The sequence below is a fragment of the Larkinella terrae genome, from assembly GCF_009668025.1.
Lineage (GTDB): Bacteria > Bacteroidota > Bacteroidia > Cytophagales > Spirosomataceae > Larkinella > Larkinella terrae.
On sequence record NZ_WJXZ01000001.1, the window covers coordinates 231,157 to 288,827 of the forward strand.

The 57,671-nt window shown below is 46.8% G+C and carries 51 protein-coding genes and 1 tRNA gene; 32 read left to right on the top strand and 20 right to left on the bottom strand.

What is annotated here, in order from left to right; all coding sequences use genetic code 11:
* Positions 1-8: 8 nt before the first annotated feature.
* The 3 genes from GJJ30_RS00935 to GJJ30_RS00945 all read right to left on the bottom strand — a co-directional run bounded on the left by GJJ30_RS00935 (position 9) and on the right by GJJ30_RS00945 (position 3,524).
* A complete protein-coding gene (locus GJJ30_RS00935; RefSeq protein ID WP_170299087.1) occupies positions 9-1,592 on the bottom strand; it encodes an ArnT family glycosyltransferase in 1,584 nt (527 codons plus the stop codon).
* A 415-nt stretch (positions 1,593-2,007) separates the two neighbouring features.
* Positions 2,008-2,919, bottom strand: a complete 912-nt coding sequence (locus tag GJJ30_RS00940; RefSeq protein ID WP_154172218.1) for a DUF58 domain-containing protein — start codon at positions 2,917-2,919, stop codon at positions 2,008-2,010.
* A 158-nt stretch (positions 2,920-3,077) separates the two neighbouring features.
* The gene (locus GJJ30_RS00945) at positions 3,078-3,524 is read right to left on the bottom strand and encodes a septal ring lytic transglycosylase RlpA family protein (protein WP_154172220.1); all 447 of its coding nucleotides are present in this window, start codon (positions 3,522-3,524) and stop codon (positions 3,078-3,080) included.
* Positions 3,525-3,789: 265 nt separating this feature from the next.
* Here GJJ30_RS00945 and GJJ30_RS00950 point away from each other — a divergent pair, with 265 nt between their 5' ends.
* The gene (locus GJJ30_RS00950; RefSeq protein ID WP_310588149.1) at positions 3,790-4,113 is read left to right on the top strand and encodes a DUF3276 family protein; all 324 of its coding nucleotides are present in this window, start codon (positions 3,790-3,792) and stop codon (positions 4,111-4,113) included.
* Positions 4,114-4,307: 194 nt separating this feature from the next.
* Positions 4,308-5,411 carry a redox-regulated ATPase YchF gene (gene ychF / locus GJJ30_RS00955; RefSeq protein WP_154172222.1) on the top strand — a complete coding sequence of 368 codons (1,104 nt, stop codon included), beginning with the start codon at positions 4,308-4,310 and terminating at the stop codon, positions 5,409-5,411.
* 373 nt (positions 5,412-5,784) lie between these two features.
* On the opposite strand, the gene GJJ30_RS00960 is transcribed toward ychF, so the two are convergent.
* Positions 5,785-7,101 (bottom strand): type IX secretion system plug protein, encoded by a 1,317-nt coding sequence (locus GJJ30_RS00960; protein WP_154172224.1) that lies wholly within the window; start codon positions 7,099-7,101, stop codon positions 5,785-5,787.
* Positions 7,102-7,211: 110 nt separating this feature from the next.
* Here GJJ30_RS00960 and GJJ30_RS00965 point away from each other — a divergent pair, with 110 nt between their 5' ends.
* Positions 7,212-8,135, top strand: a complete 924-nt coding sequence (locus tag GJJ30_RS00965) for a bestrophin family protein (RefSeq protein WP_154172226.1) — start codon at positions 7,212-7,214, stop codon at positions 8,133-8,135.
* Between the two features lie 57 nt (positions 8,136-8,192).
* Complete coding sequence (locus GJJ30_RS00970) at positions 8,193-8,990, top strand: DUF3667 domain-containing protein (RefSeq protein ID WP_154172228.1); 798 nt, start codon at positions 8,193-8,195, stop codon at positions 8,988-8,990.
* Positions 8,991-8,999: 9 nt separating this feature from the next.
* On the opposite strand, the gene GJJ30_RS00975 is transcribed toward GJJ30_RS00970, so the two are convergent.
* Complete coding sequence (locus GJJ30_RS00975) at positions 9,000-10,991, bottom strand: ABC-F family ATP-binding cassette domain-containing protein (protein WP_154172230.1); 1,992 nt, start codon at positions 10,989-10,991, stop codon at positions 9,000-9,002.
* Between the two features lie 94 nt (positions 10,992-11,085).
* On the opposite strand from GJJ30_RS00975, the gene GJJ30_RS00980 reads away from it, so the two are divergent.
* From GJJ30_RS00980 to GJJ30_RS01030, 11 genes are all read left to right on the top strand, one after another.
* Positions 11,086-11,158: transfer RNA gene (locus tag GJJ30_RS00980), tRNA-Thr, on the top strand.
* A gap of 181 nt (positions 11,159-11,339) precedes the next feature.
* A complete protein-coding gene (locus tag GJJ30_RS00985) occupies positions 11,340-12,638 on the top strand; it encodes a site-specific integrase (RefSeq protein ID WP_154172232.1) in 1,299 nt (432 codons plus the stop codon).
* A 45-nt stretch (positions 12,639-12,683) separates the two neighbouring features.
* Positions 12,684-13,508 carry a hypothetical protein gene (locus tag GJJ30_RS00990; RefSeq protein ID WP_154172234.1) on the top strand — a complete coding sequence of 275 codons (825 nt, stop codon included), beginning with the start codon at positions 12,684-12,686 and terminating at the stop codon, positions 13,506-13,508.
* 91 nt (positions 13,509-13,599) lie between these two features.
* Positions 13,600-13,920 (top strand): helix-turn-helix domain-containing protein, encoded by a 321-nt coding sequence (locus GJJ30_RS00995; protein ID WP_154172236.1) that lies wholly within the window; start codon positions 13,600-13,602, stop codon positions 13,918-13,920.
* A 5-nt stretch (positions 13,921-13,925) separates the two neighbouring features.
* Positions 13,926-14,348 (top strand): hypothetical protein, encoded by a 423-nt coding sequence (locus GJJ30_RS01000; protein WP_154172238.1) that lies wholly within the window; start codon positions 13,926-13,928, stop codon positions 14,346-14,348.
* A 125-nt stretch (positions 14,349-14,473) separates the two neighbouring features.
* Positions 14,474-15,184 carry a hypothetical protein gene (locus GJJ30_RS01005; RefSeq protein ID WP_154172240.1) on the top strand — a complete coding sequence of 237 codons (711 nt, stop codon included), beginning with the start codon at positions 14,474-14,476 and terminating at the stop codon, positions 15,182-15,184.
* Positions 15,181-16,536 (top strand): replicative DNA helicase, encoded by a 1,356-nt coding sequence (locus GJJ30_RS01010; RefSeq protein WP_154172242.1) that lies wholly within the window; start codon positions 15,181-15,183, stop codon positions 16,534-16,536. The genes GJJ30_RS01005 and GJJ30_RS01010 overlap by 4 nt, the downstream gene beginning before the upstream one ends.
* 17 nt (positions 16,537-16,553) lie before the next feature.
* Complete coding sequence (locus GJJ30_RS01015; protein WP_154172244.1) at positions 16,554-16,955, top strand: hypothetical protein; 402 nt, start codon at positions 16,554-16,556, stop codon at positions 16,953-16,955.
* 14 nt (positions 16,956-16,969) lie between these two features.
* Positions 16,970-17,650 carry a terminase small subunit gene (locus GJJ30_RS01020; protein WP_154172246.1) on the top strand — a complete coding sequence of 227 codons (681 nt, stop codon included), beginning with the start codon at positions 16,970-16,972 and terminating at the stop codon, positions 17,648-17,650.
* A complete protein-coding gene (locus GJJ30_RS01025; RefSeq protein ID WP_154172248.1) occupies positions 17,550-19,007 on the top strand; it encodes a terminase large subunit in 1,458 nt (485 codons plus the stop codon). Before GJJ30_RS01020 ends, GJJ30_RS01025 begins: the two co-directional genes overlap by 101 nt.
* Before the next feature lie 29 nt (positions 19,008-19,036).
* Positions 19,037-19,714, top strand: a complete 678-nt coding sequence (locus GJJ30_RS01030; RefSeq protein WP_154172250.1) for a hypothetical protein — start codon at positions 19,037-19,039, stop codon at positions 19,712-19,714.
* A gap of 113 nt (positions 19,715-19,827) precedes the next feature.
* Here GJJ30_RS01030 and GJJ30_RS01035 read toward each other — a convergent pair whose 3' ends face one another.
* Positions 19,828-23,910 carry a tape measure protein gene (locus GJJ30_RS01035; protein ID WP_154172252.1) on the bottom strand — a complete coding sequence of 1,361 codons (4,083 nt, stop codon included), beginning with the start codon at positions 23,908-23,910 and terminating at the stop codon, positions 19,828-19,830.
* Positions 23,911-23,975: 65 nt separating this feature from the next.
* Positions 23,976-24,371: a hypothetical protein gene (locus tag GJJ30_RS01040; protein WP_154172254.1), complete on the bottom strand. Its 396-nt coding sequence runs from the start codon at positions 24,369-24,371 to the stop codon at positions 23,976-23,978.
* A gap of 172 nt (positions 24,372-24,543) precedes the next feature.
* Between GJJ30_RS01040 and GJJ30_RS01045 the strand changes: the two genes are divergently transcribed.
* Positions 24,544-25,380 carry an ion transporter gene (locus GJJ30_RS01045; RefSeq protein ID WP_154172255.1) on the top strand — a complete coding sequence of 279 codons (837 nt, stop codon included), beginning with the start codon at positions 24,544-24,546 and terminating at the stop codon, positions 25,378-25,380.
* A 34-nt stretch (positions 25,381-25,414) separates the two neighbouring features.
* On the opposite strand, the gene GJJ30_RS01050 is transcribed toward GJJ30_RS01045, so the two are convergent.
* Positions 25,415-25,951 carry an exonuclease SbcCD subunit D C-terminal domain-containing protein gene (locus GJJ30_RS01050; RefSeq protein ID WP_229312884.1) on the bottom strand — a complete coding sequence of 179 codons (537 nt, stop codon included), beginning with the start codon at positions 25,949-25,951 and terminating at the stop codon, positions 25,415-25,417.
* 295 nt (positions 25,952-26,246) lie between these two features.
* On the opposite strand from GJJ30_RS01050, the gene GJJ30_RS01055 reads away from it, so the two are divergent.
* The 6 genes from GJJ30_RS01055 (at position 26,247) to GJJ30_RS01080 (ending at position 31,309) form a co-directional block, all read left to right on the top strand.
* Entirely contained in the window at positions 26,247-26,561 is a 315-nt protein-coding gene (locus GJJ30_RS01055) for a helix-turn-helix domain-containing protein (RefSeq protein WP_154172259.1), read from the top strand.
* Positions 26,562-26,717: 156 nt separating this feature from the next.
* Positions 26,718-26,936 carry a helix-turn-helix domain-containing protein gene (locus tag GJJ30_RS01060; protein ID WP_154172261.1) on the top strand — a complete coding sequence of 73 codons (219 nt, stop codon included), beginning with the start codon at positions 26,718-26,720 and terminating at the stop codon, positions 26,934-26,936.
* A 206-nt stretch (positions 26,937-27,142) separates the two neighbouring features.
* On the top strand, positions 27,143-27,682 hold the full coding sequence (locus GJJ30_RS01065; protein ID WP_154172263.1) for a hypothetical protein: 540 nt from the start codon (positions 27,143-27,145) through the stop codon (positions 27,680-27,682).
* A gap of 140 nt (positions 27,683-27,822) precedes the next feature.
* The gene (locus tag GJJ30_RS01070) at positions 27,823-29,322 is read left to right on the top strand and encodes an antA/AntB antirepressor family protein (protein ID WP_154172265.1); all 1,500 of its coding nucleotides are present in this window, start codon (positions 27,823-27,825) and stop codon (positions 29,320-29,322) included.
* A gap of 166 nt (positions 29,323-29,488) precedes the next feature.
* Positions 29,489-30,880, top strand: coding sequence for a phage integrase SAM-like domain-containing protein (locus GJJ30_RS01075; protein ID WP_154172268.1), 1,392 nt, complete (start codon positions 29,489-29,491; stop codon positions 30,878-30,880).
* A gap of 12 nt (positions 30,881-30,892) precedes the next feature.
* Positions 30,893-31,309, top strand: coding sequence for a LytTR family DNA-binding domain-containing protein (locus GJJ30_RS01080; protein WP_154172270.1), 417 nt, complete (start codon positions 30,893-30,895; stop codon positions 31,307-31,309).
* Here the strand turns inward: GJJ30_RS01080 and GJJ30_RS01085 are convergent.
* Positions 31,283-31,654: a helix-turn-helix domain-containing protein gene (locus GJJ30_RS01085; protein WP_154172272.1), complete on the bottom strand. Its 372-nt coding sequence runs from the start codon at positions 31,652-31,654 to the stop codon at positions 31,283-31,285. The two genes, GJJ30_RS01080 and GJJ30_RS01085, sit on opposite strands and share 27 nt — an antisense overlap.
* Positions 31,655-31,765: 111 nt before the next feature.
* Here GJJ30_RS01085 and GJJ30_RS01090 point away from each other — a divergent pair, with 111 nt between their 5' ends.
* Together GJJ30_RS01090 and GJJ30_RS01095 are read left to right on the top strand one after the other, a co-directional pair.
* Positions 31,766-33,196, top strand: coding sequence for an SNIPE associated domain-containing protein (locus GJJ30_RS01090; RefSeq protein WP_154172274.1), 1,431 nt, complete (start codon positions 31,766-31,768; stop codon positions 33,194-33,196).
* Positions 33,197-33,471: 275 nt separating this feature from the next.
* On the top strand, positions 33,472-34,596 hold the full coding sequence (locus GJJ30_RS01095) for a hypothetical protein (RefSeq protein WP_154172276.1): 1,125 nt from the start codon (positions 33,472-33,474) through the stop codon (positions 34,594-34,596).
* A gap of 67 nt (positions 34,597-34,663) precedes the next feature.
* Here GJJ30_RS01095 and GJJ30_RS01100 read toward each other — a convergent pair whose 3' ends face one another.
* Positions 34,664-35,407: a DinB family protein gene (locus tag GJJ30_RS01100; RefSeq protein WP_154172278.1), complete on the bottom strand. Its 744-nt coding sequence runs from the start codon at positions 35,405-35,407 to the stop codon at positions 34,664-34,666.
* Positions 35,408-35,921: 514 nt separating this feature from the next.
* Here GJJ30_RS01100 and GJJ30_RS01105 point away from each other — a divergent pair.
* Entirely contained in the window at positions 35,922-36,263 is a 342-nt protein-coding gene (locus tag GJJ30_RS01105; protein ID WP_154172280.1) for an LPXTG cell wall anchor domain-containing protein, read from the top strand.
* A gap of 70 nt (positions 36,264-36,333) precedes the next feature.
* On the opposite strand, the gene GJJ30_RS01110 is transcribed toward GJJ30_RS01105, so the two are convergent.
* Both GJJ30_RS01110 and GJJ30_RS01115 read right to left on the bottom strand, forming a co-directional pair.
* Positions 36,334-36,579 (bottom strand): hypothetical protein, encoded by a 246-nt coding sequence (locus tag GJJ30_RS01110; RefSeq protein ID WP_154172282.1) that lies wholly within the window; start codon positions 36,577-36,579, stop codon positions 36,334-36,336.
* Between the two features lie 233 nt (positions 36,580-36,812).
* Entirely contained in the window at positions 36,813-37,673 is an 861-nt protein-coding gene (locus GJJ30_RS01115; RefSeq protein WP_154172284.1) for an NmrA family NAD(P)-binding protein, read from the bottom strand.
* A 722-nt stretch (positions 37,674-38,395) separates the two neighbouring features.
* On the opposite strand from GJJ30_RS01115, the gene GJJ30_RS01120 reads away from it, so the two are divergent.
* From GJJ30_RS01120 to GJJ30_RS01140, 5 genes are all read left to right on the top strand, one after another.
* Positions 38,396-41,803, top strand: a complete 3,408-nt coding sequence (locus tag GJJ30_RS01120) for a hypothetical protein (protein WP_154172286.1) — start codon at positions 38,396-38,398, stop codon at positions 41,801-41,803.
* A 189-nt stretch (positions 41,804-41,992) separates the two neighbouring features.
* The gene (locus GJJ30_RS01125) at positions 41,993-42,337 is read left to right on the top strand and encodes a response regulator (RefSeq protein ID WP_154172288.1); all 345 of its coding nucleotides are present in this window, start codon (positions 41,993-41,995) and stop codon (positions 42,335-42,337) included.
* Between the two features lie 1,361 nt (positions 42,338-43,698).
* Positions 43,699-43,962 carry a hypothetical protein gene (locus GJJ30_RS01130; protein WP_154172290.1) on the top strand — a complete coding sequence of 88 codons (264 nt, stop codon included), beginning with the start codon at positions 43,699-43,701 and terminating at the stop codon, positions 43,960-43,962.
* Positions 43,963-44,089: 127 nt separating this feature from the next.
* Positions 44,090-44,533 (top strand): hypothetical protein, encoded by a 444-nt coding sequence (locus GJJ30_RS01135; protein WP_154172292.1) that lies wholly within the window; start codon positions 44,090-44,092, stop codon positions 44,531-44,533.
* A 169-nt stretch (positions 44,534-44,702) separates the two neighbouring features.
* On the top strand, positions 44,703-45,173 hold the full coding sequence (locus tag GJJ30_RS01140) for a response regulator (RefSeq protein WP_154172294.1): 471 nt from the start codon (positions 44,703-44,705) through the stop codon (positions 45,171-45,173).
* Between the two features lie 184 nt (positions 45,174-45,357).
* Here GJJ30_RS01140 and GJJ30_RS01145 read toward each other — a convergent pair whose 3' ends face one another.
* The 6 genes from GJJ30_RS01145 to GJJ30_RS32005 all read right to left on the bottom strand — a co-directional run bounded on the left by GJJ30_RS01145 (position 45,358) and on the right by GJJ30_RS32005 (position 49,254).
* The gene (locus GJJ30_RS01145) at positions 45,358-45,714 is read right to left on the bottom strand and encodes a hypothetical protein (RefSeq protein WP_154172296.1); all 357 of its coding nucleotides are present in this window, start codon (positions 45,712-45,714) and stop codon (positions 45,358-45,360) included.
* Positions 45,715-46,002: 288 nt separating this feature from the next.
* On the bottom strand, positions 46,003-46,488 hold the full coding sequence (locus GJJ30_RS01150; protein ID WP_154172298.1) for an MmcB family DNA repair protein: 486 nt from the start codon (positions 46,486-46,488) through the stop codon (positions 46,003-46,005).
* A gap of 11 nt (positions 46,489-46,499) precedes the next feature.
* The gene (locus tag GJJ30_RS01155) at positions 46,500-46,769 is read right to left on the bottom strand and encodes a hypothetical protein (RefSeq protein ID WP_154172300.1); all 270 of its coding nucleotides are present in this window, start codon (positions 46,767-46,769) and stop codon (positions 46,500-46,502) included.
* Between the two features lie 455 nt (positions 46,770-47,224).
* A complete protein-coding gene (locus GJJ30_RS01160; protein ID WP_154172302.1) occupies positions 47,225-47,554 on the bottom strand; it encodes a DNA/RNA non-specific endonuclease in 330 nt (109 codons plus the stop codon).
* A 272-nt stretch (positions 47,555-47,826) separates the two neighbouring features.
* Positions 47,827-48,804 carry a hypothetical protein gene (locus GJJ30_RS01165; RefSeq protein ID WP_170299088.1) on the bottom strand — a complete coding sequence of 326 codons (978 nt, stop codon included), beginning with the start codon at positions 48,802-48,804 and terminating at the stop codon, positions 47,827-47,829.
* A 267-nt stretch (positions 48,805-49,071) separates the two neighbouring features.
* Complete coding sequence (locus GJJ30_RS32005; RefSeq protein ID WP_170299089.1) at positions 49,072-49,254, bottom strand: hypothetical protein; 183 nt, start codon at positions 49,252-49,254, stop codon at positions 49,072-49,074.
* 213 nt (positions 49,255-49,467) lie between these two features.
* Between GJJ30_RS32005 and GJJ30_RS01170 the strand changes: the two genes are divergently transcribed.
* A complete protein-coding gene (locus tag GJJ30_RS01170) occupies positions 49,468-51,696 on the top strand; it encodes a tetratricopeptide repeat protein (RefSeq protein WP_154172306.1) in 2,229 nt (742 codons plus the stop codon).
* Between the two features lie 181 nt (positions 51,697-51,877).
* On the opposite strand, the gene GJJ30_RS01175 is transcribed toward GJJ30_RS01170, so the two are convergent.
* Positions 51,878-52,567: a TMEM175 family protein gene (locus GJJ30_RS01175; protein ID WP_154172308.1), complete on the bottom strand. Its 690-nt coding sequence runs from the start codon at positions 52,565-52,567 to the stop codon at positions 51,878-51,880.
* Positions 52,568-53,190: 623 nt separating this feature from the next.
* On the opposite strand from GJJ30_RS01175, the gene GJJ30_RS01180 reads away from it, so the two are divergent.
* Positions 53,191-53,817: an SOS response-associated peptidase gene (locus GJJ30_RS01180; RefSeq protein ID WP_154172310.1), complete on the top strand. Its 627-nt coding sequence runs from the start codon at positions 53,191-53,193 to the stop codon at positions 53,815-53,817.
* A 100-nt stretch (positions 53,818-53,917) separates the two neighbouring features.
* Here the strand turns inward: GJJ30_RS01180 and GJJ30_RS01185 are convergent, their stop codons facing one another.
* Complete coding sequence (locus GJJ30_RS01185; RefSeq protein ID WP_170299090.1) at positions 53,918-57,490, bottom strand: putative Ig domain-containing protein; 3,573 nt, start codon at positions 57,488-57,490, stop codon at positions 53,918-53,920.
* Positions 57,491-57,671 lie beyond the last annotated feature (181 nt).

A 57,671-nucleotide genomic window follows, 5' to 3' on the forward strand; every position in this document is an offset into this window, starting at 1 on the left:
GGCATCCATCACTCACGAACGTAAACTTTCACGCCGTCGAGAATGGAATGCACCCGATAGGCAGAAATAAAAGATGAATCAATGGAATTAAATTTCGTTTGGTAATCTTTATAATGGGTATCTTCTAAAATAAATCGAGGCCGGTTCCGACGGATGTCATCCATATACCGCCGGATAAAATAGGGTTGCAAGGTGGAAGGATTGATTTGCCGGGAGGCAAATACATCGCGCGTCCCCGGTAATAAACCGGTATGGCAATAGATATGCGCTAAATTGCCGTGTCCCCAAATACTAATCTGATCGGACGGTTGTGCCAATTTCCTGATTAGTAAGGCTATTGGATCAGGCCGTTCCAGAGGCCGGTAAGCATATTCAATTCCCTTGTTTTTATTCAGCAACTGAAGCAGAAAAAACAGTAAAAACGGGATATAAAAACCATATTTATAGAGGTTCGACGATACAATCTGCCGATTTTCTCCGAGTATAATTCCCAGACCCCAAAATAACGGAGCAAAAAAGAAAAATAAATAGTGCTGAAAACCCTGACCCGATTTAATTACCGAAAACCAGGCTATTCCCAACAGTATAAACACGTATATAACACGTCGCTTCGATACAAAAGCGATTTTTGATAAAAGTAAACGGGCGCCTAAAAAAGAAATACTGAAAAAAGTAAACAGAAAAAAAGGAATCAAATCAGAAGCGACATTGGGCATATCAGCGTTGCCAAACAGCATTTGCCAGGGCAGGGACCAGCGCAGGCCACCCGATGAGTTACTATAACTCAGATTAAAAAGCAGATATGAAGCGTAAAAATCAGGGAATAAATCCGCCAGGTATAAGTAGATTCCAGCCAGTATTGTAGGTAATAAGCCTAAAGAAACTAATACGAAAAACCGCCTGAACGTTAATTGTCTGTACAGTTCTATGCCTAAAAAAATTACAATAACACCGGCAATTGGAACTCCCTGTAACTTAGCATAAGGCATCAAACCAGCCATGAAACACAGTATACCGGCATACACAAATTGCCGGCCGCTCATGATTGCCGACAGACATAACATTTCGATGGAAATTACTAAATGGGGTAATACTTCCGAACTGTATCCAACAAATTCAAAAAAAGTTATTCCAGCCATGCACAAGGTATACCCAAACAATACAAGTTTGGCGGTTTCGTAATTATATAAGAAACGAATAGCTTTATAAGTAAAAAAAATACCCGGAATAATACTCAGCAACAAACCGATAATACGGATAGAGGTATAATTGATTGAACCCAGTAACCAGTATGCTGTCGCTAATACATAGTACTGTATTGGGCCAATGGTCGTGCCATCAAACGATTTAAATACAAACGGATCATTCACCATAACCCCCGCTCCCGCAATCATAAAGCTCTCATCCAGGTTTTGTTCAGGGAGCACGGTATTCGGCAATCGAAATAGAAAAACCGCCAGCAAGGAAAGAATGATAATCACTATTTTTTGCTGATCCGACTGATTTTTACGGATTACCAAAACGAATAAAAAGCCAACCAGAATGATTCGTAGTGCGAAATAGATTTTGTGACTATACCGGGTCGAATTCATCAGCTCGACCAAGATGTTGTGCAGTGATCCAGGGTAATCCATGTAAGGCAAAGCAGAATTTACAAAAAAAGGCAAACGCGTAAAACGCCGATTTTCAGGAATTACTATTTTGATTGGTGTAGCTTCAAATCCATACCTTCATCAAAGCCTATTTTTCCGAAAAGAGAATGCCCATATGGAATAAAATAGGATACCATTTTTGGCAGTCATAAAAGTGCAGGTGAGCCCCGTTAAGCCTCCCCTAACCATTGCAAACTGCTTCATTTTATTTTCGGGATGTACGAGTTTTCCGATACATCCGTAAGGTAAAATTTATGGGTGCATCTGCAAAAAGAAATACGGCAAATAGCTGTATTTTTCGGATTGAACTGTAGCTCAGAAGGATCGAAAGGCTAAAAAAAACGATCGCAGACGGTCACTTCATCTTCGTCCGCTTCACCAGATAACTCGTCAGGATTTGGTCAAAGCCTTTGGCGATGTCGGCTTCGATGAAGTCGATCCGGTACTGGCCGCAGCGGAGTTTGAGTTCGTGGTAAAAATTCTTGATGGCCGTCTGGTAACTGTCCCGCACCTGGTTGGGCTGCACTTTCACTTTGTCGCCGGTTTCCAGATCGATAAACTCGTACGGACGCTCGTCGAACGCGAAATCTTCCTCGGTTTTTTTGTCGGTTACGTGAAAGATCAGCACTTCGTGGAGGTTGTGGCGCAGGTGCTGCAGGGCCGAAAAGAGGTGATCGACATCCGACACGTTTTCGAACATATCACTGAAAATCACCACCAGCGACCGTTTGTTGATTTTTTCGGCCAGTTGGTGAATGACCTCGGCGGCTGAGGTTTTCCGCAGCGGGGGCGGCTGTTGGAGTAAGGTATTGAGTTGCTGGAAAATCTTGTGAACGTGCGAAGGCGTCGATTTGGTCTGGGTCTGAATATCGATTCCTTCGGCAAAGGTAGTCAGGCTGACGGCGTCTTTCTGGCGTTGCAGCAGGTAGGCAATGCAGGCGGCCGCCAGAATGCTGAACGTGATTTTGCCGTAACCCGGTTCGGGGTAATACATCGTCGACGACGTATCGAGCAGCAGGTGGCAGCGCAGGTTGGTTTCTTCTTCAAACCGCTTGACAAACAGCCGTTCGCTTTTGGCAAACACTTTCCAGTCGATGTAGCGGGTGCTTTCGCCGGTATTGTAGAGCCGGTGTTCGGCAAATTCCACCGAAAAACCGTGGAAGGGCGACTTGTGTAAACCGGTGATAAATCCCTCCACCATCTGACGGGCGAGGAACTCCACATTGCCGTATTCCCGGACTTTCAATAAATCTACTTGCGATGCCATAGTTGTAAAAATACGTATCGCGGCCGGATCATCAAAGTGAATCAGGTGGTAGTTCGTGCCCCGGTGGCATTAAAATTATTCCGTGTCTGAAATGCTCCGGCGTGTTCTCTACTTCCTGTTTCGGTGATCCAACCGCGATACGAAAACGTTGGCCGCGCTTAAATGTTGTCGACAGGTGCCAACAGCGGCTCTAAACTGGGATTAAGCGGAAACAAGTCGGCGGTGGCCGGATTCATTATTTTCCGGTTGTTCCCAACAACCCGGATTGCCACGTTGGCAATGCCCGTTTTGACAATTCCGAGGGTTTTCGCGGCTGCATAGGCCAGATCGATGATGCGGCCTTTGCCGTGCGGCCCCCGGTCATTAATCCGTACAACGACGGATTGGTTGTTGGATAAATTGGTCACTTCGACCATTGTGTTCATGGGTAGAGAAATGTGTGCCGCCGTCAGTTTTTCGTTCTGATAGCGTTCTCCGCTACTGGTTTTTTTCCCATGAAAGCGTTTTGAATAGAAAGAAGCCTTTCCTTTCTGTATGAGACCCGACTGGGCCTCCGTTGATTTCATGCCGCCAAAAAGCAGCATGATCGTGACGATTATACTCATACAGTTTGAGGTTTGGTGGAAAACAAAAAAAGGTTGGACGTCAGACACTTACGCCCCACCTTTAGCAGAAATTTATCAATTCCCTCATTACAAAGATAGCAGCAACTGCTTAAGAAGCAAACTGTTTTCTTTATTTATTCTAGTGTTCTCTCAAAACTGTCCTGTTTGGGCCGTACGCTATGAAAATTAATTTCAGGCAATATTTTTGCTAGTTATACTAATCCGCTTATTTTAGCGTTTAAATCACCCCAAACCACCAGAGATTGTGGAAGAAAAAGAGAAAGAAAAAATCTTTTCCAAGCGCGTCAGGGCTGGAAAACGTACCTACTTCTTTGACGTCAAATCCACCCGCGCCAACGATTACTATCTGACTATCACCGAAAGCCGCCGGCATCCGCAGGGCGACGGTTTTATCTATGAGAAACACAAGATGTTTCTGTATAAAGAAGATTTTGACAAATTCTCGGAAGCTTTGCACGACACCATTCAATACATTAAATCTGATTTGATGCCGGATTTCGACTTTTCGCAGTACGCCGTGAAAGATGAACTCGAAGACGTTGGCGGCACCGAATTGAAATGGGAATAATCAACTCGCCCTTTCTTCCACCCTTAGCCTCTGATCCACCGGAGGCTTTTTTGTTTTTCGCCCCCGAATGTCCGAACTTTGCGAAACAATTGTGAATGAGTGAATGAGCGAATGAGTGAATAGCCTGCCGGATTCTTGTCAAACTATTCACTCATTCGCTCATTCACTCATTCACTCATTCAAAATTAACATTCATGAGTCTTCAATGCGGTATTGTCGGGCTGCCCAATGTGGGGAAGTCCACGTTATTTAATGCGATTTCGAGCGGGAAAGCCGAAGCGGCCAATTATCCGTTCTGTACCATAGATCCCAACGTCGGTGTCGTAACCGTCCCCGACGAGCGGCTGGACACCCTGGAAAGCCTGGTCAAACCCCAGAAAGTGGTGCCCACCATTATTGAGTTCGTCGACATCGCCGGATTGGTCAAGGGCGCCAGTCAGGGACAGGGGCTGGGCAATAAGTTTCTGGCGAATATCCGGGAAGTTGACGCCATCGTCCACGTTATCCGGTGTTTTGAAGACGATAACATCGTGCACGTTGAAGGGCGCGTCAACCCGATTTTCGACAAGGAGATCATTGATATTGAGTTGCAGCTGAAGGATCTGGAATCGGTGGATCGCAAACTCCAGCGGACCGAAAAAGCCGTTCGCGCCGGTAGCGATGCCAAGGCAAAAGCCGAATTGGAAATATTGATCCGGTACAAAAAGGCGCTGGAATCCGGCTTGAACGCCCGTGCGGTGGACGTAACGCCGGAAGAACGCCAGGCGGCTGTGGGCGAACTTCAGTTGCTGACGGTAAAACCGGTTATCTACGTCGCCAACGTCGACGAAAAATCGCTACCCGGCGGCAATCAGTATTCCGAGCAGTTGAAAGAAATGGCGAAAAAGGAAGGCGCGGAAGTCGTCATCGTGTGTGCCGCCATCGAAGCCCAGATTGCCGAAATGGAAGATCCGGACGAACGTCAGCTCTTTCTGGAAGAATACGGTTTGCAGGAATCCGGTCTGGATCTGCTCATCAAAGCGTCATACCGTTTGCTAAATTTGATTACTTATTTTACGGCCGGTGTCAAGGAGGTTCGCGCCTGGACCATTCAGCGCGGCTGGAAAGCTCCACAGGCTGCGGGCGTGATTCACTCCGACTTCGAAAAGCACTTCATTCGCGCTCAGGTCATCAAAATTCCGGATTTTGTTCAGTATAAATCGCAGGCCGCCGTTCGCGAAGCCGGAAAGCTCTCCGTCGAAGGCAAGGAATATGTCGTGGCCGACGGCGACGTCATGGAATTTCTGCACAGCGCTTAACGATAGCGGGTTAATCACCCGCTTTTTTATTCTATGAGATAAAAGAAGGGAGATTAAAGATTTATCATCCTAATATGAGTTAGTTGGTCTCACTTCTTTTCCTCTTATCTGACGGTTTATTATCCAATCGGAAAGCGATGGAACATGCAGCAGGTGAACGTCAACTCGCTGAAAGGCGACGACGGGCTGGTGGCCTCTCTCCTCGACTTTTTCAAATTTCTGCAAGGTCTGTTCGCCAGGAAGCTATTATGAGACAAAAGCCTGAGCGCCATGACCACCTGGATCAACGATAAAAAAGGTGAACCGAGTTACGGCATGGGGTTCTACCATTCCTATTTTAAAGATCAGTTGATGGATTTACTCCTGAAATAACTCACTTCCGCTTATTGTAACCAATTCGCCGGTAGCCAACCAGTTGATCGGCCCGCGAGGCTGGTGGGCGGTGATAGACCAAAATTTCGTAGTCGTTTTCCGTCGCCGAGTAATTTCCCTCGATCAGGATTTCGTTACCGGAAAGGTTCATTCCGGAGCGCGTCACGGGCGGGGGAATGCCTTTTACGGAATAATTGTAATTGTAAACGCCCTGTTTCAATGGTATTTCGGCCCGATACGCCCGCAACTCCGGCACATAACTCATTCGGTTCAGGTCGTTCAACTGCCAGAAATTGAAGGCGCTGTTCACAAAAATTTCGGCATTGGCGATCTCATCCATGCGCAGGGTAAAAACCGTATTGATGTAATCGGATTGCGTTGCGCCGAGGTGCGTTTCCAGGTGGTCGATGACGTATTGACCGTTGAAATCGTCGGTTTGTACGTAAACGCCCACACTGCGCGGGCCGTCGGTGTTCACAAAAGCCGTGTTCCGTTCCTCCCGCCGGTCGATCCGCTCGATGTAATTGCCGCGCGACAAAACCGTTCGGGTATCAAAATACCGGTATTCGTTGCCGCCGGGAAAGGTGTTTTTCAAATCGAAAAGCCGGTATTCCAGCAGGTTATCGAAGGCCCGAACGTTGGTGGGGCGCAAACCCGTAACGACGCGGTCGTCGCGGTAATCCTGCCGAATTACAATTTTCAGGTCGTCCTGCGGGGAAATGAGCGGATAACCCCGGTAACTGATTTCGAAGTTGATCTGCTGGTCGGTAAACCGCAGTTGAGGGTCGTTGGCAAACTCTACTGCCGCCGAAACGTTCACGCGGTTGAGATAGGCACAAAACCGGCGGCTGAAATAAATCTGACGCGGATTCCGCTCGTTATAGACCACCAGCACATAATTGCCCGGCAATTTCACCTTCGGCACCGGAAACCGGTAGTGGTAATACGGGATTTTGGTGTTCTGCGAAATCTGGTAATCCTGAATCGGATAGTCGTTGTATTCGTACGTAAACTCGATGTCGTTCAGCAGAGAGCGTTCCCAATTCGCGTTGCAATGCACGAACTTGGCCCGAAAAGGCCGAAAATTAGCCGTCAGATCGTCGAACTCCAGCATCAGTTGCGTTTCGACCGATTGATCGATAACCGGCGGGTTCAGGGTCTGCGCCGGATTGGTCGGGTCGCTGCCCAACACCGGATACAACAGCACGGTTTTGATGGTCTGATCAAAAATCCGATCCTGCGTCGGCAGGTTTTGGGCCGACGCCCGGAAGAACGCGAAAACTGTAAGCAGCAGAAAAAGCCGACGAGATGGTATCATTTAGGTATAAACAAATTCAGTATAACTAGGAACGAAATTTTAGGATAAGGCGGTATAAAAAACAATTCAGTGTGTATTTTTGAACTCAGCAATATGCAAAATAGCCTAGGATGGTCACTTACAACACAAAAGAGTGGGTACGGTTTTTAGTTAATTTCCCAAAAGCTGATACCGTTCGGAAGCTGCTGCCATTTTTAGCCCTGATGGCTTTTTACTCGTTTCTGGTGGCTTTTACTACGTTGTCTATTTTTCAATTGACCGACAACTCGGATTTGCGGCATATTTCGGTGATGCATTCCCTACTCGGTTTTGTAATTTCGCTGTTGCTGGTTTTCCGAACCAATACGGCGTATGACCGCTGGTGGGAAGGCCGTCGGCAGTGGGGCGCGCTGACCAACAACAGCCGAAATCTGGCCCTGAAACTCGAACCGCTGCTGGACGAAGCCTCTGCCGACGACCGGGAGTTTTTTCGGGTGATGATTCCCAACTTCGCCTTCGCAATGAAAAACCACCTGCGGGCGCATTTCAACGAGAAGGAGTTTACCGAATGTGCGGTTTTTCGGCTTTCTGACCTCAATCGGCACGAACACGTTCCGGCGCAGATTTCGGCGGCAATTACCCGCAAAGTCTACGAACTGCACCGCCGGGGCGTCCTGATTCCCGAACACCTGCTTTTTCTGAACAACGAGCTCCTGAGCTTCATGGATATTTGCGGCTCCTGCGAACGGATCAACAAAACGCCGATTCCGTTCTCGTACAGCTCGTTCATGAAAAAATTCATCTTCATATACTGCATTACGCTACCGGTCGGTTACGTGTTCAGCCTGCACTATTTTGTGGTGCCGTTTGTCGTCTTTATTTTCTACGTGCTGGCCAGTCTGGAAGTCATTGCCGAAGAAATCGAGGATCCGTTCGGAACCGACGCCAATGATTTGCCCGCCGAAACCATTTGCAAAAACATTCGTAATTCGATTCAGCTGCTCCTGCCGGTTTCTGAATCAGCATCGACCCTAACGAGTTCCGACCTTTCCTGAGTTGTTGTTCCGATAGAAACCGCTATTTTGCCGCCAGCTTCATCCTATCCTAACCCAATGAGTCTGACTGCTTTAAAAGAATGTCCGAACTGCTCGGCAACGCTGGAGGGAACTGACAAATTTTGCCCCAACTGCGGGCAAACCACCTCGATTCACCGGTTCAATCTGCCGCACATTTTTCACGAAATTTTCCACGCTTTCACCCATGCCGACAAGGGCGTGCTTCTCCTGCTGAAGGAACTGGCGATCCGTCCCGGAATTGTGGCTCGTGAATACATTCTGGAAGGTAAACGGAAGAAATATTTCAATCCGTTTACGTTTCTCCTGCTAATGGTCGGCTTGACATTATTAGTTAATTCGGTGTTTCATCCATATACAGATAGAACGCAAAATCTGGTTAAACGGGCAGAAGCAAAACAATACCGAAGTGAGGAAATGAGGCAGCGAATGATCGGTTATGCTGAACGGCAACAAAATATGCAGACATTTATCGAGAAGAAGAATAACCTGATTATCTTTCTCTCCATTCCCTTAATGGCCTTCATTTTCTGGCTCTTCTTTCTGCGTTCGGGCGTTAATTATGCCGAACACCTGGTCGCCCAAGTATTCTTTACCGGTTTTTACGCCCTGGTCGTTTTTGTGCTTCTAACGCCGTTGCTTAAAACAATTCCCGGTTTTTGGAGAATCCAGTTGTTGCTACACGTGGTTTATCTTACCATTGCCTATTACCGGTTTTTACCCGGAACCCGCTCCTTTGGACTCCTGAAAACCCTCGGGGCCTCGCTGCTGGCGCTGATGACCTGGATGGTATTTTCCTTTGGAGTTGGCTTCCTGTATATTCGATACGGTGGATAAACCCGGGCCTTACCCCAGTTTTTTCTCTAATTTCTCGGCTTCCAGCATCGCATCTTCCCATTGCTCCTGAACGGAGTCAAGCTGGGTTTTAAGTCGCTGGTAATCGGCGGTTTTAGCCTGCATCTTCTTGCCATCGGCCACAACGACCGGGCTGGCCATTTCGGCTTCCAACTGCTTGATCTGTTTTTCCAGACCCGCAATTTTCTGCTCAAATTCCTCAGATTGCTGCGTCGCTTTTTTCAACGCCCGCTGCCATTCCTTCCGCTCTTCGTCATTGGCCGAAACCGGTTTTTTGCCATTTACCGATCCATTGGAATTGTTGTGCTCGCTTTTGTCCGCCAATTTTCCGTTCGAGTTGGACGACGCCTGAGGAGCAGCGGTTTTTGTATCGACCGGATTCGCCTTGCGCTCTTCCATCCACCATTCGTATTCGTCGTACGTGCCGGGGTATTCCTTGATCTGCTCGTCTTCGATGTACCAGATTTTGTTGGCGATCTGCGACACGAAATACCGGTCGTGGGAAACCACCACAAACGTGCCTTCGTACTGATCCAGGGCCTGAATCAGGATATTCACCGACTGCATGTCCAGGTGGTTGGTCGGCTCATCCAACAGCAGGAAGTTGGCCTGCGAGAGTAACACTTTTGCCAGCGCCACCCGCGACTTCTCGCCCCCGGACAGTACCTTGATTTTCTTGAACACATCGTCGCCCGAGAACAGGAAACAGCCCAAAACCGTCCGCAATTCAGCTTCCGATTTCGTCGGATTCGCCGATTTCAGCTCTTCCAGCATGTTATCCTCCACGTTTAGCGATTCCAGCTGGTGCTGGGCGTAGAAACTGAACGAAACATTATGTCCCAGCCGCCGTTCGCCTTTGGTAGTCGGTTCAGTTCCCGCAATGATGCGCAGCAAGGTTGATTTCCCGCGACCGTTGGCCCCGATCAGCGCCACGTGATCCCCGCGCTCAAGTCGGGCGTTGGCATGCGTCAGAATCTTTTTCTCGCCGTAATTCTTCGTCACATCGTCGAGGTGCAGAATATGGCGACCGGGTTGCGTCGAGAAGTTAAACCGGAAGTTCACGCGGGCGTTTTCGTCAATAACCGCATCGACCCGATCCATTTTTTCGAGCATCTTCACCCGGCTCTGGGCTTGCTTGGCTTTGGTCGCTTTGGCTTTAAAACGCTCGATAAACCGCTCGGTCTGCCGGATTTTAGCCTGCTGATTTTCGTAAGCACCCTGCTGAATTTCGTTCCGCAACGCCTTCTCTTCCAGGTAGAAAGAATAATTGCCCGAGTAATAATTCAACTTGGCGCCCGACACCTCCACAATACTATCGACCACATTATCCAGGAATTCGCGGTCGTGAGAAACCACAATAACCGCTCCTTCGTAGTTCAGAATGTATTTTTCAACCCAGACAATGGAAGGTAAGTCCAGGTGGTTGGTCGGCTCATCGAGCATGAGCAGCGACGGTTTTTGCAGCAACAGTTTCGCCAGCATCACGCGCATGCGCCAGCCCCCGGAGAACGACCGGAGGGGTTGGTGCAGATCATCGGTTGAGAAGCCCAGACCTTCCAGAATTTCCTCCGCTTTTGACTGAATCGTATAGCCGTCCAAAGCCGCAAATTCGTCCTGCGCCCGCGCCAGTTTGTCGACCAGTTCGTCGCGGTAGTTGACTTCCATTTCGTGCAGCAGGCCATCGATGCGCTTCTGCAGGTGGTTCTGGCGTTCAAAAGCCTGCATGGCCACCGACAGAATGGAGTCGTCGGTTTGGTAAGAAAGCAAATCCTGGTTCAGAAAACCGATGGTAACGTCGCCCGCTTTGGAAATCGTGCCACCGTCGAGCTGGTATTCGCCCATGATCAACCGCAGCAGGGTCGATTTTCCGGTTCCATTAAGGCCAATGAGACCAATTTTCTGACCGGGCTTGATGTGCATCGACGCATTTTCGTAGAGCGCCCGGCTACCGAGGTAATAAGACAGGTTGGTAAGAGAAATCATGGCGCGAATTTACGCATTTTTGCTGCGTTTGCTTGCATGATTTCGAAAGAACCCGTTATATTTGCACCCACAAATTGAAGAATTACTTCAATTTGCCTCCTTAGCTCAGTTGGTAGAGCGACGCATTCGTAATGCGTAGGTCGCAGGTTCGAGTCCCGTAGGAGGCTCATTTTTTGAATAAGGGTTAATCAGTTTTCGAGCGTAAAACCTCAAAATCAACTGGTTAACCCTTTTTGCTTTATTATACTTTACTGTAAATAATTAGGTTTAGTAAAGAAGTTCCGTCCCCCATTCCGTCCCCTTCTCATTTTTTATTCTTAACTTGGAGTTGTTCAAACCAGGTAATCAATGAAAAGCATAACCGATAAGGGTATTAAATTCCTGTTGAAAGACGCCAGTTCAGATCGTCCAACTCTAATTTACCTTGTCTTTCGCTATGATAACGGTCGATTTAAAACGTCGACCGGTCAGACCATTGCACCCTATTTATGGGATCTGGTAAAGCAGCGTGCCCAAACCAATTTAAGAAATCGACAGGAGCGGCAAATTAATGAAACGGTCAATGCTCACCTCGAACGGCAACGCTCAGCCCTACTCAAGGTCCTCAATTCCCTTCAACTGGCTCAGATCCCGCTGACCAACGAGATCATCAAGCAACACCTTGACAAGGAGCTGGGTAGAAATAAAAAAGAAAAGGAGCCTGATACGCTTCCGGAGAGCTTCACTGATTATATCGAGCGCTTTGTGCAGGAAGCCACGGCCGGCAAACGACTTACTTCCAAGAGTACCCTTTACGCCAAGTATACGCGGGACGGATATATGAAGCTAAAACGTATTCTGGAAAAGTATCAGGCTGAAACCGGGAACAATACTAACTATGACTCTTTCTCGCTCGAATACTACCATAATTTTAAGCTTTGGTTGACAGGCCGGGGACTGGCGCTCAATTATGTAGGTACGCTGTTGAAAGACTTAAAAGTCATGCTAAAGCAGGCCCACGCAGACGGCTTGCACAGCAACCTGGTCTTTCAACATAAGGACTTTAAAAAACTGGTTGAGGATGTAGACAACATTTATTTGTCTGATGAAGAGTTGACCCGCCTGTTCGAAATCGACCTGTCCCACAACCTTCGGCTCGATAAGATCCGGGATCTATTTTTAATCGGTTGCTATACTGGCCTTCGGTTCTCTGACTTCTCCGAACTCCGGCCAGCGAACATTACTCACAATGGCCGTATTCTGACCAGGAAGACACTCAAAACGTCAGAACGGGTTTCGATCCCGTTAAACCCTAATGTCCTTTCTATTCTCTCAAAATATGATGGCATTCCTCCACAAACGATCAGTAATCAAAAGATGAATGATTATCTGAAGGAATTGTGCCAGGGTGCGGGATTAAAGGATCGAATTGAAGTTAGCCGGACTAAGGGAGGTCTCAAACAAACACGCTATCTCGAAAAGTGGGAACTGGTTACAACTCATACTGCCCGGCGATCGTTTGCAACAAATGCGTTTCTGGCCAAAGTGCCTACTGTGTCTATCATGAAGATTACCGGTCATAAATCGGAAGCTGTATTTCTGCGCTACATCAAAATATCGTCAGAACAGAATGCATTGCTGATGCTGGAACACCCGCATTTCTCGTGATTAACAGCACAATTCTTAGTCGTTTATTAAAAACTAAATATTGTTATGGAATCAGAAAGACGTCAGTTATTAGACAATAGAGTATTTGACCAATATTCGGCCTGGTTAGGAGAATGGATACATATTGTAGAACGTGTATTGTCAGACATTTCGCTTAAACAAATGGGTAAAGAAATTGAAATTGATTTAACATATTGGACAAAACAATTGATCAAGATTCGCGAAAGCTTCGATTCCAAAATCGAAACGTTTCGGAATGAAATTGAAGACAATATTTTCAATATAAGTGACGAGTCAAATCGAGTCCGATACTTTAGAAAATTAGAACAACTGACGCTAAAAACTAACCTAAATCGGAGTTCAGTGCTGGAAAAGGCCGATTATGTTAAATACTATTTTATTGATAAAGGGCAAAATGACCAGGCATTTCAATTTTTTCACATTGCTGCTATCGCATTACCTTCTTGTTTTGAGGGGGTGTTGAAATCTATTTATGAAGAAATTTTTGGAGATGAATTAAAATCGCATCCCATTTTCATCGAGAAAGAAACTTCTAATAATCAGTTATTATCAGATCAAAAAGCACACTTAGAGTCAAGTGTAAAGTTGCAATGGAATTGTAAACCGGCCATTGCTGGATATATTATATCTGAACTTATTAGGGCCGGTTATATTGATCCTCCAACAACTCATGGTGATCTGAGTTACGCTAAATTAGCTAGTATCTGCTTTAAGATTTTTGATATTCAAAATGATGGAAGACCGACTACCCTCGATTATTTAAAAAAGGTTGTCAACCCTGAATCAAACAGTTTACCTGATTATAAACGCGCCAAACTGAAGCTTCCTGACCTTGACCAGTTGGCTTAAACGTTTTAAAGTTACTGTCGCGACAGTAATGGGATAGTTTGCGAATATTCATTTGTCTCACCTTTGCTGTACATAAAAAACAAGAACGACTATGTACGGAACTGTCACCCAAATTCAAGTCACCCCAGACCAATTGACTGAACTGGTTCGTGGAGCCGTTCGCCAAGAACTGGCGAACTACACCCCCCCTACTCCAGAGGGCATTAACCTTCCCGATCTGTTAACGCGGCGGCAAACAGCCGAAACTTTGCAGGTCTCACTAACTACTCTCCATGATTGGGCCAAAGACACTAATGATCGAACTGCAATTCTAGTTCCTCTTAAAATTAACGGCCGTGTCCGCTACCGAAGGACAGATGTATTGGCTGCTCTAAAAGAATCTCGTCGATTTAAGGGTATTGTAGAAGGGTGAGTATTATGAACGCGCTCGAAATTCTTTGCTCTTTAAAGCGTCAGGAAAATAAGCGAAAATTTCCTCACCTTGTTCCTACGCCGTATCCTCATTATAATGACCGCACAGCATGGGATTTATCAATTGCCATTGTTGATTTCCTGAACTTACGCGGGCATTTTACAAGTCGCTGCTCTATTTTGAGAACCCCCCAAAATACCCCGTGGATTGTCGGAATCCGAAAGGTTGTGATGACGGATATTCTCTTGGTTGCCAAAACCAAACCCTTCTACATTGCTATTGACCCATGCAGTAAACAGGAATCATTTCACCGTTCCCGCAAAGACGGTGGCATGGAAATTTTGGTTACCAACTTTCAACAGTTTTTCGACTGGTACACGGAACGGATTGAAAGACTTTCCCTGGCGATTGCTGAATCGACTGGCTAAATATCATCCCTGATCTGCCATTAAAAGCGGATTCCCTCACATTTTCGGCGGCAAAAGGCAAACAAATTTTCACACTTTATCAGCAGTGTACTTCCTGCCAACGGGAAGAGTGCGCTCATCGAACGATGGACAGCATCGGATATTTGCTAACAAAGGCTTTTTACGCTGAATGGAAAGAGAATGAAGCCATGCAAGTGGGTTGTAAATCACACCATTCCAGCCTATACACTTGGCTATGCGAGCTACGCAACATAGTCAAGGTCGAAATATTGGATTTGCCACGTGAATACACCATGAAAATGGCATTCATCGGCTCGCCATCTACCTTGGATAAATGCATTGAGGATTTAGCTGAATGGGGAATAATTGAGATTGTTTTCCGGGGAAGAAACCAATGGTCAGGCCCGACGAAAGTAAAAATTGCCTGTTCATTTATGAACAAGCACTGTACAAGCACTGTACCGGCAGTGAACCAGCATCGTACACGCACTGAACGCGCACTGAACACTATTAAAAGTAATAAAACGGGTAAAAAGAAAAAGATAGATAAAGAAGGAATTATTGACAAAGTTCTCTTCCGAGAAAATGTGCTTTTGCTCCAGACCGAATTCGATACGTTGGTTGAAAAGCATGGGCAAGCCTTTGCTTCCGACTGCTTGGATAAGTTATCGAGTTACAAACTCGCTAGTGGTAAGAATTACGAATCCGATTACGGCGCCATCAATCAATGGGTGATCAAGGCCGTCAAAAAAGATAATACAGACGTTCTATCCAGACCTTTGCTCAATGGACTGGCTGTTGCTCCCAACCCCACCGTAAATCGACTTCAACGATGAATACACTTACCTCCTCCGCTCATTTAGTCAACGTTGATATCGAACTCGAAGCGGCCGTCTTAGGCGTCGTCCTGCAAACTCCGGGCAAAGCAGCCGACTTGCTACGCTATATCCAAAAACCCACGATTTTTTACCATTCACTTCATCAACACATTTACGAAGCCATTGCTGACCTGTATGCTCAAGGCAATGATTGCGACCTTATGGCTGTACGGCAATGGTTAAAAAGTCACGGACACGATACGACGAACCTGTTTAATATCATCAGCCAGAACATCTTTTTTGATTTGGCGCCCAAATGCCTTATTCTTTTTGAATTAGCAGTTAAGCGCTATTTAGGCCAGTATGGAGAAAGAATAACCCGAATGGCAAGCGATCCAACAACAGATGCTTTGCAACTGTTGGAGCGGGTCGACGGTGACATTGACAACATCATGGGATCAATCCAGTCCATGAAACGGCCCTCCGTAAATGACCACCTGAAAGTATTCCTGAATGGCCTGGACGGAAAAGCCAAAAATAATGGACCATTTACCGGGCTATCGACAGGCATTCGTACACTCGATGAGCAGACCAACGGTTTAAAGCCCGGCTGTCTTTACATCCTGGCAGCGGGAACTGGTGTAGGCAAAACCGCCATTGCTGGCCACATTGTCAAACATCAGATTTTAGAAGTGGGGAATGCCGTAGGCTTTTGTACACTTGAAATGAAGGGCTCGGAGATACTCAGTCGATTTGTAGCGGCAGAAACGGGCTATAGTAACTACGAACTGGACCGGGGTAAAGGAATAGACCCTTATAAAATCAATGACGCGGTGACCCGTCTCTCTGATAAACCGCTCTACATCTGGGATAAACCCATCGAGTTGATCCAACTCGAATATCAGGCTTCCGAGTGGAAACGGCGATACGGTATTAAATTATTGGTGATTGATTATTTGCAACTGGTCAAACATAGTATGGTCAAAAACCGCTATGAACGGGTATCCGAAATCAGTTTAACCTTTAAGGAAATGGCGCAGGAACTGGACATCGCCGTATTGGCTCTGGCCCAGCTCAATAGAGACCATGACAAAAGGGAAGGATGGAAAAAACGCCCTAAACTGTCGGATTTACGGGAATCTGGTCAGATTGAACAGGATAGCGACGGTGTTATGATGTTGTTCCGGCCGCATAAGTTTGGCCTCAATTACGCCGATAGCAGCATTATCATTACACCACAAACGCTAGAAATCCATATTCCCAAATGGCGTAATGGGATGCCAACAGATGAAGATTACCCGTTGCTAGCCTATTACGACGCACCGACAAACCGGGTTGGTTCAGTGCCTTTTCCAGATGTACCATTTTAATCCAAACAACTTTAGTCATGCCACAAGAAAAAGGATCAATTCAGCCCGAAAAACCCAAAATGGGTACTATTACCGAAGCGTATCTGGACATTGTTGATCAGCGAGAACGGGCAGACCCCACCTTTGACCGTCAGATGTTGGCAGATTTATCGAAAGGACGTCCGCAGCGGCTACAAGCCTATTTGAAAAAGCAGAACCTGACTTATCTGCATTTACTGATCGTCGAGAAAGAAGATGAGGAAACCATTGAAGTAACGACTACCGATGGCACCGGAGCAAAAAGCACCCGGATCATAACCCCTGAGGAGGAAGCGCTGCTCAAACCACAGGCCCTGTTTATCCAGCGGATTGTATTTGAAGATTTCACCATCGGACGACCGTTTTCACTCACAACCAGTACAGAAACGAAACGACCCTAATTAAAGAGAAAGTAATGGAAGATATACCACCGGAAAATATCGAACCGACTGAAGTAGTGGAGCTTGAAGAAGAGTTGAGCGTAAGCCTTTGGAGCGAAGGGTTGAGCCACAAACAAAGGGCTTTTGTGGAGGAATATGTAAAAGATTGGAACGCGACTAAAGCGGCCGAACGAGCAGGTTATAGTGCGAAAACTGCTAATGAACAGGGGAGCCAGAACTTAGCAAAACTTAGTATCCAGAAAGCCCTGAAATTGTACATGGCCGGTCGCGTCATGTCAACGGAGGAAGCGACAGACAATCTAACTATGTGGGGCCGGGGATCATTAGCTCCTTTTCTATTTGCCGGTGAAATAGATCTGGATTCACCCTCTGCTCGTGAAAATATTCGACTTCTCAAGAAAGTAAAACAGGTCAAAACGGTCCGGCGGGGTGAGGATTTCACCTCGGAGACCACCCGTACCGAAATTGAGATTCATGACCCCATGACCGCATCGATTAAGATTCTGGAGATGGACGGCAAGTTTGTCAAAAAGATCGAGCACAGCGGACCCGGTGGTAATGCTATTTCTATTGATGATGTAAGCAATCTATCTAATGAGCAATTACGTGACCGAATTGCAGCGACTCGAAATCGAATTGCTGCAATTACAACTGGAGGAGGATCAGCGAACGCTGGCCAGGAGCAGCCTGAGTGATTTTATCCCTTATCTGCGCGGAGATAAGTATCAGCAACAGTGGTTCCATCTGCTTATTGCAGACAAAATGCAGAAAGTCTACGAACGGGAGATTAAAAAACTGATGCTGTTCGTCCCTCCACAACATGGAAAGAGTGAAATTTCGACCCGTAGTTTCCCGGCCTGGGTAATGGGAAAGAACCCCGAAACCCAACTGGTGGTCTGCTCTTATTCGGCGGATCTGGCCAGCTCGTTTAACCGGGATATTCAGGTCCGGATGGATAGCGAAAAATACCTCGCCTTGTTTCCCGGTACGCGGCTCAATGCCAGTAACCTGGTGACCACCGCGCGGGGAGGTTCCATCCGCAATAGCGCCGTGTTTGGCATTGTTGGCCACGAAGGATTAGTCCGCACGGTAGGTGTAGGAGGTGGGATTACGGGCAAACCGGTTGATGTAGGCATCATCGATGATCCGATCAAAGGTAGGCAGGAAGCCCAAAGTCTAACCACGCGGGATTACGTCTGGAACTGGTACGTGAACGACTTTGAAACCCGGTTACACAATAACTCGGTTCAGGTGCTGATCATGACGCGCTGGCATCAGGATGACCCCGCAGGCCGGGCACTGGAGCGGGATGGATACTGGAGTGAAGACAACCCCTTTGGCTGGCACGTCATTACGTTTCCGGCCCTGCGTACGGGAGACATCAACAATTTTGATCCTCGCCCCATTGGAGCGGCTTTATGGCCCGAAAAGCACTCACAGGCTAAAATTGAAAAAGTGCAGAAAGACAACCCAATTACGTTTAACTCCCTTTATCAGCAGGACCCGAAACCATCACCGGATGCGTTGGTGTATCCCAACTGGTCAACGTGTCCCGAGTTTCCAAAATTCCTCAATCGGACGGTGTATGCCTTGGATTTTGGGTTTACCAACGATCCGACCGCTTTGATTAAAGTGGGTCAGGAGCGCAACCGGCTTTATCTGGATGAACTGCTTTACAAAACCGGGTTGAATACCAAAGTACTGGCACAAACACTGCGTCAATTACGGGTATATCCTTCGGATATTATCGTTGCGGACAGTTCGGAGCCGCGGACCATTAGTGATTTACGGCAGGAAGGCTTTACCGTCGTGCAGGCCATCAAAGGACCAGGTAGCGTTAACGCCGGAATCGATACGATGAGGTCGTATGAGCTTTTCGTTACCGAGCGTAGCCGCAACCTACAAACTGAGCTTCGGTCCTACGAATGGATCATGGCGGGTAACGTGGCAACCAATATCCCCATCGATGCCTTTAACCACGGTTTAGATGCGTCCCGGTATGGAGCCCGGTTCCTCAAACAAGGTGGTGGAGGTGGAATTGAACAATCGTAAACACATAAAAACTACAGTAAAAATAAACTATGCAAACGCCAAATAAAAATATATTGACAACCTCCGATCCAAGTAAATTGAGTGGTATGGAAGCCCGGCAATTAGTATTTGAACACATCCGTGTTGCAACTGTCGCGGCAATTGAATATGAACTTTTCCTGGCCGAGCAGCAGCTTGAAGCGGGCGAAATCAGCAAGGAATTGTATCAACTCAAAATTGATCTTGCCCTGGATGAATTAAGCCTGTTTAACGAGCCGGGACAAGTTGCACTGAAACCGTTTTGTAATGTCGCCGAACTAATGAACGATCTTTCGTCGATTGGTTTAGGTCCGATGCGTAAATGGTGGACAGATGAAATAGAATGGATGTCCGCTTCGAACAATTTCGACGTCAGCTCTCCCGGATCTAATACCCCGCATAATTATTTGGCCTTGTATTTAAGTTCAGAAAGCGAGCATTACGTCCGGACTCTCAAGCTTAACCTGACGATACACAACCGGATTGACAGCGGCTCGGCTTGCTTTTTTCTTGCCCAAATAGTACCCAAATTGTTCCAGGCAATCAAACAATCTGTGCCGCCCGGTTTATGTGAAGCTATTCTCACTCAAACAGAATTTTGGTATATGACTAATGCCTATATCATTGGAACCGAATGGGAAAACGGCATTAAGTCTGCCTCATATAGCATCATTATTTCTAGTAAATAAATGATGTATCAACTCAGTCCAAGTTTTTTTAGAGGTTATTTACAGCGTGTTTTAAGAATTAAATATTTGCGGCAGACATTCACCCGGCATCTACTTCTGGAAAGAAGCTTATTTTAACGCCTATTATATCTTCTATCTAGATACTCCGTTAGATTGCGCCCCTGTTTAATGAACCGATGGAAACCTTCTTCGTCAATTATAGTTTGATGAATCGGATTATCGAGCAAAACCCTTCTCAGTGCCTCTTCAAATTCAGTTACATTCATGCCTGAATTATTTATTGCAATCGGTTGTAATTCCCGCTGACGACCTTCGCGAAGCCTACTAATTTGCGCCTGGTTCAGTAGTAAATCCTGTTCCATCCGCTGGATAGCCCCTTTCCTCTTCCAGTCCGCAATGAGTTGCGTCGTGTCGTAGGCTGGTAAAATGGTATCACCGGCTTTGGTGTCAATGATTGTGGGCGTATCAACCAGCGTTGCCCGGTTATCGTGAAACCAAAGTTCGGCCCCGGCTTCCCCGGCGAGTGCCGGACCCGAATAGGTATTAGAAGCCTTTTTACCGGTTTTGTATTGAGGGATGGGCGTTGCGGCTACAGCCGCCAATTGAACAGCCCCAAGTGCTAAAATCAATGGAAATAGAGGGCCAGCAGAAACGGCACGAGCCGCAGTATTGATAATAATTTGAAACATTGCGTTAGCCTTATCAGCCCTTGCTTGTCTGTTTTTGATTTCGCGCTGTTTTTTGTCATAATCTTCTTCGATACGCGCCTGTTGCTCCTTATTTTCACCAACCAACTTCAATTCGTACTCTTTTTGCTTTTCGAGGTAGTCTAACTCCCGATCACGAAATGCGGATGCTAAATCAAATATTGCTTGAGCTGCTTGAGAAACAGCCGATAGTACAGCTTGAATGAGTTGCGCGCGCTCATCTGCCTCTCTTTGCGCCTGAGCGATATTAAAATCAGACGTTTCTTTACTGATGTCCTTTTCAGCGTCAGCCGCGTCTTTCTTCTTTTTGAGAGTTACCTTAGTAAGATTTTCCTTCTTTTTGGCCTCTAATTCGTCGATTTGGATCACAGCAGCCGCCTTTTCTTTCGCTGTTCGCCCCTCTTCGGCTGCGTATTTTTTTAAAGACTTAATTTTTGTGTCGATCAAAAAGTTTGACCGGATAATGTCATCATCAGCAGCGGCAGTTTGGGCGGCAAGAATCTCTTTAATATTCTTTAACCGAAGATTATGGATTCGAATATCGCCCTCCTCTTCGGTAATTTGCCGGTTTGCAACAGCAACCTTTATATCGGACTCGCTCTTTTCGTAAGCCGAAACAATGGTTGCTAATTGTCCAAGGTAGCCCTTTTCGGCTTCTGCATCAATTGACTGTAAGCCATCTTTTACGGCTTCCATCATCAATTTCCAGTTTTTCTTTTCAGCGTCGAGCCTGTCATCCAAAAAGACTTTTTGAGCATTGCTTAACTCGGCTTGCGTTTCTTTGTATTCCGCAGATTCGGTTTTATTTGCCGCCCTTAGAATGTCCTGACGGGCCTTGATGCCCTGTACTGTTACATCGTATCGTTGCTTAACAAATTCCGTTTCAGATAGGCTACCGTCTTGCCGCTGTACGTCTAATCCCGAAAGGGCATTCTTGGTATTGGTTTTAGAGGTATCTAAGGACGATTTTAGTTTATCGTCGATCAGTTTGCGCTTTTCCTTTAAATAATCAACCTGTAGCGAAAGAAGTTTATTATTTGCCTCTTTCACCTCTACAGCCTTATCATCACCAGCTTTTTTCAGAGTTTCAATCTCCTGTTTTAATGCAAGAGTCTGAATTTTGAATTTTCTTTCCGCGAAATCCTGTTCAATTTTCTCCTCTTCCTCTGCACTACCTTTGGAGATTCCCAGTTTTTCTTCTTTCTCTTTTGATAGCAGCAGCAGGCGGTTTTCAGTTATTGCTCGCTGAGTTTCTAAAGACTTTTTAAGTACATCTTCATTATTTGGGTCAGCGCCTGACGGCTTACCTTGCTCACCTAGCGGGTTGAGTATGCTGTTTTTGTCTTTTTGAAGTTTGGCAATTTCAGCCTTTTTTTTATCTAAATCTTTAAACTGGCTCCGGCTCAATAGGGTGAACGCTTCCGCCTGTTTTTGGGCAATCTGCTTATTGAAATCTTCAATTTTCAATAATTGATTCGCTACTGCATCACCGGACTTTTCAATAAATTGTCGTAACTGACCGTCGATTGTGCCGCCCATCGCCAATATTTGCTTTGCAGCATTCAGTGCATCAGTGGTGCTTTCCTTGACGGACGAGGTCAACTTATCGACATTTTCGGGCGTAACATTTCGAACAAACGGAACACCGCCACCACCCGCAGGCCCAACAACTTCCTTGCCGGTGTTCACGGCGGCCCGCGCAACCCGAATGCGGTTTAAGGCTAAGGTTGCCTGATCTGCATAGTCTTTAATTGCCTCGCTGTTGAGTTGCTTGTTTAATTCCCGTTGCGCTGCTGCAAAATCCCATACAGCAACCTCATTTATTCCCAACGAATTCCCATACTGATCTATACCGTAAGATGCCTGAGGGACGGCAGCGGCAATCTGATTGATTACCTTTTGCAATGTGGCTTGCTCTTTGGCGTTCAAATTTGTTTTGTGCGCTAATTTATCGTGTTGTTGGAGTAGAGGTACGAGATTTGCCAATAACCCCTCAACTACTTCATCTTGCTCCGAAAAAGCGCGCGAAGAACCAACTACGGCAGGCGAAACCAATTCCCTCAACGACCGCGCAAGCCACAAAGCGGACGCGGTCGTTTTGTCCATTAAATCCGTTAAACGAAAGTTTCTGATCCACTCTATACCTTCGTTGGACAAACGGGCAAGGTTGGCACGTACCCCCTCAATTCGCTTTTCATTATTGGGATTAAAGGTCTTTTCGAGTTCAGCGGCAAATTTAGGCAGTGCATCTTCTGCCAAAACCTTACCGGCTTTCATCATATCGCCCAGCTTGGCGGTTGATACGCCAAGAGCACGGGCCATAATCTGAACAGAACCAGGCACGGCCTCCGCCAATTGACCCCTGAGTTCTTCGGATGAAATCACACCCTTACCCATCATTTGAGAAAGCGCCAAATAACCCTTTTCGAGCTTCTCATTTGACAATTTAAGGCGACCACCCGTTAGGGCCATTGCCTTAAAAATCGTATCGGTAGCTACGCCCTGAAGGCCGGTTTTGCGGCTGTTGGCAGTTAATAACGCGTAATGCGCTTCGAGTTTGGCGTATTCAATTCCTAACTCTTCGGAAGTTTTAATTAAAAACCGCTGCTTACGGCTAAAATCCTCCGAGTCGTCCGAAACAGCCAGCAGCGAAGCGTCCAGACTGTCAATGTCAAGCGTCAGGTCGAATGTCTTTTGAAGAGCAGTAAGGGCTGAATCTATTCCAATCATGGAAGCCGTAAACTGCAAGGCACGACCCGTTGCTCCTAGTAGCGAGGTTCCATAATTACCGACATTCATTTGATGCCGACCGAGCCCCGCATTGAAATTCTTTAAAGCAGCTTCGTTTTTGGTGATTTGGTTGTAATAGGCAACTGCGGCTGAATTATTCTTATTCAGTGCGCCGGTGCTAGCATCCAAAGCCCCCGGCTTTTTTTTTAATTCAGCCCACAGTTCCGCCGTTTGCCGTTGAAGTTTGTTATAGGAGCCGTTGGCCGAATCGACCGTTGATTTTGACACCTTCAACGCACTATCAAAAGATTTAAAAACCGAATTGAGGTTTTTTACTTCCGATGCAATTTTCTTCTTTTGGGATAGGTAGTTTTTTTCGGATGGGTCTAACGCTTTGTACTGAGCATTTAACTTATCAAGCTGGCTCGCAAAGTCTTTCAGGGCTTCACGTTGCGCCCGTTCGGCATCTGCCAGATTGCCCAAACTCTTATTTGCGGACTCAATCGTCTCTTTGTGGCCTTTAATAGCCCGGTCAAAATTGGCTAATTGGTCAAATGCATCCTTTTGTGTGACATTAAAATTGGTAAGCTGATCTATAATCCCCCTGAGTGAATTTTTAGCAGCGTCAGATTGGCCCTTAAAACGAGTTGCCCAAGATTCGAGGGATTTACCAAGGTCGTCGGTCGAGCGGGATAATTTCTCAAGTTCTGAGTACCACGCAGGAAAATTAAATAAATCGGAGTTCTGAATTGCGGCCACAGCAGTAGAGGGCTTTCAAGTGTGAAAGCCGGGCCGGACGTGTAGTGTAAATGTAAGGAAAATTATTAATTCTTTACAGTCCGTCTGCCGCTTTGAATAACTGATTTGAAGTTAAAGCCGCTAGGTTTTAAAAAATAAGTCATTTCAAATGTAGAATCGGGCGGGTAATCAAAACGCAGGACAACATTCAAGTCTGTCGTGTCTCCGCTTTTATTGTCGATTGTGTAATAGACTCTCGACTTTTTAAATATCGTATTATTGTCAGTCGGTTGATTTTGTGTAATAAAATATCCCCTTGCCACACTGGTTGCCGCTTCAGCAATTTTTACGTCTGTTACTTCGGGAAAGCTGGCCTCTGGCTTACTCAGGTACCAAATAAGGCTCAATACAATGCCGGTTAGCAAAATTGCAATAACCAATTGCTTGACCGTTCCTAAGGATTTCGACTGTTCTTTTGTCATTATTACCCGTTTCCCCAATCTTAATAAAAATGTCCAACAAAATACAAAAACGCTTTAAATCGAGAGGCAGTTTATCAATTTGATCTTTGGTTTTACTCCATACATCGTTATGTTGGATAATCAATAAGTCTATTTGTAAAAGGGAATTTTGTCGTAAATAAAAACAGATTATATGTCTTTAGCTCAATCTCAAAATAAACGACCTACTTCTCACTGGCGTTCCCGGTTACACGAGGTTATCTTTGAGTCCGACACCCCAGCCGGAAAAACCTTTGATATACTTCTAATCGGAAGCATTCTGCTAAGCGTTACGGTGGTCATGCTGGAAAGTATCAAGAGTGTGCGAGCAGCCTATGGGCCGGTGCTGAACGGTATTGAGTGGTTTTTTACCGGGCTGTTTACCATCGAGTATATCCTGCGGCTGATCAGTGTTCGACAACCCTGGCGTTATGCACTCAGCTTCTTTGGACTAGTCGACATCTTGGCCCTATTGCCCACCTATCTAAGCTGGTTGGTTCCGGGCGGACACTATCTGTTTACCATCCGCATTCTGCGGCTACTGCGGGTTTTTCGTATTTTGAAACTATCAGAATACCTCTCCGAAGCGACTACCCTGACCACGGCCTTACGCGCCAGTCGTCGAAAAATCAGCGTATTTATTCTAACCGTTATCCTGTTGGTGGTTATTATCGGTTCCCTAATGTACCTCATTGAGGGAGAGGAACATGGCTTTGTCAGCATCCCGACCGGTATTTACTGGGCCATTGTAACCCTGACGACCGTGGGCTACGGGGATCTATCGCCACAAACGCCCGCGGGCAAAGTGCTGGCTTCCCTGGTGATGGTCATGGGGTATGGCATCATTGCCGTACCAACGGGCATCGTGACGGTTGAACTTTCTCAGGCGGCTCAGAAGTCCCGAGTTTCAGCGCAAGCATGCCCTTCCTGTGGATTGGAGGGTCATGATGCAGATGCCGTTTTCTGCAAATATTGTGGTAGCCAGTTATAAGTGACTAGCAGAACATATTTTTTTAGACTTCTATTTATTTCCGGAAGGTTGTAATGGCTTCCTCGAAGATATGGATGCCAGGGATTTCCCGAACGCCCTCGGCGATATCGGCTTTAATAGCCGCTTCATCGATGATCCAGTAGCCATTGGGGACCTTGTTGGGATCGACAATCTCAAAAGTCCATTTGAGCTGCACGCCTTTGGGTAATGAGGTAACTTCGGGAGTAAGCCAGTTTGTTTCACCAGACGTTGCGTTTGTAGCTTGCTGAGCGGCCTCAGCCAGTTGATGCTCCCGCACCCGAAGAATCTCCCGGTTGTAATGCTCCACGGCATCTTTGAGTGGTTGCATGGCTTCTAGGATGGGCGCTGTCATCTGCTTCTCGACTTCCATCCAATCATGTTTCTCCTTGTCCAGTTGCCGGGTAATCTTGAGCCGCTCGGCGGCCACCCGTTTGATTAATTCGTTCCCATGGGTAACGTGCTTTATCAGCACTTCCTGTTGCTCAGGTGAACCACAAACGGCGGGCTGTCGGCGGAGAAAGGTCACATAATCGGTTAATGATCGCTGCAAGAGTTCGCGCCCACTCGAATCGGTGAGCGAAAGTTCGGTGTTGGGTTTGGTTTCGGTCGCCATGCCCATAAAACCGCCATTTACCGAAAATGTTGGTCATTAAGGAATAAATTCGAATGACTAATAAATGATTAGCTTATCAATTTCCTGATATAATTGTATTGTACTCTAAAAACGATAAAAATGTGTTGCTGAATAGTAAATTTTATGAAATACATTTCACTAAGATGTATTTCATATTTGCCTGAACATTGATTTAGCTTCTTATTTATGCAAAAATCAATTCAAAGTTGCTATGGTTAAGGTTGTTGATAGTGAAGAATTTGAAGCATTGGTCAAACGGGTAGAATACCTCGAAAATGAATTAACGTTTTTCAAGGATCTGCTGACTTGGCAACGGTACTTGAGCCGTGAGCAAACTATGGCTGCCTTGGGCTGTACCTCAGTTACTCTTTGGCGAATTACCAAATTGGGAAGGTTAGAACATGAAAAGCAGGGACGTAAAATTAGGTACTGCATTGACTCAGTACGAAGCTATTTACAAGCTCGGAAAATAGATCAACTGTCTGCTGATCAGGCTATTTTTAAAGCTTTGAATTTGAGGCAATAAAAATGGGTTTATTCTAGAAATTGATATATGCTGGTCTAGTCTATATTGCCGATAAGTAAGCACTTTTACCGTTCAATCATCCTTTTCTTAGTTTTCACACTCGTCTGCTTAGGTTTGTTCTTCAACATTTATCTTTGAAGCAAAATGATAAGCCCGATGTCCCAAACACCCGAAGAAATAGGCCAATTGATCAGAAACCTTCGAAAAGAACGTAAAATGACCCAATTAGAATTATCAATTAAGTTAGGTATTGATAAATCTACATTTGCTGCCTACGAAAGAGGTAGAAATAACTTTACTGTTGCAACTCTAAAAAAAATAGCAGAGGCTATGGGCGCAACATTCAAAGTAGAGCTTTTTTTCGAGAAGGAGTAAAAAAATTTACCTAAATAGTTGGTATATATGCCCACTTTTTGTACCTTTAAATTATTGGAACGGCAGATGTCAGAAAAGGCGAAATAGTACTGAGGAAGTTGCCCGCTGGACTGTATGATGGAAGCTCAACCAATAAAAAACCCCAACGCTTAGTTTTCGACGACGCAAGCGAAGGGGAATGTTTCAAATTAACCTGATAGATCAAAATGAACACGGAACAAAGCTACGCAAACGTAGCCACCGGCGCAAATGTGCCCGAAAAAACAGAAATCTTTAATGATGACCGGTCAAAAATTTATACCACTGCAGGTATTCGCTGCCTTTTGGAGGACCCGCAAACGCTACATCAAGTGCGCAGTTGCCTTCGGAGTTGGTTTACCTCCTACTCGCAACGTCAAGAAGAATCTGTTAATCCCGTCAGCTATGCAGAGAACTGCGGTAATTATGAGATGATTGACGATTGGCTGTCCGAAATCATGGACTTGCATTTCGGGTGGTATGTTGAGCCAAAATATAAACCAAAGAAGCCGGAGCCGATTGGGTCAACCCTGTATTTACAGGCTACCAATCATTTTGTAGAAAAAGCAAAAGCGATTCTCAAAAAACAGGACGAGTTGGCGGAGAAAGTTTTCGGTCCTCAAACGTTAAGATTAAGAGATGATGAGGCTGTATTAATGGCCGCGCAAACCATGCGGGAGCTGAAGGAAATTCGGGCCATGTTGGACGAGTTGAATCCTCATTTATGAACGAATTAATTCCTAGCTGGTAATATCCTCCCAATAACCGTGAGAAGCAGCCGGAACTGAAGACCGTCTGGCCTAGCCTGGCTGCTTCTCACGTTTCCAACCGGTTTGATCAACTCCATTACCTACACAGCAATATCATCATGTCATTCCCTTCTTACCTTTTGCAGCACGGCAACCAGTTCGCCGTAGCCGCCCGCTCCCTCTATGGCCACATGGGATTCAATGACCGTTACTTTCCCGACTGGTTTAAAGACCGCATCGAAAAGTTAAGTCTGATTGAGGCTACCGATTACCTGAGTTATAAGTTGTCTCACGGTGTTTTATGCTATCTGGTCACTGTGCCAGTTGCCGTTCGATTACTCATTACCGAGCGACGCGCAGCGGGTAAAGCGGCCCGGCAACAACTAAATGATCTGGTCCCGCAACTGGAACAGGAAGGCTTACATTCCGCTGATATTGATCTGGCTGATTTTGTAAAGGCAATTGCCTCAACAAATAGCGCTCTCACTACGCTATCGACACCGCAGCCGCACATTTCCTCACTACAGTCTCAAAAGCTGACAGAATCTAATTTGACGGCACTCCCGGCGCCAATACCGCTACTGCAGATTGACGGCCGGGCCGCGGTGAATGTGCAGGATCTGTTTCGGTTCTGGCATCCGGAAACGGATACCCGTCTGGCGCAGTGGTTTGGTTACCGCATTACCAAACTGGGTTTTGTCCTGGGCAAGCATTATGTTGAGTACAATGAACAACCGGTACCCGGGCACCGGCGCGGTACGACCGGGTATATTGTCAGTATAGATGCCGCCATTGCCATTGCTGAAGGGGAAAATAAAGGAAAAGGTACCCTTGTCAGTCAGTACCTGATTACCTACCGTAAGGAACTGGCCAAACAGCGCCTGTCGACCAAAGGGAGTCTAACCGATTTCATTGGCATAAGGCCCGCCGAATCAGCGCCCGCGGTTATGCCATCCGAAGGCGCTGAGCCTTTATCATTACAGCCCTCTTTGTTTGACGTCCTGCCGGAACCGCTAACGGATGAGGCAAGAAAACCTCGTAGTGTAACTAATGACGCGCTCGCCTCAAATAAAGAGTCAGAAGATCATGATCAGAATGGTGTGCATGCTGATCCTTCGATTTCCGGATCGGAGGTAAAGTCTTCGGAGCCGGAATCAAAACCGGTCTCAGCCGCAGCACTTTTGCTCCAGACAGCGCAGCTGCTCCTGCAGCAGGCCCAACTGTTGGTCGACCACGAGCAGCGACTCAACCAGACCCAAACTACCGTGGGCCAAATTGTGGCCATTGGCCAGCAAGCCGCCTTGCAGACGATGGGATTATCGGCCGGTCATGAGCAGCCTCCGCAGCAGACATTGCGCTCACGTATACGCCAGATCGTTAACGCCCGATGCCGCAAAACCGGCGAGTTTCAGGATCAGGTGTATGCCTTTATTTACAACCGGCTTTACTACCTCTACGGCGTCAGTGTGGCGTCTCATCACCGGCAGAAGGAGGAGAGTTATCTGGAGCTTTGTGAGCGGCTGGGCATCCTGGACAAGGTCTATACCATTGTTACCAGTGCCGAATTCAATGTGGCGATGAATGAAGCGCCTGTACACCCCCGACAGGAAGCCGCTTAGCCTGGTTGACACTTCTTTTACCAATCAAGCAAGGGTCAAATCCGGTTGTATTCACCAACCCAGAACGAGAATTTTGATAGAAAAAGCCCGATCCAGGGAAGAATGGATACTTCTCGCCAGGGAAAGTAGTTAGTCCCAATTATCATTCACATAATCTGTTCGAATCATGAGAAAATACGTAACTGAAAAAGATTTATTTGTCTGCTTTTATTTTCGTCGCGCCAAAGGGAGCTATACACGACCCGAGGGATTTCCTGAAGATGATATTTTGGGTACAATTTATTTTCGGGTTAGCTACCAGGGTAAACGTTTCGACATCTGTAGTTCACTGGTTAATTGTTGGCGTAGCCAGTGGGTAACCGGCAATCGGCGGGAACCCTGTCGGGTTGTGGGCGAGGCTCCGTATCCAGCTACCGAAACGGGCGAAGCAAATGCCAAAATTGGTGCACTGTATAGTAAAATACTAACCCTGTATGCGCAATTACGTCATAACCCCCAATTCAGCATCTCGCTACTAAAGGGACATGTTTTGGGAGATAAGGATATGGTATGGCGAAAAGGGGACTCGACTGCCGTTATGGACTTGGCCAAAGCGTATTTAGGGTACGAAGAAAAACGATTCCGGGCCGGTGAGATTGCCAAGCGAACCCGATACGTGCGGGGTCGATACATTCAACTCCTGGAAGAATATCTGACCAAAACAAAGCAATTGGGTTTAGAGGTGGCTGATGTGCGACACGAAACGTTTGATGATTATAAGTTTTATCTGCTGACCAATCTCAAATACAACCCCGCTTACGCATCCAAGTGTCTGCAATATGCCCGACAGGCCTTCCGATGGGGTAAACAGAATAAAATCATTGCAGAAAACCCGCTATCGGATTACATCATTCACAAATGCGAAAGCGAGCCGGACACGACCCATCTGGAGGAGGAAGAATTGAGCAAACTAATTCAATTTGATCCCTATGTGTTAGTTGATGCGGGAAAAATAAGCGAGGAAATGGCCCGAATGATGGACGAGGAGCGGGACGTACTTCTTTTCACCTGCCTGACGGGAATGCATGATGGCGACTACCAAGGCAAAGCGTACGAGATTCTTCGGGATAAGACTGGCCACTGGATCAAGGGGCGTCGGAGCAAAACAAAAGGCCGTTTTGAGGTGCCTCTTGACCCTTATGCGATGCGGATTATCCGGAAGTATGGCGGAATCGATAAACTACCGACTCGCTCGAACAAGGCGCGCAATGAGAATCTGAAATTACTGGGTGTGTTGGCCGAGATTCCGACTTACATGACGACTAAAATTGGTCGCAAGACCTTTGCCGATCGGGCCTTAAACGACATGAATATGGACACCAGTGATGTCGCCACCATGCTAGGCCATTCAGATACCAAATACCTGAAACACTATGCGCACATTCAAAACCGCCGGTTGATTCAAAAGTTTGTCCCTCTTGACACTGGGAAGCGGGATGATATTCGTCGCTTACCAGTGGATAGTAAGTCAGAAGTAGAATCCGCTTCAGAGAGCGTCCCAAATCAATGGAGCGCATAAATTATTGGTTCCATGGATCAATTCTCTCGAAAACAACGTACACCCGGTCAAATGCGGCCGGGTGTACTGACGCTAACGATCGGCGCCCACACCGATTGGGTCCCTGTCAATCTGATCGTCCGAATCCAGGCTCAGGGCAACTACAGTCAGGTGTATACGCAAAGTGGCCAGGTTTATCTGATTGCGGTAACCTTGTTGAAAATGGAACAGCGGCTGCCCGATTTCTGCCGGATTCATAAATCTCATTTGATCAATCCGGATTATGTGGGCCCGATTCAGCGACGAGTCAAAGCGAATACCCATTTGCTATTGACGACTGGCGATGCGGTTCCTATTTCCCGGCACTTACGTAAGAGCGCTGATTTTTGGGCCACTATATATCAAAATCCACTATTAAAAATGCTAAGGATGATGAAAAACAACCAATAATCGATTGTCAATTTCTGCTGGGTCAATACGCTTCTTTTGAAGGTATTCCCGAATACTATCCACCCGGTAGTTAACCTTTTTACCATCTCGGACAGAAATAATTTTCCCGGCCCTCTCATACGTCAAAACGGTTGTTGGATGGATGTTCAACACTCTGGCGACTTGGCGTGGAGTTAAAAGGGTATTTGTCAAACGTAGTTTTTCATCGCGCTCCAGACGACGTTCCAAATCGATTACCTTATTCCAAAGTTTCATGAATGCTTCCCAGGGAACCACTTCAGAAGGCCTAATTGGAGGAGAGGTTGGTAAATTACTTGAATCAATGGATTGAGTTATATTTTCCATAACTAGTGCTTTTAAAATTTAAGAAAAGTCGCTGTCCTGAGGCAAATAAGATTGACAATTGTTTGAGTAATTATTACCATTGTCAAGCGGAAATATTGAGATATCTTAACCATGAATATTACTTTCCTTTTGGTGATCATAGGCTGTCTTTCCTTGGGAATGATATTATTAGTTTTCTTCATCATTAATCACAGAAAATTGCTAAGGAACGAGCTGGAAGCAAAAATTAAAGAAGCTAACTATTTAAAAGCGAAGTATGCGCCAATAATTGATCTTGATGACGAAATAGAAAGTAAGACAAAGAAAATTGAGCTTATTAAAATGTATATCGAGGCTTTGCAAAACAAGCACGACCTTGATAAAAAGAATTTAGCGGAGGAATACCATCAAAAACGGTTGATTTACGAAAGTCTGGCAAAGGAGCTGGCAATTGTCGAGGAAAACTTAGAAGATATTTCTTACGGTCTCTATAAACCCCATTACGATTTTGCCACTTCAGAGCGATACAAAACAGAGTTAGACAGGATATGGGAAGCGGAAAAGGCTTTCATCCGAGAGAATAAGGCAATTATATGTACAACCCGGTGGCAGGTCAGTGGTAGTTATACAGAAGGAGACCGAATGACTAATCGTTACTCCAAATTAATGCTGCGGGCTTTTAACGGGGAATGTGATTCTGCTATTGCAAAGGTGAAGTGGAATAACATTTCAAATATGGAAGCCCGGATTGAAAAATCGTTTGAAGCCATCAATAAACTTGGTGAATCCCATCAGATTTATATTACTCGCGATTATTTTGGATTAAAGCTCTCGGAGTTACGACTGGAATTTGAATTACAGGAGAAAATCCATCAGGAAAAAGAAGAGCAGCGGCTTATTAAAGAACAGATGCGCGAGGAAGAGAAGGCCCTTAGAGAAATTGAGAATGTCCAGAAGAAAGCAGCTGAAGAGGAAGCCAGGTACCTAAGGGCTTTAGAAAAAGCGCGCCAGGATGTCCAGTATGCTACAGGGGCTCAAATGGAAAGCTTGGCAAATAAAATCAATGAATTGGAATACTTGCTGAATGTAGCCCAGAACCAGAAGGAAAAAGCTATTTCAATGGCTCAACTGACTAAATCCGGACACGTCTACATCATTTCCAATATTGGCTCTTTTGGTGAAAATGTTTATAAAATTGGAATGACCAGAAGGCTTGAGCCGATGGATCGGGTACGTGAGCTAGGCGATGCTTCCGTACCATTTAGTTTTGATGTACATGCCTTGGTATATTCTGACAATGCTCCGGAACTGGAAAATGCGTTACATAAGAAATTTGCAGATAATCGATTGAATTTGATTAATAATCGTCGGGAGTTCTTTCATGTGAATATCGACCAGATTGAGGAAATGTTACTCGGTATGGGGCTCAGTTTGACCCTTACCAAACTGGCTGAAGCAAGAGAATATCGTGAGACCCTTTCAATTAGAGAAGTAAAGAACAGGCAGGTAGTCACTAAAAATTATTCCACCCTTCAACCGACCTTTCCTGTCTCCCTTGACTAAAAAATCTATAGTAAAGAATCATGAAACGACTTTTCCACTTTTCGCATTTACTTACGCTTCCAAGAGGGCGATTTGTTCTTTTCTTATAGAAAAACCTGCTTATACAAACCGTTTTTGGAAATCAAAAAAATTAAATTTACAGATATCTTCAAGTTCAATTGATAAAGGAACTCTGAAGATATCTGGCTTTCACTTTATGAAACTGAATAGGCTATTGTAAGCTTCTAAAATGCATTAATCCTGGGATACATACGATTCATGAAACACTTTTAAAAATGAAAGTCACAATCAGAATTTTACTACTGTTAAGCATCATCAGCCTAATGGATTGCTCCGAAGCTGATAAAAAAGTTACCCCAATAATTGAAGATGACCTCTCGGGGACCCAAAATGAATATACCTGTCCAGCAGGACTGACGGTTTATTCATTCAGTTTGGAACAATCTGCCACGGTAGAGCTTAAACAGGAATTAACCTTTGACGACAAAAAACAACTTGTTAAGGAAAAGCGCATCTATTTACATGGAACGGGCCAGACAAGCATTGGCGATGTTGCTATTCAGGCCAATAAAAACTTAATTGTAAATGTTGATTATAAATATGACGCGAATGGTTTTCTGATTGAAAAAGTACCAAAAATAGAAAATCCAGAAGTTCTGACAGGCAGATTCGAGGAGCTATCCTATAAATATCGTTACGCAAATGAGCGCCTGGTAGAAGGCATATATACATTAACTGTTTATGGCGCTAACGGAGTGATTCTTCAAAACACGATTACATCTCCAGGAACCGAATATGAATATGACTCCCAGGGACGGTTAACTTCAATTAATCAAAAAGGATATGGAGTAGATAACTTCATTTATGATGCAGGAGGGCTTTCGAGACATATTAATTCCAGAAATCCGCGAGAAGATTATCGCTATTTATCCCAGAATGGTCGGGTGATCCGTCGAGACAGTAAATCAGATACGCGGCTAGAGGCTTTTGATCGATACACGTTATTCGGCTATGATTCAGATGGGCAGCTTACCAGTGTAGAAGAATACAGAGTTAACGGCGGGTTATTCAGTAGAACGGAATACACTTATGATGGCAAAAGAAGGCCTATTCAGACGGTAAAATTGGGCAATTTAGAGAATATGCCAAGCCCGTACGAGTCACCAGGATTAATCAAACCTGAGATTGTACAGTTTAAAGGTCACCTGAATAATTTTTCATTTTATGGTGTAAGAAAATCCAACTTGCTTGGTTATAAAGCTTATTCTGTTGAGAACGATGTTACAAAGCTTATTAATGAGTACACCTATACATACAAATATGATAGCCAAGGGTATCCGACTCAGGTTTCTGGTGGCGGTTTTATATACCGTTGGGGGTACTGTAAGCATACTTATTGATTAAGCGGACGTTTTTTAGCATTTACAATAAGCATCGTTTGGGTGGGTCCGCAACCAGTGAGGGTAATTACTGCTTTGGAAAGTCAGGTTGTTCTTTAATACGACGGATCTGCCGCAAATGGCGATCTGTATGTCCAAAATGCACCACCATCAAAGCATGAATGCTCCTTCTGCGTTCTTCGCCCCATCTGAATGTAAAATGAGATTTTAAGTCATACGTTGTGTTCCGTACAAAGTCGATTATTCGGTTGCGGCCAAAAAGGAAAAAGGTTAGGTTATCCGCACCTTTCATTAGCCCAAGAGGTTCAGCATTCCATTCAGCTTTATGAGGACTTGGATCGTTCATCCAGGCCAAATAAGAACTGTCGGGCTTCGATAAACGGTCTAATTGCGGTTCCGGTTGCGTACTGAGCATAATATCAGCCTCCTGAGCAAAAATCCGCTCATACAATCCCAGATGTTCAAGAACTTGTCCAATGGACCATTTCGTGGAGTCCTGCTTAAAAGACCACTGTTGCACACTCAACTGCTTTGTTTCCTTTAGTATCTCAGCCTTCGTGCGTTCAAGATTGTTGATCAGATACTGTCGATCCGTTTGGGTCCAAAGTCGGGTAGACTGGCAATAAGAAAGCTGCGGTACGATCAAACTTATTAGCAACGGAATACTACAAATAAATGCTTGCGTAGCCCTCATCCAATCATTCATTTGTTTTGTAGTCTCCTGTTCGTCCGGGATATTCTTGGTTTCGGTTTGTAAACGGCAAAACAGCAATGTAACTACACTAATCAGAGGGATAGGAATCAGTTTCATATCAATGATTTTAGAAGTAAAATTTATTTACTGTATTGAAGTATATAGGCGTTAGCTTGAAAGCCGAGAAGACCAGAATATGGTGGCTTATGTAGTTTGGTTATAAAGTTAATTGGACCAGAAGGGTTACCAATTTATGAGTAAGCAATACTGATAATCACGAAGATAAAAGAATGATAGAGGGAAAGGCCGGCTTTTTACTTAACGGCATTCTTGATTATAATTTTGTTAAGTATGTAACGATCCAGGTTATATTATCCCACTTCGTCAACCTGCAAATCAAGCAGCTACTTAACTTCTTATCTCGTCAATTTGCCCCGCAAAATTTGTCCATAGCAGTGTGATCTGCCGAGAACTGATTCAACTGCATCAGGCCCATTACCATTTTGCTCATTTTAACAAAGCATACAGTCAATAACCGTTCGATAAACAGATCATGCCACAAGGCAATTTTTTGTTGGTTATATAGCTGATTATTTGGTATTTATAAGCTTAACCTAAATCACCTCATATTATGAAAAAACTGTTGTTGATTCTGTTGCTGCTACCCTCCCTCTCATTTGGGGCCAAAGTTCTCACTGAAGGCGGCATAACGTTAGATTGTCCCGATGCGACTGTCGATCAATTACAACAGTGGATTAACTCTCACCCAAACGATCGCGTTTTGTGTTGTGGAACTGGCGATGACAAGAAGTGCGTCTTAATTGATAAGATAGAACAAATTACTTCGCTATCGGCCGATAACAATGTTGGTGACAAACCCGACACTGGACCGAGCATCGATCCCGGCATTGGCATATTTGCCGGATTATTACTAATTGCGCTCGCTATTTATTTTGGAAGGAAGCGAGGTTAACATTTACCAGAAAAAAAAAAGACCCCACCGGGCGGCAGGGCTTAAGTGAACATGATGACTGTCTTCAAACTTATTTATAGCTGCCATTGGTTAACAGATTACCGTCATCGGTGACCGAATAGCTCTCGACGTTTCGGTATTCTTTCACTTCGTATGTTTCGTCAGGTCCAAGGGTGTACTTTTCTTTAAATAGATTTTCTGCCTCCTCGCGAGTTTGATTGACAAAAACAGCCAGGTACTGGTAAGGCTCTTTTTTATATACAATCAGGATGACGGGCCCAGGGCTGGGCAAGTAGGACGCTATTTGATTTTGCATGACTTTGAATCTAAGCTGGTTTACAAATGCGAAAACTTATCGTTTTAATCCAATGTTTAATTTAGTGAGTCAGTTCTTTTTTGTCCACAACCATTACCCAACAAAAGACCCCACCGGGCGGGCAGAGTCTGAATAATGCTTATATTTAATGCTGGGTTACGATTGACAGGAAGCATAGTCAACTGAATGGCTGATTGGTATACAGCCAAGCCTGGCCTTTTCTTTTAGAAAGCTCACTCGCTTTTTTCGACTAGCGCGGTAACATAATCGGTCAAGGTCATCCTACCTCGGATGGGAGTGAGCGGCAGCTCAGGACCTTCTAAGGTCAGAGCCGTCATGGCCGCCATCGATTCAGCCGCCTCTGGGGAGAAGCCCATCGCCTGAAGACTTTCCTTCCAGGCTTCCCGAGGTGTTTCTACTACTTCCACGGTTTTTCCTAATGCGTTACCGAAAGCCCTCGCCACATCCGCCGACGAATAGCGTTCAGGTCCTTCGACATATTGCAAACCGGTCGTTTCAATGGGTTCCATCAGTAAGCGAGCGCCCACCTTTCCAATGTCTTGGGAAGCCACCATGGGCAGAACGAAATCAGGCGGGTACAGGGTATGTACCTTTCCTTCCTGCCGGGCGGTTGCAAGCGCGCTGTCCCAGTTACTCATGTAATATGCCGCTCGAATAAGGCTGGTTGGAATGCCTGTCCGGGCTAAACCTTCTTCTAATTCATACAAAACACCCAAATCGCCGATGTGATCGCCCGGCTGGGCGCCATAGGTGGATTCAGCTACGATTTTTTCTATACCTGACCCGTCTATTGCGGCCAGGATGGCATGGACACTTTGACGCTCCTGGCGATCGGTGTCTGTACTGGGCGGAGCGGGCGGGTTGAGCAAAAAAAGTCGATTTCCCTGTTGAAACACGGCCCTTAACTGGTCAACATCGTTCACATCGGCTACCGCAACAGAAGCTCCTTTTTGTTGCCATTGAGCGGCTTTCTGTTCATTCCGGATAACGACCGTGACCGGCTGGCTCCCATCGAGCAGCGTTTGGGCGACGACCGAACCAATATGCCCTGTTGCGCCAAGAATAATGTACATAGTATTCGTTGCCTGTTTAAAGAATCAACGATCTACTTGTGATTATGTTTAGATGAATAAAACACGCCTTTATAAAGCCGAAGCAGCCTTCAGGTGTGCGATCGAAAGAAGTGGATGGAAATTCAGTCAGCCAAAAGGGTGTCGCTAGCTTTCGGACCGATTCATAAACCGAAGGGAAAAGCAAAACCTGTCTAGTTGTTCTGAAGCCACATTGGGGGCAAGCGATTCCAGCCAGACCATTACTTACCTTGTAAAAGTAATCCATCTTTCCAAAACCTTACTGACCGCCAAAAAACTTTCTTCCTCTAATTAGTTATCCTAGTTAAAACGGGAAGAAGAACTCATGACTGCAAATTCCTGATACATCTACCTGCCTGTAGACCAGAATACGAAACTGAACAACAAGCAGGTTAGGGATTAGCCAAGGAGTTATCCGTATATTTTTAAAATCCTACCCGAAAGTCGAGACCATTAGCTCACTGGCCGAGGTGTCTGGCACGTTGTAAAAGCAGGCTACCTATTACCAGTAATACGACCGAATCCCCGGTTTATAACCAGGCAGGCGATAATCAAATGGCACTTTGATGACAAAATTAAAAAAATTGATCCCATGATCGATTTGTTATAGCCATTGGGCTAAATTTTATAGCTCATTTTTCCTGCAAGCCTCACTTTTGATGTCATCACCAACCTGGGTTTCGATGGGCCTTGCTCACAACTTTATGAAAAATCTTTTACGGTACGTCCTGTCCCGGCCTCTTCGGGGCTGGTACCTCTTTGGAATTTTGTTGCTTGGGCAGACTATGGCCTATGGTCAGGGCAAAACCTGGTATGTGACATCGGACAGTTCGGCGGTGAATGACGGCCAGTCCTGGAGTACTGCTGCGTCTTTGCTAACGGCCCTGAGCAAAGCCCAGGCCGGCGATCAGGTTTGGGTAAAAGGCGGAATGTATAATCTCGTAAAAAACAATGAATTCCTCAATCCTGACTTCGAAACTCGGAAAAGGATCGGAGATCGCACGTTCCGGATTCCGAGCGGGGTGAAAGTGTACGGCGGATTTGCCGGTGATGAAAGTCAAGTACCGGCCCGCCATGGGTCTGCCAGCCTCTTAACGGGGTCCTCCTACAATCCTTACGTGGTCGCCTTCTACAATGCCAGCGAAGAAACGTTGCTGGATGGTTTTCGAATTGTCGGTGCCACCAGTTACCATTATGTCAATGGTGAACCCTATTATGATCCTAATTTGGGCGGTTACGTCACACCCCGCTACTATCCGGATATTTTCGGACTAGGAACGGCATTTATCAACAGTCCGATGAACTTACTTGGAAACGCCGTCCTGAACCTGGCTTATCAGGGCACCTCCCAACCGACCATCATGAATTGCTCAATTGAAGACGGAAACAGTTTTTTTGGGGGGCTGCTCACCAATCTGGCTTTCAAGGCCGGTGCCCACGCCAACCTGCGGGTTATCAATTGTGGCTTTTCCTCCGGGACACCAACGGTGGGAGCGGCCATTGTCAATATCGGGTATGAGTCCGGAGATGCCGATTTGGTGTTGTACAATAGCTCCCTGGCCCTGGTTCAAATTACGCCCGTTGCATCTATTCCTTTTTTCGACCTGACAAGGGTTATCTCCGCCTTTATGATCAATGCGGGGAATGCCAGCTCCACCACCCGGGTGGTCAACTCCCAAATCAACAATTCGTTCGGCAATTACTTATCTCCTACGCCGAATGGCCCGCTTTACATTCTAGCTAATGTGTTAGACGGTGGTCCCTCGGAGTTTGTCAACTGTTACCTGAAGGACCTTACCAATACACCCACATCAAAGCAAATCGGCTGGCCGGTGGGTTTTACGGCGGGCGTTACGCTCTCCCATACTATTTTTGGGGCCGGCATTCCCGATCACGATGTGAGTGTCGATCCCCAACCCGGTCAGGGATATACCAACGGTCCCATCGTCTACGGCGGCCCCACCGATCCGGCCCGTCATCTGATCAATACTGCCAACGGTACACCGACTTTGGGCCCCTGCAACAGCCTAACCACCGATCGGGGGGATAACTCGCTGCTCCAGCGCTGGCCCGACCTGGCGACGGTGCCCGGCCTGGCTGACCGACTCAACAACGGCCCCATTGACATTGGCAATGCCGAGTCCAACCCCAACGTCTACCTGCAAACTACCACCGGTGCTACTTCGCTGACCGTGAATAAAGGCGCTTCCGACGTCAATTTGTTAGGAAAATTCTGCGGAGGAACCGTCAACTGGAGCGCCACCAACGGCACCAGCGGGCAGGGGGCCATCATCCCCGTCGCCACCGATCAGGTTGGAACCATCACGTATCAGGCCACCTGCACCACTGGTAGCTGCACCAGCAATGCCTCCTCGGTCAGCGTCACCGTACGGGATGCCAGTGTGGCTCCGCCCACCGACCTGACGTTTACCAACAACGGCCCGCTGACCTGCTCCAAAACATTTGTCACGTTAACGGCATCGACCACCGCCACCGGCGTTGGGTACACCATCAAGAGCATCTATGGGACGGTTTCCGGCGGTTCCACTAATCCCTCAACAATGGTCAATCTGCCGGGGAGCTATACCGTTACAGCGACTAATTCCGGGGGTTCGGCCACGGCCGTCACGGTGGTGACTTCCCAAACCGCGCTGGATGCCCCCAACTGGTCGGCCAGTGGGTCATCCAACCTCAGCGTGACGCAGGGAGCCCCGGCGGTTTCGCTCAATGCTACCAATTGCTTGGGCACGTTACTGTGGACTGGTCCCGCTGGTACCAGCGGAACCGGCAGTGTCAGTGTACCGACCTCGGCGACGGGCGTGTTTGTCTATTCGGCAACTTGTCAGGTCGGTAGCTGCGTGAGTCCGGCGACGAGTGCCACCGTTACGGTAACCCCACCGCCCGTGACAACCGGTAATTTCGAAGGGTTTCTTTCAACCGTCAACTGCCAGGAAATGCGGGGCTGGGTCTGGGATCGCAACCGCCCCAATACCCCCCTGATCGTCGAGTTCTTCGCTGAAAATACGTCCATCGGAACCACTGAGGCCAAAAACTTCCGGCCCGATTTGAAGGATGCCGGGAAGGGTAACGGCGAACACGGCTACGTTTTCCCCACGCCCGAAGCGGCCAAAACCGGGTCAGAACTGCGGATTTCGGCCAAAGTTCAGGGAACCGATTACGTATTGAAAGGCTCTCCGCTCAAGTTAACATGCCCCGCCAGCACCACCGTGGTTAACCAGCCACCTGTCGCGCCAACCACCGGGCCCCTGTCGGCTACCGTGGGCGTCGCGCTGACCACCACGCTGTCGGCTTTCACCGATCCGGAAAGCCAACCGCTGACCTACTCGCTGAGCGGGTTACCGGGCGGACTTCAGTTTACGGCCGCAACCCGCACCCTCAGCGGCTCCCCCACCACGGAAGGTACGTTTCTCTTGAGTTACAGCGCCAGTGATGGACAGAAAACCACTTCGGTCGGTTTGACGCTGGTTGTCGCGCCGGGTTCATCGACCCCGCCGGTGGTGACGGGCAATTTTGAAGGGTTTCTCGACAAAGTGGAATGTGGTTCGATTCGGGGCTGGGTCTGGGATCGGGGCAAACCGAACACCCCGCTGACGGTGCAGTTCTTTGCCGACGGCGTGGCAATCGGCACCACGGAAGCCAACATCTACCGGGATGATCTGAAGAATGCGGGCAAGGGCAACGGGGCGCATGCCTACAGTTTCACGACGCCAGTGGGTTTGAAGGACAACGTTCGTCGGTTGATCAGTGCAAAGGTGCTGAGCAGCAGCTACACGCTGAAGGAATCGGGCAAGGCGCTGCAATGCACGCCCGCGTCCCGGCTATCGGCCGAAACCGGGTCGGAGCTTCAAGTAACGGTCATGGGAAATCCGGTTATGGATCAGATTGTGGTCGAGGTAACGGGAGTGGCGGGGCAGCCGTTGCAGATGCAACTCAATGACGCCAGCGGGCGGCTGATAGGTCAACGTCAACTTGGAGCGGCTCAGGTCATCGAGCAGCAGCGCTTTTCGGTTCAGGGTCAACCGGCGGGCCTATTGCTGCTGCAGGTCAACAGTGGGTTGAAAAGTGTCACGCTGAAGGTGTTGAAACACTAATTAGATATATTGTAGGTGTGCGGGAAAGGCGTGGGTCAGTGATCTGCGCCTTTCTGATTATCACGGGGTAATATAGAAATCAGTTAAATACCCGCCTGCTCAAAGAAAGGGCTTGAACTGTTGAAACGTGACTAAATATGATTTAAAACATTATTATTCAGTACATTTAAAAGTTCATCAACTCCATTAATGAAAAAAGTACTGATATGCACGAATGTTGGTAAATCACAAGCGCATGTCCAAATGGATAATGTGCTCAAGCATATTGGTGCAATCAGTGATCTAAAATTCTTCCCCAGTGACCTGGCTTTACTAAAGTACCTTTCGACTGCCCAAGACTACCCTGACTTGATTACCCTTGATCTTCATTTGCCTTTAAAGGGAGGACTGCAAATCCTGAAAATATTAAAAAAGGACAAGCGCTGGAAACACATTCCTGTCATAATGACGTGTAGTGAGGCATCTACATTCGAAATCGAGGCCTGTCATACGGCCGGTGCAGAATCTTTTTTTGTAGAAACGATCTTATTTTAGTTTGTAAAGCAGAGGCTAGTTAGACGTTTATTATCCCCTTACCAATCCTTATTTCTGTTTTGGTTAGAATTAGTCTTCCTATTAGATAGGGTAATAATTACTCATTCCAACCAGCCGCGCTTTTTTTGGATCGTTAGATAAACATCGCTCTTTACTATGAAGCCAGTTCTGACAAAATTCATACTATTCATACTAATGATAACTTCAGGTTGTCGTCACTCGGTTCCCCCGGAAGAAAATGATCCAGGCGATCTGAATTATACCAATGAGCTGAGTTTAACCCAGCAGTGGTTCAATGGGAAATGGAAGTTGACTTCCGTCACTGCGATGAATCCTACACTAACCGTCCCCAACGTCCAACTTGTTGTCGGTAACAATCAGATTATAGTTATTCGAGATGAGAAGCAGACAGATCGCGTCAGCTTCGAGCTTAGTAAAATACGTTCCGGTTTCCAGCTCACAACCGATGCTCAACCCGGAGAAGATAATTGGTATGTACGCAACCCGAGTCTACAGGTTTCGAGCAATAGACTGCTCCTTCAAACAGCAGGCTCTGAGTCGAGTACGTTCCGATTCAAGCGAATGGAATGAAGCCTCGAGCAATCGGACGTTTTGTTTACTTGATTTTTGTGTCACAAACTCATCCGTGTTACTATAAATGGAACGTAGATTCTGGTGACGGCAATCGCTCCGGCGACCCGGTTGAAACTGTTGGATTATGCCGAGGAGGGCTGTGTGGCAGGATGAACCACTGTCCTTGGAAAACGGGCCATTTGCGAGACGGATTGAAATTCGCTTCACAACAACTTTACGAAGTCCTAAGCTTACGGATGAGATATGTCAAAAATCGGATACCTATTTTAAGGATTTTTATGCGATTGGTTAATTACAGTGTCATATAATCCCAATAAATCGCAAATAAAACGACGTTGACGCTCTAAATTAAGATAAGCTAACAAATCTCATTGTGCTTTAACTATTTATTTAGTTAATTGTACTTTAGGAATGATGTCAAACCCAACTCTCGTCAGCGATGAAGAAATGGATGCTTACAAATCTGGTCGGATTTATTACATTCTCTAGCGTGACAGCTTGTCAAGGCGTCAATGAGCATAGCGATTCGTCAACTCCCAAGAAATCATCGATCACGGTTGCCAGCCAGCCAACCTCTAAGCTGCCTTATATTGTTTGCGATTTCAACATTGGCAAAACGTACGAACGCGACACGTTAAAACCCGCAAACGGAGGTTTGTTTTCATTGAAATTTTTCACTAATTTTAGTTCAATCAGTTCATTTTGAGTCTCTCTTCCGCCCCTGTTATTTAAGTTGTCGGTCCAGTCTCTCGTTAACCGACAGCTACATGCTTCTAATTTTTTCCGTCATATATTCCGATAGTTTAGATATTCGACCCTTGGTTTTTTATTCAGAAAGAATAGAAATAGGCTTTGATGTTCTCAATAGCCATGTCAAATGCGGCATTGTTCTTTTATCTGCTGTTTTACGGGATATCAACGGGACAGAGACTAGGTTACCTATTGAAGCCATTGATGGCCAACCGGTAAAGGAGTACATTGAGCGACTACAAATTGAGTGGGAGAAAATCTTGAAAGCAGATCATAAATGAGGATTTCTAAAAGTAATTAAGCGTGTAATGAAAAGACTTGCCAAAAAGTTGGACGTCGCAAAACATTATCCTCCATCCGGGCGTTAATGGGACTAATTTAACGAAGGATAAACCGTCCAGGAAGCCCATGACATTCGACTTGAAAACAATAGGTGCCTTTGGTTTGCTTTTGCTTTTTACTGCTTGCCAGCCCAAAAATGAGCAGGAACCAGAGGCTTGTCAGGCTCCAATGTCATTGATAGCCCAATCGAATTGTGAGAGCGGGTATCAGGGAACATTTTTGATCGCTTCAGACTACAAAGAGACCACTGAAGCGTCTATTCTATTTGAAATCTTTCCACAAAAAGACACGCTGAGCAATGAGACGAATGTCAAATCCGCCTGGAAAAACGGTTCAAATCAACATGACCGTATTTTGATCAGTGATTCAGTTATTGGCAACTCCCCTAAATTTTTAGTACAAGTTTCCATAAACTGTTCGGGGACCGAGCTTAAATCCAAATACTTTGCCTTTGTCAAACGTCCCGCTGCAAATCCAGCTTGTTTTGTTTGGAGGCAGGTAAATATATGAGGCGACACATTATATATATACAATTCATCGCGAATTTTAAATGATCGGCAAATGTAAGACTCCCCTTCCAATCAGTGCCTGTGTCCATAAAACGATGGATTGGTTTCTCCATACTTGATTCATTGGGCTAATCAAAAAAGATCTAAGGCATTATTCAAATGCTACAACAATGACACAAACAACCGATACTTTACCTCTAAAAGGAGCAAATTTACTAGTTGTTGAAGATAGTCACGATGACTGGATACTCATGAAGCAAGCCATGATCAGGGCCGGTATGGCGGTAAAGGCCATCTGGGTTGCCAACCCGCAGGCGGCATTGAATCATCTGAACGAAAGCCTGGCAATGGGAATAAAGTTGCCAATCATGATTCTGCTGGATCTTTACCTGCCCAGTCGGGAGTCGGGATGGCAACTCCTGCAAGACATCAAGGCATTACCCGAACCCGTACCGATGATTCCAATTATTCTCTTGAGTCATTCCAGCGATAGTAGCGATATTAGCGGATCTTACAATCGGGGTATTAGCTCCTATTTAGTCAAGCCCAGCGATTTCGATTCCTGGACCCAACTGTTCCAGATTTTGAGAGAATACTGGCAGGAAACGGTTGCACTGCCCAATCTTAACACCAATTGGTAATTGGGAAGGTTTCAGTCGGCTCTTGGGTTTTTCCGTACCTGATGGCGTGTGATGGTGAAGTTTACAATGCGGACGTTTGTTAAACTGCAATTACATTGATTTGACCTTCTTTGATTTCCCCACTTACTACATATAAATGCTTGTATAGAATAGCGTAAGTTCTGTTTAGGCAATCCGTACTAAATTATTCAACTCTAACTTTCAATGTATCTTGTCGTGGCTTATATGAAGCTGTATCAGTCAAAACAAGTTGCAGAGTATCATCAATTAATTTGTAACTCGATAGAATTTGGTATCGCTCAAAATTGCTAAGCACTTTAAAATTATCCCTAAATAGTATTTTTCTAATTTGGATATACTCTTGCTGAGTAGCATTTGATGGTATGTAATAAATTCCAAATGATGCTTCCTTATGTTTGAATTGAGCGATTTTGATAGGCTTTTCATCAAACAAGGTAAAACTCGTTTGAAAAACAAAGAAAATACCCAATGAAATTAAAAGTATCACAAGCGATATTTTGATAATTATCTTTATTTTCATTTTTTGTAGTTCTATAAGAGCCGTTTTGTTGCCCAAATTAATAAAAAGCAGCAATGACTCATTTAAGTTCGTAAAACGAGTGGTTAATAAGTTGTGAATCGGACGTTATTTAGATTTTTTGCGTTTGCGACGGACAACATGGATTTCTATTGTCCAGTACTCTTCATCCCCTAATCCAACCTTTCCGTGGCGATCGGGAGTCCAAACCTTCGTACATCGAAAGTTGGTATTTTCGGAAACTGCCTTCTTTATAGCGGTTTTTAATCCCATTGTATTCGGACGTTTTCGTTATTTGATAATTTCAGATAGCAGACCTTTTTCGTTGAGTCTGCGAAGTGCGGAATACATTACGCTCATTTCTGCTCGACGATCAGACTCGAAGGCGTGGTATGAGCCGTGAATCATCGTGTATTCGAGTGGATATTTAGGGTCTGGCCGCCAAAGCAATTTTGCTCTCATTCGGTCATCAACCTCCAGCAAACCCCATTTTTCCGGTAACTCTTCCAGTTTAAGTAATCCCTTTGGCGCACAATAAATGCGATATCTGCCTTTTCCCATTTCTGGGAATTGTCTGAAAAGTTTCTTTTTATCGGCCAAAAAATCAGATCGAGAAGCCTTGCATTCAATGACTACAGTATGACCGCCAGAACCAAAACCGATTACATCGCAGTACTCGCCATTTCCAGCACAGTACATTTCTTTGAAGGCCACCCCACACGATGCGTTTTGTAGCACCCATTTGTAAGCCTTTTCGACTAGTTGTTTGTGTGTCACGATTGGGACGATTATTGGCCTACAGTTAATTTGATTTCCAATCCAGTCGCCTGCTCGATGGCATCTTTGATATTATTCTGCACATCCGGCTCAATTACGATCGGCTGAACCGATTCGTCGGGAACGGTAATTGTCGCCTGGAGCTGAGGTTTGCGGAACAGGGCATCAGGTAGTTGCAATGAAACCTGAACCGATACTTCGTTGAAGTCCAGCCCTGGACGATTCTTAACCGTCCGGACGGTGCCATTTGAGTTTACAATAAGATAGAATGAAGTTTTCATGTGGAGTTTTGTTGAATGAGTATTAAACAAAAGCATGGTTAACAGGCCGTTAGCTTATTTTTCGAGTATTTTTTCGACTGATTAGGATATCAGTGCTTCCAGGAAGCAGTTATCCGTCAATGGAAAAAAAATGTATAAAATACCATCTTCAGGAGTTAGAGTGGATCGTTAAAAGGGGATTTAAACTGAGACACCATCCGACTTTACGAACTAACCCTTCAATCATTAAGGACGCGATTGTCCTCATCCGTATTTTTCGAGAATTAGATAGTCCATAAAACGAGTGATTGAGTTTAAATAAAACGGACTTCTTGGTAGTGTATTGATTATCAGAATGTTGCTTTAATTAATATAGAAACTCATTCCAACAATCAACGTGCGGAAACAAACGCAGTTTACGAGTTATAGAACCGGGGTTTGTGAAAAAAAACAATCAGACATTCTGTTAAAACTCGTTATAAACCCGAGTACAAATCCACCGCCTGCACCGTTACCTTATCCATCTGCTTCTCAATCACAGACTCAACCGCATCTGGCACTTTGGACTGCAAATCATAACCGGTTTCGCTCTCGATCTCATCGACGCTGACCCGGTAATTACTCCAGGACTGTTCACCAGCCGCGTTGGTGTTGGGTATCCAAACCGCAATCATCCGCGTCTGCGCGGTGATCCGACTCAGATCATTACTTCCTATCGGTAAGCCGACAATAACCTTCCACATAGCCGCTGGAACGGTCACTTTGCCGCCCGCGATGGTGCTGGCTGTGCCGTTGTTAACAGTCATAACACCTAGGCTATAACACAACCTTACCTACTGAAGATTAGGGCTTTTTTTCCTGGAAATCCGATCTTTAAGCTGAATTAGGGTTGATAAACTTTGATCTGATTAAACTCAAAGACTGAATTGACAAACGTATTAATGCTGACGTCATTATACATTCCCATCATAAATTGTGATGTGCCAACATAAAGGTAAATCGGTACATGAGCTGGAAATGCGAAGTTTGCTTCCATTACGACAAAAAGCCATTCCCCTTCAGTTATTGGATGGACCACTCAGGGTGACGAATCGCCATTGCCAGCACCGACCGTCGTAGCCAAAAAAACATTTGACATAGCAAATACCTTATCATCTTCCCAATTCCAAATAGCCCCTACTTCAATCGAATCACGGGCATAACTACTATAGCTGGACCATCCCCACTCGTTGTAAGCATTGATGCAATGTTCAGCGTAAAGACATTTCACATGGAATTGAAGCCTGATCTTACCCGCTTTTTGAGGGGTATAAGGAATCAAAAAACCGGTACTATGCGAGCCGAAAATAACGTCATGGTCTGACGCGTTTTTGTTTCTTACCCAGACACAGCTTCCACTTTGACCCCAATCACCATTTAGTAAACTATCATTACGTAATAATTTTCCCTCACCGGTTATAATCCATAAGCTGCCTCGATCCCACCAAGCGTATGGTGGCGATTGGGGCAAATTGACACCTCCCCCAAATGGCTGCAATGGTTTGGTTGTAATTCGGGGCTTTATCGGATTTTTGAGATTGAGGGGCGAAAAATCGGGTTCCTGACCCAGTTTTTTCAATTCTATTTCTCCCAGTTCGGCATCCGGCTTTGGAAGTAAGCTTTTTATCTCGGCTTCGGCTTGTTTGTGTAAGCGGTTGAGGCTATCTAAATTAACGTTCAACCGTTTGGCAAAAACGAGAGATTGATCCAGTCGCTGTTTTCGTTCACGCAATTGCTCGGCGGGCGTTAGGTAACGAAGTTCACTCAGCTGAGGGAGTTCATTTTGTAGACGGTATTGCTGAAGTTTTTGAATCGTTTCAGCGCCTAGAATTTCTTCTTGCAAACGAATATACTTCCGTTGTAACGTTTCGAACGATTTACGCAGCCGAGCTTGATTTCCGCGTTCTGAATCGCGTTCTGAATCTAAATAACGAACCAGTCGGTCGAGATTGGCATCAGCAGGAAGCCTTTTTTCATCAATATAATAGGACTTTTTCGCCATAGTAGTTTTTCGCATGTAATGAACTAAATATAGAGAAAAGCGATACAGACTTATCAAATGGTTTATTTTGCGGCAATACCCGGTTTAATTATTAAGTCAGAGGCATTCGCAGTCAAGCTGACTGAGAGTATGATCATCGTGTCTGACCTTATACCAGCCGGTGGGTAACTTCTGATCAGGAATGAAGAGACCCGAGTACCGTTTCCCTGATCCTTTCTAGGCAGCCGACAGATGCTACGAACACCAGTTGGCAATACCGGTGCTGCGGTTGTAGCTCAAGGTTTACTCTGGCCGCTCGATGAGGTAGTTGTTTTCCTGTGATGCACTAGCGTTGCTGGGATTGCCGAGGGCTAAATTGGCGTCACGGGTGGGTATGGAAGAGTCAGGAACCGGTTGCTCTGCTTTTTGGCAGGCAACTGGAGCAAAGAGGACAACCAATAGCAGATAAGTGACGATCCGGTTCATTGCCCATTTAAATCTGTTCTTGCAAGCGAAAAACTAAGTTACAATTTTCTGTCTGTTATGTCTTGATATTGGCTTCAATCATGTTCGTTTTCCGTAATTCGAATTAATACAATACCAACAATTGATAAAACTTAACCTCTATTGGTTTGAAAATAGGCCCCAATCTTCTATTTTTATCTGGCTACCCTCCGGTATGTGGTTGATTTCTTCTGTATGAAACCCTCCTTATTCGCTATTTTGTTTTTTTTGATGGCTGGTCCGGTTTCTTCTCAGAACGACCGGCTTAACGAACTCAATCGACAACTTATGAGGGCGGCCACGGATACTGCCAGGGTAAACCGTAGCCTTGACCTAGCCAATGAATGGTTTGCGATCAATTACGATTCCACACTCGCCCTGGCGCAACGCACCAGGGACTTCGCCCGACGAATTGCTTACCCAATCGGTGAAGCAAAAGCCTGGATGCAGGTAGGCCGGGTACAATCCTTCAAAGGAAACTACAACGAAGCCTACCAGGCTCTGCACCAGGCTGAGGTACTTTTTCTTTCGCAGAACGCTAAGTCGTCGTTTGGCCGCTTATACTTGGGCTATGGCGTGTTGTACCTTAAGCAAAACCTGTTGGACAGTGCGGCTTACTATTTTAATAAAGCCATTCCTGGTGCCCAAGGCAAAAACGATGGTGAACTGCTGACCGGCTTGTATGCAAACCTGGCTGTCATCTACCAAAGAAAGACGAATTATCCACTGGCACTGGCCAATTTTCAGAAGGGTCTTCAACTAGCTCACCGGCGCAACGATTTAAAAAACCAGGCAGGTATATCCCTCAACATTGGCACGATTCTGTTGGCCACCGGCGACTCGGTGCGGGCGGAACGCAATACGCTTAATGCGATTCGTTTTGCTAAACAGGCCGGCAACCGATATATCGAAATGCTTGCTATTGCCAACCTGGGGGAAAATTACGAGGCAAAGAAACAATACGCCCGGGCGTACCAACTTTATCTGCAAGCAGCCGAATTAGCTAGGCAACTTGGCGAAAACGGTACCTATGCCACGCATTTGATGTCAGCTGCCTGGATGTTAGCTGAACAGAAAAAATACGGCCCGGCTGAAGCACTTAACCGACGGTCAATGGCCATTGCCGATTCGCTTCAGCAGCCATTTGTTATTTATGACGTTTATACGACCATGGGGTCTATTCTCAAGGAACAGGGAAAGTATGCATTGGCACTTCCCTATTATGAGCAGGCATTCAGAAGTTTAGGAAGCGTTAAACAATACAACCAGAAGAGTGTCATTGTGTATGCCAACCTGGCGCTTTGCTACGAGAAGACGGGACAATATCTAAGAGCGCTCCGAGCTTTCCAGCGTTCGGCTACCCTCAAAGATTCTTTACGCAGCCAGGAGAATATCCGCAAAGTAACTGAGCAGAATCTGACATTCGAATTTACGAAGAAACAAGCCGTGGCCAAAGCCAGAGCGCAGGCTGCCGAGGCCAATTCGCGCATACGGCAGGGGGCATTGGGAGGGGGCCTGATTGTAGCATTGCTTCTCATGGTACTAGCCTTTTTCGGATACCGTTCCAAGCAACGAGCCAACACACTGCTTCATTTACAAAAGGAGAAAATCGAACAAACGCTTACCCAACTGAAGGCTACGCAGAATCAGCTTATTCAAGCGGAGAAAATGGCCAGTTTAGGGGAGTTGACGGCGGGTATCGCCCACGAGATTCAGAACCCATTAAACTTCGTCAACAACTTCTCCGATGTGAGTACCGAGTTGGTCGACGAACTGAAGGAAGGGCCTTTCAAACAGGTGCCCGAATCCGAACAGGAATATACTGCCGAACTTCTGTGTGACTTAACGCGGAACCTGCAAAAGATCACCCAGCACGGCCGCCGGGCCGATAGCATTGTCAAAGGCATGCTGGAGCATTCGCGCAGCAGTACGGGAGAACGAAAGACAACAGATCTCAACGCGTTGTCCGAGGAATACCTGAAACTGGCCTACCATGGCCTGAGAGCTAAAGACAAGAACTTTAACGCGGAATTGGCGACCCACTTTGATCCGCAATCAGGAGCTGTCGAAGTGGTCCCGCAGGACATTGGCCGGGTGTTATTAAACTTATACAACAACGCGTTCTACGCTGTTCAGGAGAAACGGCTGATAGCTGCAGAGGGCTATCAGCCGATGGTAACGGTCAGCACCCATTTTAACAAAGGGCAAGTGGAAATCCGCGTGAAGGACAACGGTATAGGTATGCCAGAATCAGTAAAGCAAAAGATCTTTCAACCTTTCTTCACCACTAAGCCGACGGGGCAAGGAACTGGACTGGGCTTATCACTCAGCTATGATATTGTGACCAAGGGGCATGGTGGAAGTTTAGAGGTGGAGACGCAGCCGGGCGAAGGAACAGAGATGATTGTCCGATTGCCGAGTTAACCCTTTTGCCAGGAGCCATTCTGCGAATTTGAGAAAATAGAAGGTACAAAAATCCCGCCTTGTCAATACATTTTTTCCTCAATCCGTTTGTAAAGCCCCAACGCTCAGGTATCATTGACATTTTGCCAGTGATCAAATTAAAACCGGAACAGTCCGGCTCATCAGCGATTAGGGTAATTATTTATACAGGTTGCGAAGCAATTCGGCGTTCGTAGCGCCAATGGGCAAAACGGATCATCAGTGGAATCACTACCCAGGTAAAGGAAATAGAGAACGGATAGCCAAGAAGCCCCCCAATAAATGACAAGGAAAACGCTACAGGCACACCCAGATGACCTAGGCTAATTTGGTCAATCAGATGAGGGTTCGTGGATGGATCGATCAGGCGGGCATTCCGGCTGGCATATTTCCATACCCACCATTGCATCAAACCCGTCAGGGCAATATTGGCTGAATACCACATGAGTGGGATCGACCAATACGTATATTCTGAATAGAAAGCAGTTGTGAACGGAATAAAGGCAATGCACATTAAAAAAAGCAGATTCCGCCAAAGCAGTCCCCGGTCAAAACGCCGGATGATTCCAAAGTTTCGATGATGATTGATCCAGTACTGACCAATGACCAGAAAGCTTAAGATAAACCCAAAGATCTTTGGAAAGAGTTTGACAAATTCACCCGGCCATTGCTGGTATAACTCTTCAACGGAAGCGGAGTGACTGGCCAAGTGGTGTCCCATTTCGGGCACTTTGATTTCAATTACCAGCAGGGTAATGGCGATGGCAAAGACGGCATCACTAAAAAAAACAATCCGCTCAAACTGTAATTCGTCCTGCTCCTGATGAGTCGCCTGCGGTTTTTCAGCATTCATACGGAATAGTAGCGAGATGTGTAAAGGATTAAACCCTTATCAAGGTAATAGATTGAAACTGAAATGGCAACCTTAGCAAATGCTGTTTATTCAGAGGTCTAAAATACTATTAATTCGTCCGAATATCAGAAACGAAGAACCGAATGTGGGATAGGTATTTATTCAATTCGCTTCGGCATAACCCCTAATGCTACGTATCTTCGTTTTATTGAAAGCTACTCAAAACCCTTCCTTGCCCACGACGTCGCCTGTGAGCTGGCGGTCGAAGTCACCGAAAAGGATTGCCGCATCCTGGCTTTCGTGTCCGGCATCCCAATTCACGATGAGAAACACATCCATGTTGTTGACCTGGAAGGAAAACTTCTGACGGCTGAGAGGATTGCTGAACAGGAAGCGGAAAAGCAGCAGCCGGTCGAAGCTGAATTGACGCCAGTAGTAAAACTGTTATTGAGACTGGGTTACACCAAGCAAATTTGACCAGCTCCCAGTCTATCAGCTATCAAAAATGGTCAAGGGAATGTCCGCATTCACGGCTGAGGGAGCGGTAAATAATAAACCTCCTTGGCCGGTCCCACCATTCCGGCAAATCCACTACCTTACGCGCCGATCCAACCCCTACGCCCATGTGCTACACGGTCAACGCCAAGTCTCCCGTTTCCACCCTGCAACGCAAGGCTAAGGTCCACAAAGTTCAGGGCAGCGAGGACTACACCCCGCCCGGCCGCATATCCGGCTTTGCACACCCCATTCTTCCAGTGATCACCGAGGAAGACCCCGACACGATTCAACTGCTGAAATGGGGCCTGATCCCGTCTTGGGCGAAAGAGGACAAGGCGGCTGAGCTGGCGAAGATGACGCTGAATGCCCGCGAGGATACCGTCTTTGAGAAACCCAGCTTCAAGGGCAGCATTCTGGGTAACCGCTGCATTCTGCTCATTGACGGGTTCTACGAATGGAGGCATGAGGGCAGCAAAAAGATTCCGCATTACATCACCCTGAAGGAAGGCGAGCCGTTCGCGCTGGGCTGCATTTACGCCACCTGGAAGGGCAGGGATGCCTTTTCGATCATCACCACGGACGCTAACCCGATGATGGAGTACATTCACAACACCAAAAAGCGCATGCCGTTTGTCTTGCCTTTGGAACACGCCAGCGCGTGGCTGAAACCGGAGCTAACCAAAACGGAGATCAAAGAGCTGATGCAGCCGCTGGATGAGGACTTGATGAAGTACGAGGTGATCGAGAAATGAAAGAGCCCGCCGGGTGAGGGCGGGCTTTCGTTCGATGCAATCGTAAAGTGTGATCGGTAGATCCATTTTCAAAACGCATATCATCTCATTGCATGGCTTTCTAGTATTTGAGCACCTTCAGCGTGACGGATCGTTGACCACTGATAACCCGTAGCAAAAGCAAGCCCGCCGGTTGCTGACCGACCGGTAACGAATGCTGTTCAACGGCGTTGGCAGTTTCAATTTGTCGCTGGTTAACCAACCGCCCACTTGCATCGGTGAGTTGCAGCCGGAGCGCCTGGCCTTCCACTCCCCGAACCTCTACCAGCACCTGATGAGAAACGGGGTTCCCCAACACCGTTACCTGAAGCCCCGCGCTGCTTTCGGCTGATAACCGGGCCGGGGCGCATTGGTAGGCTTTGGCTCCGCCTTTCAACTCGTAAGTGCTCCCCAACACCCGGGCTCGGACCAACGTCCCGTTGGTCACCCCAGCCGGTGGGCTGAAGTTGTAGGCATGAACTCCATTCCCTTTGCCAGCATCCTTCAGGTCTTGCCGGAAAATGTTGGCGACCGTACTGCCCAACACGTCACCCGTTCCGTCCCGGTAGAACTCCACCGTTAGCGGGGTGTTGGGCTTCTTGCGGTCCCACACCCAGCCGCGAATACCGCTACAATCCAGTTTGTCCAGATAGCCTTCAAAGTCACCGGTCACGGTTGTGGTCTGGGCCGGGTTTATCGTGAGCGGGAAGCTGACGCTGTTGGTCAACAGACCGGTGTCGGTGGCTGAATACGCCAACACAAATGTACCGGCTTCAATGGGTGTCCCCGAGATGACCCGCGTGCTGGCATCGATTGACAAACCACCCGGCAATCCCGTGAGCTGATAGTTCAGGGGCTGGCCTTCCGGGTCGGTGAAAGGAACGAGTGTTCCTGAGAAAGGCACGCCGACCTGACCCGCTAGCGGAGCGACCAGGACGGTGGGTGAAGGCGGCTGGGGCGGTTTATTGCCACCCGGCACGGCAACGCCTTCGCAGATCAGGGCTTTGGGGGAATCTTTCAGGATAAAGCTGCTACCGGCGACGCGGGCCGAGAGGGTATGAGATAAACCGTCTTTGATTGATTCGGGAATCGTAAAGCGAAAACCGTGTTTGCCGTTGCCTTTTCCCGCATCGAGTAAATCCTGGCGGAAGTCTCCGGCCAGCAGCGTCCCGATCACCGTGGAACCATCCAGGATTTCAACGGAGACGGCGGTATTTCCCTTGCTTCGATCCCAGGCCCAGCCCCGGAAGCTGCCGCAGTCAGCCCCGTTGACAAAGCCGTCGAAAGAACCGGCGACGGTTGGTGCCGTCACCGTGATGGTGGCCGAACCGGGTACGCTGGGGCAGGTACTGACGCAACTCGCCGAATAGACGATCGTCCCCGTAGCCGAAGTCGGTACGGAAATCGTGGTTCCTGTTCCGCTGGTCGCGTTGGAGCCTGACCAATTGAGCGCCCCCGGACAACCGCTGATGGTCAGCGATACATTGGGCGTATTCTGGATCACGCTGGTGCTGGAAGGCGTCAGGGTAGGCACGGGCGGTACTTCCGGACGGGTGACCGTGGCCGACCCGCTAACGGTTCCGCCGTTGGGCGCTTCAGAACTGGCGACTGCCAGCAGGTTGAAGGTAGTGGTGGCAGCCGGATTAACCGTAAAGGTGTAGGGAGAACTGGTGATTCCGCTGACAACGACCGACGTAGTTCCATCGGTGTACGTGAGCGACCAAGGAACTGTACCGGTCAGGGCGACGCTGAGCGTGGCGGGTTGCCCGGGACACAGGGTCGTACTGCCCGAAAGACTGGCGGAAGCCGGATTGGTGACCACCAACGTCACGCTGGCACTGCCTGAACAGCCCGAAGAGGTTCCCGTCACGGAATAGGGCCCGGCGACACTGACGGAAATAACCGGGCTGGTTTCTCCGGTCGACCATCGGTATGAATCAGCTCCGGAAGCCGTCAGGTTGGCGCTCTGGCCCTGAACAATGGTGGTGGAGAGGCTGGGTGAAATGCGGACCGTGGGAGGTGTGTTCACGGTTACCGAAGTGGTGGCCGTGGCCGAGCAACTGCCCGTGGTTACGGTCACCGAAAAGGGTCCGCTGGTGGAAACCGGCAGGGTGGCCGTGGTAGCGCCCGTGTTCCACCGGTAGGTGCTGGCAACGGAAGCCGGGCTGCCATTGGCGGTGAGGACGGTGCTGGTGCCAGCACAAAGGGTCGGTGCCGACGGGGTAATGCTGGCCGTTACGGCAGGGTCCACGGTGATGGTGAAACTTTGGGAAGGACCCTCACAGGAGAGTGTTCCAAAAAAATTACCACTGGCATTCGGATTGTTGCCCACCGGAATGGGGTTTGGCAAAAGCGTGTTGGTAGCCACATCGATCACGCTCACCCTGTCCTGCGTAGGTTCCATGGCATAGATTTTACTCCCATCGGGGGTAATGCCAAGTCCTGCCGGGGAAAAAGGCTCAAAGTCGATCTTGCCCGAGACGGTATTGGTCGCCACATCGATCACGGTCACCCTTTTCGGGTTAACCGAGACATAGATTCGCTGGCCATCCAGGCTCGCGCACATGGAAAACTGGAGTCCATATCCATCTGGAACCGTCTCAATGGTGGTCAAAACGGTATTGGTGGCCGTATTGATCACGGTCACTTTATCCGTTGAAATAGTCGAGGTATACAGGCGGGTGCCATCGGGGGTGATGCAGATCGCACCCGCGCCACCGTTCACCGGAATGGTGGCGATCGACGTTTGAGTTGCTACATCGATCACGGCCACACTGTAAGGATACGCCGGATTTCCCAGGTTTTGGAGGGCAAAATAAACGCGCTTGCCGTCAGGGCTCATAACGACACCACCATTTGGCTCACCCTCCACCGGGATCGTGGCCGTGACCTTATTGGTGGCCACATCAATCACGCTGACGGTGGACGTATTAAAGTTCGCGACATAGACTTGAGTGCCGTCGGGGGTCACGTTGAGCCCTGTCGGGGAGTCTACCCCCTCGATAGTCGTCAACACCGTTTGGGTGATCGCATCGATGACGGTGACATTATTCGATAAAAAATTTGCGACATAGATACGGGTGCCGTTGGGGCTCACGCTGAGGCCTGATGGGTAACTACCCACCGGGATGGTATTTGGTAAAACCGTATTGGTGGCCGTATTGATGATGCTTAGATAGCTCGGGACCCGATCGCTATAATCTGGATGGTTATTATTAATAATATAGGCCAAAGTCGGCCCCTGTCCCAGGGGAGTGACGGTAATCGTAGCCGTCTGGGTTGAACTGGTGGTGTTCAGTGCGGTAAACGAGTCGATAGTGCCGGTGCCGCTGGCGGGCAGGCCGATCGAGGGGTTGGAATTGGTCCAACGGTAAAGGGTTCCGTTTCCGGTAAAAGGAATGGGAGCGGTGGTGCGGCCCGCACACAGGGTCTGACTGGCCGGAGCCGCCATCGTGATTGAACAGGGGTTGTCCAGTTGGGGTCTCCCGGCGACTTTGCTTTCTGCAGGCGTTAATCCTGTCTTGACGGAATGAATGGGTGCGGTAAAACCATTGGCCCAAACTCCGCAATGAAGTCCGGCCAATAGTAGAAAAGTGAGTACCCAGCGGGAGGAAGCGGTTCGGCACAGGGTCAGGATACGTAGTACTTTTTTCATGCAATAATTTTTAGAATGGATGGTTGGCAGAGACTCCATTAATCGGGCTGGCATTGAGCAAGACTTTTAGTTCGGGCCAACGAACTTCGGCAGTCGGAAGCCCGCCATGAGAAGAAAGGTTTATGATTGTAAAAGAGTAGGAAAACGTTTGCTCACAAACCTAAGGGAAGGAAAACGGACT

Excerpts from the sequence above, each read along its gene's own strand:
- GJJ30_RS01015 (WP_154172244.1), top strand. The coding sequence starts at position 16,554 with ATGCCACAAGAAAAAGGATCAATTCAGCCCGAAAAACCCAAAATGGGT.
- GJJ30_RS01185 (WP_170299090.1), bottom strand. The coding sequence starts at position 57,490 with ATGAAAAAAGTACTACGTATCCTGACCCTGTGCCGAACCGCTTCCTCC.
- GJJ30_RS32005 (WP_170299089.1), bottom strand. The coding sequence starts at position 49,254 with ATGAACCGGATCGTCACTTATCTGCTATTGGTTGTCCTCTTTGCTCCA.
- GJJ30_RS01160 (WP_154172302.1), bottom strand. The coding sequence starts at position 47,554 with ATGACTGTTAACAACGGCACAGCCAGCACCATCGCGGGCGGCAAAGTG.
- GJJ30_RS01010 (WP_154172242.1), top strand. The coding sequence starts at position 15,181 with ATGAATACACTTACCTCCTCCGCTCATTTAGTCAACGTTGATATCGAA.
- GJJ30_RS01090 (WP_154172274.1), top strand. The coding sequence starts at position 31,766 with ATGAATATTACTTTCCTTTTGGTGATCATAGGCTGTCTTTCCTTGGGA.
- GJJ30_RS01175 (WP_154172308.1), bottom strand. The coding sequence starts at position 52,567 with ATGAATGCTGAAAAACCGCAGGCGACTCATCAGGAGCAGGACGAATTA.
- GJJ30_RS01060 (WP_154172261.1), top strand. The coding sequence starts at position 26,718 with ATGTCCCAAACACCCGAAGAAATAGGCCAATTGATCAGAAACCTTCGA.
- GJJ30_RS01170 (WP_154172306.1), top strand. The coding sequence starts at position 49,468 with ATGAAACCCTCCTTATTCGCTATTTTGTTTTTTTTGATGGCTGGTCCG.
- GJJ30_RS01065 (WP_154172263.1), top strand. The coding sequence starts at position 27,143 with ATGAACACGGAACAAAGCTACGCAAACGTAGCCACCGGCGCAAATGTG.
- GJJ30_RS01125 (WP_154172288.1), top strand. The coding sequence starts at position 41,993 with ATGAAAAAAGTACTGATATGCACGAATGTTGGTAAATCACAAGCGCAT.
- GJJ30_RS01085 (WP_154172272.1), bottom strand. The coding sequence starts at position 31,654 with ATGGAAAATATAACTCAATCCATTGATTCAAGTAATTTACCAACCTCT.
- GJJ30_RS01070 (WP_154172265.1), top strand. The coding sequence starts at position 27,823 with ATGTCATTCCCTTCTTACCTTTTGCAGCACGGCAACCAGTTCGCCGTA.
- GJJ30_RS01020 (WP_154172246.1), top strand. The coding sequence starts at position 16,970 with ATGGAAGATATACCACCGGAAAATATCGAACCGACTGAAGTAGTGGAG.
- GJJ30_RS00945 (WP_154172220.1), bottom strand. The coding sequence starts at position 3,524 with ATGAGTATAATCGTCACGATCATGCTGCTTTTTGGCGGCATGAAATCA.
- GJJ30_RS01145 (WP_154172296.1), bottom strand. The coding sequence starts at position 45,714 with ATGAAAATAAAGATAATTATCAAAATATCGCTTGTGATACTTTTAATT.
- GJJ30_RS01075 (WP_154172268.1), top strand. The coding sequence starts at position 29,489 with ATGAGAAAATACGTAACTGAAAAAGATTTATTTGTCTGCTTTTATTTT.
- GJJ30_RS00965 (WP_154172226.1), top strand. The coding sequence starts at position 7,212 with ATGGTCACTTACAACACAAAAGAGTGGGTACGGTTTTTAGTTAATTTC.
- GJJ30_RS01100 (WP_154172278.1), bottom strand. The coding sequence starts at position 35,407 with ATGAAACTGATTCCTATCCCTCTGATTAGTGTAGTTACATTGCTGTTT.
- GJJ30_RS01040 (WP_154172254.1), bottom strand. The coding sequence starts at position 24,371 with ATGACAAAAGAACAGTCGAAATCCTTAGGAACGGTCAAGCAATTGGTT.
- GJJ30_RS01000 (WP_154172238.1), top strand. The coding sequence starts at position 13,926 with ATGAACGCGCTCGAAATTCTTTGCTCTTTAAAGCGTCAGGAAAATAAG.
- GJJ30_RS00985 (WP_154172232.1), top strand. The coding sequence starts at position 11,340 with ATGAAAAGCATAACCGATAAGGGTATTAAATTCCTGTTGAAAGACGCC.
- GJJ30_RS01080 (WP_154172270.1), top strand. The coding sequence starts at position 30,893 with ATGGATCAATTCTCTCGAAAACAACGTACACCCGGTCAAATGCGGCCG.
- GJJ30_RS01155 (WP_154172300.1), bottom strand. The coding sequence starts at position 46,769 with ATGAAAACTTCATTCTATCTTATTGTAAACTCAAATGGCACCGTCCGG.
- GJJ30_RS01120 (WP_154172286.1), top strand. The coding sequence starts at position 38,396 with ATGAAAAATCTTTTACGGTACGTCCTGTCCCGGCCTCTTCGGGGCTGG.
- GJJ30_RS01135 (WP_154172292.1), top strand. The coding sequence starts at position 44,090 with ATGACATTCGACTTGAAAACAATAGGTGCCTTTGGTTTGCTTTTGCTT.
- GJJ30_RS01055 (WP_154172259.1), top strand. The coding sequence starts at position 26,247 with ATGGTTAAGGTTGTTGATAGTGAAGAATTTGAAGCATTGGTCAAACGG.
- GJJ30_RS00940 (WP_154172218.1), bottom strand. The coding sequence starts at position 2,919 with ATGGCATCGCAAGTAGATTTATTGAAAGTCCGGGAATACGGCAATGTG.
- GJJ30_RS01110 (WP_154172282.1), bottom strand. The coding sequence starts at position 36,579 with ATGCAAAATCAAATAGCGTCCTACTTGCCCAGCCCTGGGCCCGTCATC.
- GJJ30_RS01140 (WP_154172294.1), top strand. The coding sequence starts at position 44,703 with ATGACACAAACAACCGATACTTTACCTCTAAAAGGAGCAAATTTACTA.
- GJJ30_RS00935 (WP_170299087.1), bottom strand. The coding sequence starts at position 1,592 with ATGAATTCGACCCGGTATAGTCACAAAATCTATTTCGCACTACGAATC.
- GJJ30_RS01105 (WP_154172280.1), top strand. The coding sequence starts at position 35,922 with ATGAAAAAACTGTTGTTGATTCTGTTGCTGCTACCCTCCCTCTCATTT.
- GJJ30_RS01025 (WP_154172248.1), top strand. The coding sequence starts at position 17,550 with ATGAGCAATTACGTGACCGAATTGCAGCGACTCGAAATCGAATTGCTG.
- GJJ30_RS00975 (WP_154172230.1), bottom strand. The coding sequence starts at position 10,991 with ATGATTTCTCTTACCAACCTGTCTTATTACCTCGGTAGCCGGGCGCTC.
- GJJ30_RS00995 (WP_154172236.1), top strand. The coding sequence starts at position 13,600 with ATGTACGGAACTGTCACCCAAATTCAAGTCACCCCAGACCAATTGACT.
- GJJ30_RS00960 (WP_154172224.1), bottom strand. The coding sequence starts at position 7,101 with ATGATACCATCTCGTCGGCTTTTTCTGCTGCTTACAGTTTTCGCGTTC.
- GJJ30_RS01115 (WP_154172284.1), bottom strand. The coding sequence starts at position 37,673 with ATGTACATTATTCTTGGCGCAACAGGGCATATTGGTTCGGTCGTCGCC.
- GJJ30_RS00970 (WP_154172228.1), top strand. The coding sequence starts at position 8,193 with ATGAGTCTGACTGCTTTAAAAGAATGTCCGAACTGCTCGGCAACGCTG.
- GJJ30_RS01165 (WP_170299088.1), bottom strand. The coding sequence starts at position 48,804 with ATGCGAAAAACTACTATGGCGAAAAAGTCCTATTATATTGATGAAAAA.
- GJJ30_RS01180 (WP_154172310.1), top strand. The coding sequence starts at position 53,191 with ATGTGCTACACGGTCAACGCCAAGTCTCCCGTTTCCACCCTGCAACGC.
- GJJ30_RS00990 (WP_154172234.1), top strand. The coding sequence starts at position 12,684 with ATGGAATCAGAAAGACGTCAGTTATTAGACAATAGAGTATTTGACCAA.
- GJJ30_RS01130 (WP_154172290.1), top strand. The coding sequence starts at position 43,699 with ATGCTTCTAATTTTTTCCGTCATATATTCCGATAGTTTAGATATTCGA.
- ychF (WP_154172222.1), top strand. The coding sequence starts at position 4,308 with ATGAGTCTTCAATGCGGTATTGTCGGGCTGCCCAATGTGGGGAAGTCC.
- GJJ30_RS01045 (WP_154172255.1), top strand. The coding sequence starts at position 24,544 with ATGTCTTTAGCTCAATCTCAAAATAAACGACCTACTTCTCACTGGCGT.
- GJJ30_RS01005 (WP_154172240.1), top strand. The coding sequence starts at position 14,474 with ATGGACAGCATCGGATATTTGCTAACAAAGGCTTTTTACGCTGAATGG.
- GJJ30_RS01030 (WP_154172250.1), top strand. The coding sequence starts at position 19,037 with ATGCAAACGCCAAATAAAAATATATTGACAACCTCCGATCCAAGTAAA.
- GJJ30_RS01095 (WP_154172276.1), top strand. The coding sequence starts at position 33,472 with ATGAAAGTCACAATCAGAATTTTACTACTGTTAAGCATCATCAGCCTA.